This window comes from Streptomyces sp. NP-1717 (assembly GCF_022695985.1).
In the GTDB taxonomy this organism is placed as follows: Bacteria; Actinomycetota; Actinomycetes; order Streptomycetales; family Streptomycetaceae; genus Streptomyces.
The window spans coordinates 1-56,425 of sequence record NZ_JAAPBF010000016.1; the positions used below are offsets into that span (position 1 = coordinate 1).

Here is a 56,425-nt window from a genome sequence, read left to right on the forward strand (position 1 = left end):
CCTCGGAGGGGACGCCGGTGATCCCGCCGTCCGGGCCGAGGAAGGCGGGGCTGCCGCCGGGCACCATGCCGAGTTCGCGGGCGCGGCGCTGCAGCGCGTCGGGCGCGGAGAGGCCGTCCACGTCCCGCTGGAGCGCCTGCTGCTCGTCGGTCAGGTCGGTGGTCCGCTTCTTGAGCTCGCTCAGCTTGAACGACCCGACGTTGAGTGAGGAGTTCAGCAGGAGCAGGGTGATCAGCCCCCCGCCGAGGAGGAGAACGACCAGCAGGACGAAGGGGGTACGCGCCGCGGTGCTCGGCCCGGTCGTCGGCATCAGCCGGGCGAGCCGCGCGGCGCGCCCCCTCAGCTTCCTGGCCGGTCCCCTCACCGCACGTCCTCCCGGATCCGCTCGGCGCCGCGCAGCCGGGCGGGAGCGGCCCGTCGGTTGTCGGCGACCTCTTCCTCGGTGGGCAGTTCGGCACCGCGCGTGAGCAGTCTGAGCCTCGGCTGGTAGCGCTCGGGCACGACGGGCAGGCCGGGCGGCGCCGTGTTGGCGGCGCCGGCCGCGAAGACCTGCTTGACGAGGCGGTCTTCCAGGGAGTGGTAGGCGAGTACGGCGATACGGCCGCCGACCGCGAGGGACGCCACCGCGGCCGGGACGGCGGCTTCCACGGAGGACAGTTCGCCGTTGACCTCGATGCGCAGGGCCTGGAAGGTGCGCTTGGCGGGGTTGCCGCCGGTGCGTTTGGCGGCCTGCGGCAGGGCGTCGCGGATGAGTTCGACCAGGCGGGCGCTGTCGGTGAAGGGCTCGACGGCGCGTTCCCTGACGATCGCGGACACGATGCGCTTGGCCTGCTTCTCCTCGCCGTACGCCCGCAGGATCCGCACCAGTTCGCCCGGCGGGTAGGTGTTCAGGACCTCGGCGGCGCTCATGCCGGCCGACTGGTCCATGCGCATGTCGAGCGGGGCGTCCTGGGCGTACGCGAACCCCCGTTCCGCCTCGTCGAGTTGCATGGACGAGACGCCCAGGTCGAAGAGCACGCCCTGGACGCGTGGGATGCCCAGCCGGTCGAGCACGTCGGGCAGTTCGTCGTAGACGGCGTGCACGAGGGTGGCGCGGTCGCCGAACGGGGCGAGGCGCTCGCCGGAGAGCCGCAGCGCCTCCTTGTCCCGGTCGAGCGCGACCAGCCGCGCGGCGGGGAAGGTGGTGAGCAGGGCCTCGCTGTGGCCGCCGAGGCCGAGGGTGCAGTCGACGACGACGGCGCCGGGTTCGGCGAGGGCGGGGGCGAGCAGGCCGAGGCACCGGTCGAGCATCACCGGAACGTGCCGGGTGCCGGTCATTCGCGGGCCTCGCGGGGCCTGGTTCGCTGGCTGCGCTCGCTCATGCGCCCTCTCAGGTCCGGCGTGGATGTACGTACCGCCGAGCGTGAGGAGGCCGAGCCGCACGTACGCCGCACACGCGGGGGAATTCGGGGAGTGTTCCGGTAAGTGTTCAAGATGTCCGTGAACTTCGCGTCACTTTAGTCCACAGGCCCCCTCGGTCAATCAACCGGCCAGCGCGTCGCCCGGCCCGCCGCGGAGGGGCCGGCGGCGCCGATCGGGCGAAGATCGGGTGAAGATCGCATGGAGTCCGGACGGGGTGGCGACACGATCGCGCGCAAGCGAAAACGGTGCGCGCCACCCGTTCGCCCCGTCGAGCCGCACCCGTGTGGCTTACCTCACACCCGGCCTCGTTGACGATGTTTGTCCGGTCGCACAGCGGGCTTCCGGCGCGGGTGAGCATTAACGTCTATAGGTATGTCGACATCCGCGCACCTCCCCGCCGAGTCCGCCCAGGCATCCGCCGGTACGGCCCGAACCGACGGTACGGTCACCGATCGACTCGTGGACGCCAACCGGCACTACGCGAAAGACTTCGACGACCCGGGCATGGACGCCCGCCCCGTGCTGCGCGTCGCCGTGGTCGCCTGCATGGACGCCCGCCTCGACCTGCACGACGCGCTGGGCCTGGAGCTCGGCGACTGTCATACGATCCGCAACGCGGGCGGCGTCGTCACCGACGACGTCATCCGCTCACTCACCATCAGCCAGCGGGCGCTCCAGACCCGCAGCGTCGTCCTCATCCACCACACCGGCTGCGGTCTGGAGGCCATCACCGAGGACTTCAGGCACGAACTGGAAATGGAGGTCGGACAGCGTCCGGCCTGGGCCGTGGAGTCCTTCAGGGACGTGGACCAGGACGTACGGCAGTCGATGCAGCGGGTGCGGACCTCACCGTTCCTCCTGCACACCGACGACGTACGCGGCTTCGTCTTCGACGTGTCGACCGGCCTTCTGCGGGAGATCGAACCGGCGAACTGACCGCGTCGCCCGCACCAGAAACGCGGCAACTCCGGCAATTCACACCCACTTATCCACAGGCGAGTGACACGAAGCGGTAACGGCAACAAGAATGCGTGAGTGACGGCGGCGCCCCGGAACCTTCCGGGCGCGGCGTCCGTATTTCGGGGTGGGCCGGGCCGTGAGAAGAGCCCCGGCCCGTATGAACGGGCCGAGGAGGGCCGGGTGACGACCTATGACGATCGAGCGAGCCTCACAGATCTGACCACCACAGCGGAGCGTGTCCGCGCATCGGTGGAGGGTGTGATCGAGGGCAAGCCTGAGGTCGTACGGCTTTCGCTGACAGTGCTGCTCGCCGAGGGACATCTCCTCATCGAGGATGTCCCCGGCGTCGGCAAGACCATGCTGGCCAAGGCGCTGGCACGTTCCATCGACTGCTCGGTCCGGCGTATCCAGTTCACGCCCGACCTGCTGCCCTCGGACATCACCGGGGTCTCCATCTACGACCAGCAGCGCCGGGACTTCGAGTTCAAGCCCGGGGCGATCTTCGCGCAGATCGTGATCGGCGACGAGATCAACCGCGCTTCGCCGAAGACGCAGTCGGCGCTGCTGGAGTCGATGGAGGAGCGCCAGGTCACCATCGACGGGCAGACGTACGAACTGCCCAGCCCCTTCATGGTGGTGGCGACGCAGAACCCGGTCGAGATGGAGGGCACCTATCCGCTGCCCGAGGCGCAGCGCGACCGTTTCATGGCCAGGGTCTCCATCGGTTATCCCAGCGCGGAGGCCGAGTTGGAGATGCTGGACGTGCACGGCGGTCTCTCGCCGCTGGACGACCTCCAGCCGGTGGCCCACGCGCACGACATCGTGAAGCTGATCGACGCGGTGCGCAAGGTCCATGTGGCCGACTCCGTACGGCGGTACGCGGTGGAGCTGGTCGCGGCGACCCGTAACCACCCGGATCTCAGACTGGGCGCCTCACCGCGCGCGACGCTGCATCTGGTGCGCGCGGCGAAGGCGTCCGCCGCGCTGAGCGGCCGGGAGTACGCGCTGCCGGACGACGTGCAGGCGCTGGCCGCCGCGGTGCTGGCCCACCGGCTGCTGCCGACCGCGCAGGCACAGCTCAACCGCCGGACCGCGGAGCAGGTGGTGCTGGAGATCCTCCAGCGCGTCCCGGTGCCGACGGCCGACGGCGGCCGGAAGGCGCCCATGGCCGCCGCGCCGCTCTACGACCGGCAGCAGCCGGGCGTCCGGCGGCTGTGATGGAGCCCGGCGCCACCACCTCGGAGAGGGAGGACCGAGGCGGTCTGCGGGCGGCGCTGGGCGGTCTCACCACCCGCGGCCGGTCGTTCTTCGCCGCGGGCATCGCGGCGGCGGTCTGCGCGTACGTCCTCGGTCAGGCGGATCTGCTCCGGGTGGGGATGCTCCTGGCCGTCCTGCCGCTGGTCTGTGTGGGCGTGCTGTACCGCACGCGCTACCGGGTCGCGGGCAGCAGGCGGCTCTCGCCGTCGCGCGTGCCGGCGGGGTCCGAGGCGCGTGTCCATCTGCGGATGGACAACGTGTCGCGGCTGCCCACCGGTCTGCTGATGCTCCAGGACCATGTGCCGTACGTGCTGGGCCCGCGCCCCCGGTTCGTCCTGGACCGGGTGGAGGCGGGCGGGCGCCGCGAGGTCTCCTACCGGGTGCGCTCCGACCTGCGCGGGCGTTATCCGCTCGGGCCGCTGCAGTTGCGGCTGAGCGACCCGTTCGGGATGTGCGAGCTGACGCGGTCCTTCAGCGCCCACGACACCCTGACCGTCATACCGCGCACCGAGCCGCTGCCACCGGTGCGGCTGGCGGGCGCGACGTCGGGGTACGGAGACGGGCGGCAGCGCTCGCTGTCGCTGGCCGGCGAGGACGACGTCATCCCGCGCGGCTACCGGCACGGCGACGACCTGCGCCGGGTGCACTGGCGCTCCACCGCGCGCTACGGCGAGCTGATGGTGCGTCGCGAGGAGCAGCCGCAGCGGGCCAGGTGCACGGTGCTGCTCGACACCCGGCGGCTCGCCTATCAGGGCGCGGGTCCCGACTCGGCCTTCGAATGGGCGGTGTCGGGCGCGGCGTCCACACTGGTGCACATGCGGGAACGGGGCTTCGCCGTCCGGCTGTTGACGGACACGGGGAGTTCGGTGCCCGCCCAGGGCGCCGACGGATTCGCCGGTTCGGCACAGGAGTCCGCCGACGCGGCCGGACTGATGATGGACACACTCGCCGTCGTCGACCACTCCGACGGGGCCGGTCTCTCGCGCGCGTACGACGTGCTGCGCGGCGGGACCGAGGGGCTGCTGGTCGCCTTCCTCGGCGATCTCGACGAGGAGCAGACCGCGGTGGCCTGCCGTATGCGCCGTCGCAGCGGCGCCGCGGTGGCCTTCGTCCTGGACAGCTCCGGCTGGGTGCACGACGAGGGTGAACCGCCCGCGGGGGTCCAGGACCGGCTGCGGCGGTTGCGCGAGTCCGGCTGGAACGCCCTCGCGGTGCCCGCCGGCGTCGCACTGCCCGACCTGTGGCAGCGGGCGGCACAACAGCGCACCGATTCGGGTGTGACAGAGGGCTCGGCAGGCTTCTCCGGAGGATGGTCATGAGCGGTCGCGCGAGGCTGGCGCTGTGCGCGTTCGCCGCCACGATGATGGCGGCGAGCGCTCTGCTGCCGCTGGTCGATCCGGCCACCTGGATCATCCAGGCGGCCTTCATGGTGGCGGTCCTGACAGGTGTGGGCGCACTCGGCCGGCGGGTGCCGCTGGCCAGGACGCTGACCGTGGCGCTCCAGGCGGCCGCCGGGCTGCTGATGCTCACGGTGGTCTTCGCCTCGGAGCAGGCCCTGTTCGGTCTGCTGCCCGGCCCGGACGTCTTCCTGCGCTTCGGTGAGCTGCTGAACCAGGGCGGCGAGGAGGTCGCGCGGTACTCGGTTCCGGCACCGTCGACCAACGGCATCCGGCTGATGCTGGTCGGTGGCGTGCTGGTCATCGGTCTCGCCGTGGACGCGCTCGCCGTGACGTTCCGCAGCGCGGCGCCGGCCGGACTGCCGCTGCTCGCGCTGTACTCGGTCGCCGCGGGTCTCTCCGGCGGCGACGCCTCCTGGCTGTGGTTCCTGCTGGCGGCCACCGGCTATCTGCTGTTGCTGCTGGCCGAGGGCCGGGACCGGCTCTCCCAGTGGGGCCGGGTCTTCGGCGGCGCCGCGCGTGCTCCGGGCCGTACGGCCTCCGGGATGGACACCGGGGGCAGCACCGCGGCCCCGATCCGTTCCGGCCACCGGATCGGTGTGATGGCGCTGGGCATCGCGCTGGTGGTGCCCGCCGCGCTGCCGTCGCTGAACGGCGGACTGCTCAACGGCACGGGAGCCGGGTCGGGTTCGGGTCTGGGCGGCGGCACGATCTCCGCCGTCAACCCGCTGGTGTCGCTCCAGGACAACCTCAACCAGCCCGAGGACCGGGAGGCGTTGCGGTACCGGACGAACGCCGAGAGCACCCAGAACCTGTATCTGCGGATCATGGCGCTGGACGACTTCGACGGCACGTCCTGGCGGTTCTCCCAGCGCAGCGTCGAGGACGTTCCGAACAGGCTCCCGGGTCCGCCCGGTCTGAGCGGCGACGTGAGCGTCACCGAGATCAAGACGAGTATCTCCGCCGCCGGTTGGTACCGGCAGAACTATCTCCCGATGCCCTATCCGGCTTCGGAGGTGGACATCGAGGGGCGCTGGCGCTTCGAGCCGAGCGGCCGGACCCTGGTCGGCGACCGCGGGGAGACCACGCGGGGTGCCCAGTACCAGGTGACCAGCCTGCTGGTGGAGCCGACCCGCGAGCAGCTCGCGACGGCGCCGAAGCCCCCGGCCTCCCTCGTGCGGGAGTACACCAAGGTGCCGGAGGTCCTGCCGGAGGAGGTCGAGGCCACCGCGCGCGAGGTGACCGAGGGCGCGGCGAACGACTACGAGAGGGCGGTCAGGCTCCAGGACTGGTTCGCCGTGGACGGCGGCTTCACCTACGACACCCAGGTCGCCTCCGGCACGGGTGTCTCGGCCATCAGCCGCTTCCTCCGGGAGAAGGAGGGCTTCTGCGTCCACTTCTCCTTCTCGATGGCGGCGATGGCCCGCACGCTGGGCATCCCCGCGCGGGTGGCGGTGGGCTTCACACCGGGCACACCGCAGTCGGACGGCACGATGTCCGTCGGGCTCCGTGACGCGCACGCCTGGCCCGAGCTGTACTTCGAGGGTGTCGGCTGGACCCGCTTCGAGCCGACGCCGAGCCGGGGCAGCGCACCGGACTACACCATCCCCGAGGCGCCCTCGGGCGACGCGAGCGACCCGGCCGAGCCCGAGGCCAGCACGTCGTCCGCGCCGACCTCGCAGCCGTCCACCTCGGACAGCTGCCCGCCGGAGGCCGCCAGGAGCGGCGAGTGCGGGCCGACCGCTTCGGCCGGAGCGCTGCCCCCGACCGACTCGGGAACATCCGCGGGGACGGTGACCGCCATCACGCTGGGCGTCCTCGCCGTCCTGCTGCTGCCCCTGCTGCCATTGCTGTGGCGCACCCGGGTCCGGGCCCGGCGTCTCGGTTCCGGGGGCCGTTCGCCCGCCGATGCCACGGCCCGTGTGCTGGGGGCGTGGCGGGAGATCGTCGACACCGCCTGGGACTACGGCATCCGTCCCGACGAATCGCGGACACCACGCGGGACGGCGGCCCGGATCGTGCGGCTGGGGCGGCTGGAGGGTGACGCGGCCGATTCCGTGCACCGGGTCGCGCGCGCCGTGGAACAGGTGCTGTACGCGCCGGAGCCGCGGCCCGTCACGGGTCTCGCCGACGACGCCCAGCGGGTCCGTGCGGGCCTGGGTGGGTCGGCGGGCCGCTGGACCGGACAGCGGGCGCTTTTCCTGCCGCGCTCGTCCGTTCGGGTGATGTGGGGGCTCGCCGAGCGCTGGGCCGCCGTCTCCGATCGCTGGGGAGCGCGCCGTCTGGAGCTGGGCCGCCGGTGGGCGGCGCTGTTCCGCAGGCCGTCCCGGCAGCGGGGCTGAGCAGGGCGGGGCCGGGAACCAGGGCCGCGAAGGTCGGGGCGGGGGTCATGGGGCGCTTACGGGCCCTGTGACCCCCGCCCCTCGCGTATGTCCGGGTGCCGCGTCGTGCCCGGGCTCCGGGGCCGTACACGGATACGGCTGAGGGGCGAGCGCGTGTCGCGCTCGCCCCTCAGCCGTATCCGCCGTATCTCACGGCCGTCGCACCACTACTGCATGTTCGGAAACCTCGGGTTCGTACTACTGACCCTGCTCGTCACGGCGACGCTGCCACCGCTGCTCGATCCGGTTCATGAACGAACGGCGCTGTCGAGGCTGCTGCTGCCGGCGGTCGGCCGTGGCCTCGCCGGATGCCTGCTGCTCACCCGGTTTCGGGGCCTTGCGCCAGCCGGTGACCGCGAGAACCGCGCAGCCCAGCATGACGAGGAAACCCACCACGCCGATCCAGATCTGCTTGGCGACCATACCGGTCATGAGGAGCGCGATACCCACGAGAAAGCCAGCGATCGCCTGGTAGACCCGTCGCCGGGTGTACGTACGCAGCCCGCTTCCCTCAAGCGCTGTCGCGAACTTGGGATCTTCGGCGTACAGCGCTCGCTCCATTTGCTCGAGCATTCGCTGCTCGTGCTCCGAGAGCGGCACGGAGTCCTCCTAGTCGTCGGTCGCGGGGGGCGACCGGTATGCGGCCCCTTCAGGATAGGCAGGGATTCGCCCCCGTGAAACCCGCCCTCTACGCCATTTCGCCAATCCGGGCCGCCATGCCGACTCGGCCGCTGAGGCGTTGATTCCCCAACCGTCGACCCGTCATGCCGGAAGGCGTACCCCGATCATACGGCGCCGAACGCTCTGCCGGGGGGCCTGTGGCGCACTCCATCCGCAGCTGCGTCGCTGATCAGCCCCTCGATCAGTGCTCGCGGGCGTTCTCTGTCAGGCTCGCTTCTCGCCCAGGACGTGCAGCTGGCTCGCGACGGAGTGGAACGAGGGCTGTTCGGCGGCGGCCGCCTCCAGCTTCAGAAGGGCGTCCAGAGCGCCCGGCTGAGTGTCCACCAGAACACCCGGGACCAGGTCGGAGAAGACCCGGACACCGTGCACGGCGCCCACGTCGGCGCCGGCCTTGTCGACCAGTTCGGTCAGCAGCTCGACGGTGAAGCGCCGGGGCACCGGATCGCCCTCGCCCCAGCGGCCGGCCGCGTCCGTGAGCGCCTGCCGGGCCTCGGTGAAGTGCCCCGCGAGCGCCCTGGCGAGTACGGCGCCGCCGAGGCCCGCGGCGAGCAGGCTCAGCGCACCGGCGGGACGCAGCGCCCCGACCGCGTTCCGCAGGCCCTCGGCGGGGTCGTCGGCGTACTCCAGGACACCGTGGCAGAGCACGGCGTCGTACCCGCCCCGCTCCACCACGTCGAACAGGCCGAGGATGTCGCCCTGGACACCGTTGACGCGGTCGGCGACGCCCGCCTCGGCGGCCCGGCGCTCCAGCGCGAACAGCGCGTTGGGGCTCGGGTCGACGACGGTCACCCGGTGCCCGAGGCGGGCGACGGGCACGGCGAAGCTGCCCGTGCCGCCTCCGGTGTCGAGGACGTCCAGGACCGCCGCGTCGCCCACGGCGGCGGCGCGGCTGTGGAGGGCGCGTTCGAGTACCTCCCACACCACGGCGGTACGCAGGGAGCTACGGGGGCGCGACGGCGTCTCTCCACCGAAGGCAGGGGAAGGGTCCGACACGGCAGTTGACTCCTCGGCGCGGTGCCGCCCCTGGTCGCGGGGCGTGAAGGTGCAGGTTCCGCACAGCCTATTGCCTTGGTCGCCTCTGCCCGTCACCCAGCGGCGCCGCCCTTCTCCGGCTGTTCGGCCCTGGGCTGGGGCAGTACCGGTTCGAGCACGAGAAGCCTCTCCACGAGGCGCAGGAACATGGCCACGTCGCGCAGCAGATCGTCGGCGTCGCGGTTGCTCGCCGCGCCCTGTATGCCGGCCTCCGCCCGCGCCCTGCGGGTGGCTCCGGAGGCGAACAGGGCGCTCCATTCGGACAGCTCGGGCACGATCTCGGGCAGCACTTCCCAGGCGCTCCGTATGCGCCGGCGGCGCGGGCCCGTCGCGGGCTCGGGCCGGCCACGGGCGGCGAGGACCGCCGCGGCGGTGCGCAGGGCGGCCAGATGAGCCGTGGCATAGCGCTCGTTGGGGGTTTCGAGGGTGGCGGCCTCGTCCAGGCCCGTGCGGGCCTTCGCGAGCAGGTCGAGGGCGGCGGGCGGCGCGGTCGCGCGCCTCAGAACGGGGTGGACGTCGGTCGCGGGGCCGGTCAGTGAGGGGGCAGGGCCGCCTGTGCTTCGCCGGCGTGCGGCTGCGGCGTAGGAACTGGCCATGACGAACCTCCTGGTCGTCTCTGTGACGGCTCTGTGGCCGTATGTGTCCATCGTGGGGCACACCACTGACAATCCGCCCTGACCTGCACTTTTGCGTCGTCCGCTCGTACGGAGCAGCTTTTTGCACTGACTGGTCGGCACAACCTGGCGGACCGGGGCTGTGGCGCTCATCGGCCGCCACAGCTGCTCGCCGTGGACGACCTCGGCCTCAAGCTCTCCGACGCCGAACGGGCAGCGGCCCGGGGCCTGTTGAGATCCGTCGTCCGACCGCGTCGGCACCTGTGAGAATCGGGCGCATGGACAGCAGCAGCACCCGCCGGCGGGCCACCCGACAGAAGCTCTACGAGGCCGCGGTGACGCTCATCGCCGAACAGGGCTTCTCGGCGACGACCGTCGACGAGATCGCCGAGCGCGCCGGAGTCGCCAAGGGCACGGTCTACTACAACTTCAAGAGCAAGACCGAGCTGTTCGAGGAGCTTCTGCGGCACGGCGTCGGCATGCTGACCGCGTCCCTGCGGACCGCGGCCGACGAGACGGCGGAGCGCGACGGAACCAGCGTGGAGGCGCTGGACGCCATGGTCCGTGCGGGCCTCGCCTTCATCGACCGCCATCCGGCGTTCACCCGGCTGTACGTGGCCGAGCTCTGGCGCACCAACCGCGCGTGGCAGTCCACGCTGCTGGTGGTGCGTCAGCAGGCCGTCTCCGTCGTGGAGAAGGTGCTTCAGGAGGGGATCGACCGCGGTGAACTGAGCCGTGGGATCGATGTCCCGCTCACAGCCGCCGCCCTGGTGGGAATGGTGCTGGTGGCGGCCCTGGACTGGCAGGCGTTCCAGCCCGAGCGGTCGATCGACGACGTGCACTCGGCGCTCTCGTTACTCCTGCGCGGACAGGTCGGCGGAAGCGGACCCGTTCCTCGCTGAGAGCACGGCCGGGGGCGGACGCGGAAATGCGCCGCTCCGGTCGGGTTTCCTCACTCCCGACCGGAGCGGCGCATCGCCTCACCCCGTAACGGTCGGGGTGCCACACCGCTCCGCCGCCCCGTGCCGGCGGTTTCGGCGCCGCGCCTCTCCCGTGCCCCACACTCTTCCGTCTTCGCAGGTGGGGGCCTATCCGCGTCTCTACTCATCTCATGTACTAGGTACGGATACTCACCACCCCGTTCGAATCCTCACCCGTCCGGCCCACACGCTGGCTACGATCTCGTCCGTGTCCGTACTTCCCCTTGTCTTCACCAGCGGCTGGGCCAGCGGGATCAACGCGTACGCGGTGGTTCTACTGCTCGGGATCTTCGGCGCGACCGGGCTGACCGACGAGGTCCCCGAGTCGCTCCAGCGCACCGACGTGCTGGTCGTCGTGGGTGTGCTCTTCGTCTGCGAGGCGGTGGCGGACAAGATCCCGTACGTCGACTCGGTCTGGGACTCCGTGCACACGGTGATCAGACCGCTGTCGGGCGCGGTGGTGGCGGCGCTGCTCGCCGGGCAGAGCGGTTCGCTCCCGGAGATCACGGCGGGCGCCGTCGGCGGATCGACCGCCCTGGTGAGCCATCTGGTGAAGGCCGGCACGAGGATGGCGGTCAACACCTCCCCGGAGCCGTTCAGCAACATCGCCGTGAGCACCGTGGAGGACCTCGGCGTCGCCGGGATCATCACGTTCGCGATCTTCCACCCGCTCGCCGCCGCGATCGTCGCGGGCGGCCTGCTGCTGCTCGGCATCGTGATCGTCGTCTTCCTGGCCTCGAAGATCCGCGGGTTCCGGCAGCGCAGGGCGCGCAGACGCGAGGAGCGGCGCCTCGCCACGTCGTGGCCGCCCTGACCGCTCCCGCCGCTCCCGCGCTCCCCGGCCCGGCATCCCGGCCGACGCGCCGGTGAAACAGGCCGCTAAGGTCCACTTCCATGGCACGAATTGCGGTGATCGGCGCCGGGATGGGCGCGATGGCGGCGGCTGCCCGGCTGGCGGTGGCGGGGCACCGGGTGACGGTGTACGAGCGCTCGGCGACGTACGGCGGCGCCCTGGGCCGGTTCGAGCGCGACGGGTTCGCGTACGACACGGGCCCCACGCTGCTGCATCTGCCCGCCGTCTACCGGGACCTGTTCCTCAAGACGGGCAAGAAGCCGCTCGAAGAGTGTGTGCGGATGACCCAGGTCGACCCGGCGAGCAGGCATCTCTTCCCGGACGGCACCGACGTGTGCCTGCCGAACACCTCGCGCGCCGGTGTCGTCTCGGCCCTGGACGCCGCGCTCGGCGCGGGGGCCGGGGCACGGTGGGGAGACTTCCTCGGCCGGGCCCGGGACGCCTGGGACCGTTCGCGGCGGCCTCTGTTGGAGGAGCCGCTGCGCGGCGACTGGCAGGTGCTGGGGCGCGATCCGTATCCGGCCGTCCGGCGGCGCAGGCTGCTGCGCGCGCCACGGGTCGCGGGCACCGTCGCCGAGGTGGGGACGGGCGAGTTGGCGGACCGCCGGCTCGCCGCGCTGTTCGAGGGGTACGTGCTGTCGTACGGACTCGATCCGCGGCGCACCCCCGCGAGCGCCGCCCTTCTGCCGTACATGGAGCAGACGTTCGGCAGCTGGTACGTGCGGGGCGGGATGCGGGCGCTGGCGCACGCGGTGTACGAGCGGTGCCTGGCGCGCCGGGTGGAGTTCGTGTTCCGGGCCGATGTGGTCCGGATCGTCGAGAAGGACGGCCGCGCCGCCGGTGTGGAGCTGGCGCCGGGGCCGGCCGCGTCCGCCCCCACGGTCGTGGAGGCGGACCACGTGGTGGCGGGCACGGCCCCCGCGGCCCTCGTGGACCGGGAGTTGTGGGGGGACGACGACGTACGGCCCCAGGGCGGCGGTGCGGGCGGGAGCGGGGCTCCGTCGGTCCCCGGCAGGTTCACGGTGCTGCTGGCCCTGCGTGGCGGCAGGCCGGACGGCACAGCGCACCGGACGGTGGTCCACTCCCCCGACGGCGTCGGCGAGGCCGGCGCGGTGTTCTCCGGGCGGACGGCGGAGCGGCCCACGGTCACGGTGCTGCGGCCCGACGACCCGACGACGCGTCCGGACGACGGGCACGAGGCGCTCACCCTCACGGCGACCGTCGCACCGCACGGTCCGGTGGACTGGAACGGCGCCGGACTGCGTGAGCGGTACGCCGACGTGCTGATGGAGACGGCCGGCGCCGCCGTGCCCGAGCTGCGGGAGCGGCTGTGCTGGCGGGAGATCCGTACGCCGGCCGACACGGCGGCCGGGACCGGGGCACGGGGCGGTTCGGTGCCCGCGCCCTCACTGGCGGGCGCGGAGGGCCGGCTGCTGCACCCGGCGAACAGCACGCGGCTGCCCGGTCTCTATGTCGTGGGCGGTGAGGCGCACCCGGGCGGCGGGCTGGCGCACGCGGGCATGTCCGGGACGCTGGTCGCCGGGCTGATCGTCGAGGGCGCGGAGTTCCGCGGGTCGCGCTGAAGTCCCGCCGCGCCCCGGCCGGGACGCCCGGCGCCGGGTGAACCCGCCGGGACGTGGCGGGAGTTGAGCGCCCGTCAGTAGCGGTAGCGCTGCTCGTCGTAGTTGGGGTCGTAGCCGTACTGCTCGGGCGCCTGCTGCGGCATCGGGGGGACGTTGTCGCCCTCGCGCTGCTGCGGGACCCAGACCCCGCCGGGCGGCGTGTCCGCGCCGTACTCGGGCGATCCGGTCTGGCCGCCCTGCCCGCTCTGGTCACCGTAAGGGGCCGCGTACTGCTGCTGGCCGCCGTAACTGTCGTACGCGCCGTAGGAGTCGCCGCCGCTGTTCTCGGCGCCGTACGGGTCGGTGTAGGCGGCGTACTGCTGCTGACCCGTGTCGTAGTCGTACCGGCCGCCCTGGCCGTTCTGGCCCGCGTACGGGTCCTGCTGCCCGCCGTACACGTCCTGGCCCTGGCTCGCGTAGGCGTCAGCGGCCCCGTAGGCGTCCGCCGCGCCGTACGCGTCGTGGCCCTGGCCGGAGTAGGCGTCCTGGCCCGCGTAGGTGTCGTGGCCGGCGTAGGTGTCCTGTCCGGTGGGCGCGTCGTAGCCGTTGTACGGGTCGTAGTTGCCGTACTGGGTGGCCTGGTAGGCGGCGTCGCTGTACACGCCGTACTGCCCGGTCTCGTCGGGCATCGGCTCCGGCTCGTAGACGGACGCGGCGATCGGCGGCTCGCTGGGTGCGGGGCCGGGGCCCATGGGGTCCGCGGCGACGGGCTGGTACTCCAAGTCGGAGACTTCCAGGCTCGGTTCGCGGGTCTCGGCCTCACCACCGCCGGCCCTGCGCCGGCGGCTGGCGCCGGGGCTGCCGCCGATCGCCCAGCCGGTGGAGAAGCCGCGGCGGAACGAGAGCGTCACATAGGTCTGGCCGATCGCGAACGCGATCGCGCCCACGGCGATGACGGGGACGGAGGCGAGCAGGACACCCAGCACCACGCCGACGAAACCCGTGAAGGCGAGAAGTCGCCAACGCAGCCGCGCCTTGTACTGGAGGAGTACTTCGCCCAGCAGCCACAGCGCGACGATGCCGAACGCGATGTAGAGGACCGTCCAGCCCATGCCCGCCCCTCTCCTGCGGTCACCGCCCCGGGTCGGGGCGGGTACGACCGGTCACGACTGCTCGTGCAGTCCGAGATTCTCGTAAATTTCGAGCGTCGCCGTGGAGTTGTTGAGTGTAATGAAGTGGAGTCCGGGGACACCCTCCGCGCGCAGCGTCGCGCAGAACTCAGTCGCGTACTCGATACCGATGGAGCGTACAGCGGCGGGATCCTCCGCGGCGGAGAGGATCCGCTCTTTCAGTGCCGGGGGCAGCGCCGCGTTGCTGAGCTGCGAGAAGCGCTCGATCTGCCGGACGTTGGTGACCGGCATGATCTCCGGGATGATCGGGGTGTCGCAGCCGGCCGCCGCGACCTTGTCCCGCAGCCGCAGATAGTCCTCGGGGTCGAAGAACATCTGGGTGATGGCGTAGTCGGCGCCCGCGCGGCACTTGGCCACGAAGTGCCGGATGTCGCTCTCCCAGTCGGGCGAGCGCGGATGCATCTCGGGGAAGGCGGCGACGCCCACGCAGAAGTCGCCGGACTCCTTGATCAGACGGACCAGGTCGGCCGCGTACGTCACGCCCTCGGGGTGCTTGACCCACTCGCCCATGGGGTCGCCGGGCGGGTCCCCGCGCACGGCGAGGATGTTCCGGATCCCGGCGTCCGCGTACTGCCCGATCATGTTCCGCAGCTCGGCGACCGAGTGGTTCACGGCCGTGAGGTGGGCGACCGGGGTCAGTGTGGTGTCGGAGGCGATCTGCTGGGTGGCCTTGACCGTGCCCGCGCGGGTGGAGCCGCCGGCGCCGTAGGTCACCGAGACGAAGTTCGGGGCGACGGCCTCGACCCGGCGCAGCGCGTTCCAGAGATTGCGCTCGCCCTTCTCCGTCTTGGGCGCCCAGAACTCGAACGAGTACGACAATTTGCCGGTCGCGAGTAGGTCACGCACCGTGCGAGCGTGATCCGTCCTGGTCGAAGCAGTACCAAGGGCCATACCGGAAGGTTATCGAGGGCACGGCGATCACCCAACCAGAGCAGGCCCTTTTGTCCATTTCACACCAAGCCTGTCCACCCCTCGGACAGTGGGCCTCCACCGGAGGGCGAGGATCCGGGGCTCCGGGGCGGGTGCCGGAGCGGCGACGGCGGCCCGGTCAGGCGACTCTGTCCCGTACGCGCTTGGCGATACCGGCGGCCGCCATGGCCGGATCGTCCGCCTCCGTGAGGGCCCGTACGACCACGACCCGGCGGGCCCCGGCGTCCAGCACCTCTTCGAGGTTGCCCGCGTCGATCCCGCCGATCGCGAACCACGGGCGCCGGGTGGCCAGCGACGCCGCGTACCGCACGAGGCCGAGCCCGGGGGCGGGCCGGCCGGGCTTGGTCGGGGTGGGCCAGCAGGGCCCCGCGCAGAAGTAGTCCACACCGGGCTCGCCCGCCGCCGCCATCACCTCGGTCTCGGAGTGGGTGGAGCGGCCGATCAGCAGCTCCGTACCGAGGATGGCCCGGGCGGCGGAGACGGGCAGGTCCCCCTGGCCGAGGTGCAGCACGTCGGAACCGACGGCGTGCGCCACGTCCGCCCGGTCGTTCACGGCCAGGAGCTTGCCGTGGCGCCGGCAGGCCTCGGCGAAGACCTGGAGGTGGTCCAGCTCCTCGGCCGCCTCCATGCCCTTGTCACGCAGCTGCACGATGTCCACACCGGAGGTGAGGACGGCGTCCAGGAACTCGGGGAGGTCCCCCTGCCGCTTCCGTGCGTCCGTGCAGAGATAGAGCCGGGCGTCGGACAGCAGATCGAGTGCGCTGGGCGCACCGGGCACTGCGGGCATGCGGGTCTCCCCCATCGGATCGTTGCCATGACGGCCGTGCGCGGGCCGGGCGGCCCGGCCCGCGCACGGCCGGTGGTGGTGCCGTCAGACGGCGAGCGCCTGCGCGCGGCGCTTCACCTCCGTACCGCGATTCTCGCTGAGGGCCTGCGCGGGCGTGCCCGGCAGGGACGGGTCGGGAGTGAAGAGCCAGTCGAGCATCTCTTCGTCGGTGAAGCCGTCGTCCCTGAGGAGCGTCAGGGTGCCGGCGAGGCCCTTGACGACCTTCTTGCCGTCGATGAAGGCGGCCGGCACCTGGAGCGCCCGATTCTCACCGCGGCGCACTGCGATCAGCTGGCCTTCCTTCACCAGCTGTCGCACACGCGTCACCTCGATATCGAGCATTTCAGCGATATCGGGCAGGTGAAGCCAGGCAGGGACGAGAGCATCGATCTTTGCGTCAATCTCAGTCACAGGACAAGCCTGCCATCCCGGACTGACAGTCGGAAGCGGAGCCGGGCACGGACTGGGCCGTCGAGCGGTACGTCCTGCCTGGGAGAGCGGCGGGGGACCGTCACAGAGCCGTCAGTTTGAGCGGTACGGCGGGGTCGGCGGCCCGCCGCGTGTCGATCCGCGCACCCGCCGCGACGAGTTTGCGGCCCTGCGTCAGGTCACGCGGTCTGCCGACGGCGAGCAGCGCCACCAGCGCCCCCTCCCGCAGCCAGAGGACGGACCAGGCGGCGCTCGCCGGGTCGCCGCGCCACAGGAGGGTGTCGGCCCGGGCGTGGTGGCCCGCGTACTGCACGAAACGGCCGAACTGCTCGGACCAGAAGTACGGCACGGGGTCGTACGGCGCGTGGGACTCCCCCGCGATGCCGGCGGCGACCGTGCGCGGCCCCTGGAGCGCGTTGTCCCAGTGGTGCACCATCAGCCGCTCGCCGTAGCGGGCCGACGGGAAGGAGGCGCAGTCCCCGACGGCGTACACACCGGGCGCCGAGGCGCGCAGCCGGTCGTCGGCGGTGACGGCCCCCTCGGCGCCGGTCGCGATGCCGGAGCCCGCCAGCCAGGCCGTCGCGGGTCTGGCGCCGATGCCCACGACCACCGCGTCCGCCGCCTGCTCGCGGCCGTCGGCGAGGACCACCCGGCCCGGCTCGACGCTCGCCACGCGCGCGTGGGTGAGGAGTTCGGCGCCGCTCTCCGCGTACCAGTCGGCCATCGGAGTGGCGACCTCGGCGGGCAGGGCGCCGGCGAGCGGATGGGCCGCGGCCTCGACGACGGTCACCTCACAGCCGGCCTCCCTGGCCGCGGTGGTGAACTCGGCGCCGATCCAGCCCGCTCCCACCACGACGACATGGTGCTTGTGGTCGAGGACGGGGCGCAGCCGCGCGGCGTCGTCCAGGGTGCGCAGAAGGTGAACACCGGGGACCCCGTCCGTGCCCGGCAGGGTGATCGGTTCGGCGCCGGTGGCGATGACCAGCGCGTCGTACGGAACCGGTCCCGCCGCCGTGTCCACCTCGTGGTCCGCCGGGCGGACACCGGTCACTTCGAGACCCAGCCGCAGCTCCACCCGGAGCGCGTCGAAGTCCACGTCGAAGGCCGAACTCTCCGCCGCGCCGAGGAGGACGGCCTTGGAGAGAGGGGGCCGGTCGTAGGGCTGGTGGCGCTCGGCGCCGATGAGGGTGACGGGGCCTTCGTGCCCCAGTTCGCGCAGTGCCACGGCGGTCTGCACACCCGCCATTCCCGCGCCCACGACGACGGTGCGCCGCTCGTCCGTCTGCTTCCGCTGCTCGCTCACGCGATCACCTTATGAAACCGGCGGGCCGACGACTCCCTTACAGGGGGCGGGGACAGGGGGTTACCCTGACCCGTGAAGCACTTATCGGCAGTAGCGAACAAGAGACTTCACACCTCGCGGGAGCCCGTACGCACCGGGCTGAGAGGGAGGCTGACGCGGCCTCCGACCGTACGAACCTGATCCGGGTCATGCCGGCGAAGGGAGGAGCTGGACACCCATGCGGTCATCTCACGCTCACCACCGGGAATCCGGCCGGAGCGACGTCCTGGTCGTCGGGGGCGGGATCATCGGCCTCGTCACCGCCTGGCGGGCGGCGCAGCGCGGACTCGCCGTCACCGTCGTCGATCCCGAACCGGGCGGCGGCGCCGCGCGGGTCGCCGCCGGGATGCTCGCCGCCGTCAGCGAACTCGACCACGGCGAACAGACCTTGCTGGGGCTGAACATCGCCTCGGCGCGGCTGTATCCCGATTTCGTCGCCGAACTGGAGTCGGTCACCGGCCGGGACACCGGCTACCGCCCCTGCGGCACGCTCGCCGTCGCTCTCGACAGCGACGACCGGGCGCAGCTGCGTGAACTCCACGCCCTCCAAAGGAGGTCGGGTCTGGAGTCGGAGTGGCTCACCGGCCGCGAGTGCCGGCGGCTGGAGCCGATGCTCGCTCCCGGCGTGCGCGGCGGGCTGCGGATCGACGGGGACCACCAGATCGACCCGCGCAGGCTCGCGACCGCCCTCGTGACGGCCTGCGAGCGGGCGGGGGTGGTCTTCCACCGGGCGTGGGCGGAGCGCCTGCGGGTGGTCCGGGACCGAGCGGCCGGGATCACGGTGAGCGGCGGCTCCGAACTCGGCGCCGGCCAGGTCGTCGTCGCCGGGGGCAGCCTCAGCGGGCGGCTCGCGGGGGTGCCGGACGACGTCGTGCCTCCGGTACGTCCCGTCAAGGGCCAGGTCCTGCGGCTGACGGTGCCGCGCGCGTACGCCCCGTTCCTGTCCCGGACGCTGCGGGCCGAGGTCCGCGGCAGCCACATCTACCTCGTGCCGCGCGAGAACGGCGAACTGGTCGTCGGGGCGACGAGCGAGGAGCTGGGCTGGGACACGACGGTGACGGCGGGCGGCGTGTACGAGCTGCTGCGCGACGCCCACGAACTGCTCCCCGGCATCACCGAACTGCCGCTCACCGAGACCCGCGCCGGGCTGCGTCCGACGTCGCCGGACAACGCGCCGCTGCTCGGACCGACCGCCCTGCCGGGGCTCCACCTGGCCACCGGGCACCACCGAAACGGGGTGCTCCTGACGCCCGTCACCGGCCGGGTGATGGCCACCGTACTCACGACGGGTGAACTCCCGCACGACGCACGGCCCTTCACACCCGGGCGCTTCTCGCCCGGCCGCCCGCCGGCCCCCTCCCCCGCCGTCTCCGCAGGTCAGGAGCAGCACGCATGACCGACACCGTGAACCCGCACAGGTCCGGCGCCGCGCCGGAGTCCCTGACCGTCTCGGTGAACGGAGCGGCCCGTGTCCTCGCCGGCCCCGTCACCCTCGACGTCCTCGTCGCGACCCTCACCGCCGCCCCCTCGGGCGTCGCCGCCGCGCTCAACGAGACCGTCGTCCCGCGCGGGCGCTGGTCCGACACCACCCTGTCCGACGGTGACCGCGTCGAAGTCCTCACCGCCGTCCAAGGAGGCTGACCCGATGTCCGACGACCGGCTCACCATAGGCGGCACCGTCCTCAACTCCCGGCTCATCATGGGGACGGGCGGCGCGCCCAGCCTCGACGTGCTGGAACGGTCCCTGGCCGCCTCCGGCACCGAACTCACGACCGTCGCGATGCGCAGGCTGGACCCGAACGTGCGGGGCTCCGTCCTGTCCGTGCTCGGCCGGCTGGGCATCCGGGTCCTGCCGAACACGGCGGGCTGCTTCACCGCGGGCGAGGCCGTCCTCACCGCGCGGCTCGCCCGCGAGGCGCTGGGCACCGACTGGATCAAGCTGGAGGTGGTGGCCGACGAGCGGACGCTGCTGCCCGATCCGATCGAACTCCTGGACGCCGCCGAGACATTGGTGGACGACGGCTTCACGGTCCTGCCGTACACGAACGACGATCCCGTGCTCGCCAGGAAGCTGGAGGACGTGGGGTGCGCGGCGGTCATGCCGCTCGGCTCCCCGATCGGATCGGGTCTGGGCATCCGCAACCCGCACAACTTCCGGCTGATCACCGATCACGCGCGCGTGCCGGTGATCCTGGACGCGGGGGCGGGTACGGCCTCGGACGCCGCCCTCGCCATGGAGCTGGGCTGCGCGGCCGTCATGCTGGCGTCGGCGGTCACCCGCGCCCAGGAGCCCGTCCTGATGGCCGAGGCGATGCGGCACGCCGTCGAGGCGGGCCGGCTGGCGCACCGCGCGGGGCGCATCGCGCGCCGCCACTTCGCGGACGCCTCGTCTCCCACGGAGGGGCTGGCCGCACTGGACCCGGAGCGCCCGGCCTTCTGAGGCCCCGCGCTCCGGGGGAAGCGGGCGGCGGCCGATTGCCGCGGCGCGGTGCGGGTGCTGTCACAAGACGGCTCCAGTGGCGCGTCGGGCCCGACCCGGGGCTGCGGGAGTGTCGGCGGCGGCTCGTAGACTCGGGCGGGTGGACACGACCCTTAGGGACCCTCTCGTCGGGCAGGTGCTCGACGGCCGTTACCGCGTCGACGCGCGCATCGCCGTCGGCGGCATGGCCACGGTCTACCGGGCCGTCGACACCCGGCTCGACCGGGTCCTCGCCCTGAAGGTCATGCACCCGGCCCTGGCGACCGACGCCACGTTCGTGGAGCGCTTCATCCGCGAGGCCAAGTCCGTCGCGCGGCTCGCGCACCCGAACGTCGTCGGGGTCTTCGACCAGGGCGCCGAGGGCGCGTACGTGTACCTGGCGATGGAGTACGTGGAGGGCTGCACGCTGCGGGACGTCCTGCGCGAGCGCGGCGCCCTCCAGCCGCGTGCGGCCCTCGACATCCTGGAGCCGATGCTGGCCGCGCTGGGCGCCGCCCACCGGGCCGGTTTCATCCACCGGGACATCAAGCCGGAGAACGTCCTGATAGGGGACGACGGCCGGGTCAAGGTCGCCGACTTCGGGCTCGTACGGGCCGTCGGATCGGTCACCAACACCACCGGCACCATCCTCGGCACGGTCTCCTACCTCGCCCCGGAGCAGATCGAGTACGGCACCTCCGACACCCGGGTCGACGTGTACGCGTGCGGTGTCGTCCTGCACGAAATGCTGACCGGCGCCAAACCGCACGGCGGGGACACCCCCGCGCAGGTGCTCTACCTCCATCTGAACGAGGACGTGCCCGCGCCGTCCGCCGCGGTGCCCGGAATGGCGGCCGGGCTGGACGAACTGGTCGCCGCGGCCACCGCCCGCGATCCGGAGCTCCGCCCCGAGGACGCGGTGGCGATGCTGGCGCTGACCCGGCGCACCCGCGCCGCGCTCGACGACGCCCAGCTGGACGCGGTGCCGCCGCGGGCCACCGCGAAGACCTCGCCGGCCGCCCCCGTGACGAAGCGCGGGGCGCGCCGCGCCGGCGGGGCGGTCTCCGGTGCCTCGGAGCCGTCGCAGGACGGCCACGACCGCGACAGCGGGAGCGGGCGCTCCCACGACGCCTCGCCCGCCGCCCCCGGCGCCTCCCGCGGCGCGGCCGCGGGCGGTCACGCGGGCGGCGCCGACGACCGTACGGACGTGATTCCGCGCCTCGTCCGGCTTCCCGTCTCACCGGACGATTCCGGTACCGCCGATCTGTCGGCGGCCTCCCGGGGAGACGACCAGGTCCGCCGCACCAGCCGGCTCACCATGCCGCCGCCGGAGCCCGAGGCGCCGGTGCGGCAGCCGCCCGCGCGCCGCCGCACCGGCAGGATCGCCTCCGCGCCTCGCGGGAGCGTCCTGGCGATCGTGGTCGCCGCGCTGCTGGTGCTCGGTGTGGGCGTCGTTGTCTGGTACATCAACTCGGGCCAGTTCACCCGCGTCCCCTCGCTCCTCGGGCAGACCGAGCAGACGGCGAAGAAGCGCCTGGGTGACGCGGGGCTCGACGCGAGCGTCGAGAAGGACTTCAGCGACACGTTCGAGCGCGGCACGGTCATGCGCACCGACCCGGAGCCCCGGGCGCGGATACGGGGCAACGGGTCGGTGACCCTCGTCATCTCCCGCGGCCCGGAGATCGTGCGGGTCCCGGACCTGACCGGCAAGTCACTGGCCGACGCCAAGGACACGCTGAGGAAGGTCGGGCTGGCGCCCGGCGTCGTCGCCCGGTCCTTCGACGAGAAGACCGATCAGGGCGACATCATCCGCACCCAGCCGAAGGCGGGTACGGAGCTGCGGCCCGACGCGGGCGTGGCGCTGGTCGTCAGCAAGGGCAGGCCGGTCCATGTGCCCGATGTGACCGGCCAGTCCGAGGAGGAGGCGACCGCCTCGCTCGAAGACGCGGGACTCGACGTGAAGATCGCGGCCGAGCGCGTCAACTCACCCGAGGAATCCGGAGCGGTGGCCAGGCAGTCCGCGAAGGAGGGCAGCAGGCTCGCCCGCGGCGACACCGTCACGCTGACGATCTCCAAGGGTCCCCGGATGCTCACCGTGCCGGACGTCACGGGGAAGTCGATAGACGCGGCAAGGAGCGAACTGAACGCCGCGGGCTTCGAGGTAGAGGTCGACCGGAGCTTCCCGTTCCTGGACGACACCGTGGCCAAGCAGTCCGTCGGGGGCGGCGAGAAGGCCGCCGAGGGCAGCACCGTCACCATCACGACCAAGGGGATCTGAGGCTTGACGCTCCCCGACCGCCCGCGCAATCTTGTCGGCGGCCATGTTCCGGTGGCGGGCGGTCTCGCCCGCGTGGGGCTGGCCTGGGCGCGTGACATCGGCGCCGAGACCGTCCAGGTCTTCGTGGCCAATCCGCGCGGCTGGGCGACGCCCGCCGGGAATCCGGCCCAGGACGAGCTGTTCCGGGACCGATGCGCCGCCGAGGGTCTGTCCGCGTACGTCCACGCGCCGTATCTGATCAACTTCGGCTCCCACACACCGGAGACGGCGGAGAGGTCGGTGCACTCCCTGCGGCACAGCCTGCGCCGGGGCCGGGAGATCGGCGCCCGGGGCGTCGTCGTGCACACGGGCTCGGCGACCGGCGGACGGCCGCGCGAGGTGGCGCTCGCGCAGGTACGGGAGCGGATGCTGCCGCTCCTCGACGAGCTGACGCACGACGACGACCCGTATCTGCTGCTGGAGGCGACCGCGGGGCAGGGCTCCTCGCTCTGCTCGCTCGCCGAGGACTTCGGTCCGTACTTCGACGCGCTCGACGCGCATCCCCGGCTCGGCATCTGCCTCGACACGTGCCACGTCTTCGCGGCGGGCCACGATCTGGCCGCGCCGCACGGGACGCACCGGACGCTGGACAGGCTGGTGGAGACGGTGGGTCCGGGCAGGCTCAGGCTGATCCACGCCAACGACTCCAAGGACGTGTCGGGCGCCCGTAAGGACCGGCACGTGAACATCGGCGCGGGCCATATCGGTGAGGCGCCGTTCCGGGCGCTGTTCTCGCATCCGGCGACCGAGGGCGTGCCGTTGGTGATCGAGACCCCCGGCGGCAAGGAAGGCCACGCGGCGGATGTCGCCCTGCTGAAGAAGCTCCGCGACTCGTAGGCGAGACGCCTCTACAGCTCCGGGCCGTCCCCGGGGCCTTCCTGGTAGGAGTAGCGCTGCTCGCTCCAGGGGTCGCCGATGTTGTGATAGCCGCGCTCCTCCCAGAAGCCGCGGCGGTCGGCGGTCATGTATTCCACACCACGGACCCATTTCGGGCCCTTCCACGCATAAAGGTGCGGCACGACGAGCCGCAGTGGAAATCCGTGTTCGGCGGTGAGGAGTTCGCCCCCGTTGTGCGTGGCGAATACGGTCCGTTCCGAGGTGAAATCGGCAAGACGGACATTCGCGCTGTAGCCGTACTCGGCCCAGACCATGACATGGGTGACGTTCGGCGCCGGCGGAGCGAGTTCCAGGATCGTACGGGCGAGCACGCCGCCCCATTCGGCCCCGAGCATGCTGAATTTTGTCACGCAATGAAGATCGGCAACGACCGTCGAGAACGGCAGGGCCGAGAACTCCTCGTGATTCCAGCAGCGCTTGTCCCCGTCGGCCGTGGCGCCGAAGACGCGGAACTCCCAGCGCTCGGGCCTGAACTTGGGCACGGGACCGTAATGCGTGACAGGCCAGCCGCGCTGGAGCCGCTGCCCCGGCGGAAGCCCGGACTGCGCCGACTCCCGTTCTTCCCGGCTCCGCGGCTGACCCATGCCTTCCATGGTGACAGACCACGAAGGGTGGTCATGACCAGGTACAGCCCGATTCGGGCAACTGCTACTAAGTACGGCCTTACTGGACGCCCTTCGGACGTCGGTGCGAGGATGCGCGCATCCCGGCCAGTCCCCGTTGGAAGGAGCCTCTGCGATGCAGGGCGACCCCGAGGTCATCGAGTTCCTCAATGAGCAGCTGACCGCCGAATTGACAGCGATCAACCAGTACTTCCTGCACGCCAAAATGCAGGAGAACTTCGGCTGGACGAAGCTCGCCAAGTACACACGGTCCGAGTCCTTCGACGAGATGAAGCACGCGGAGATCCTGACCGACCGAATTCTCTTCCTGGAGGGCCTGCCGAATTACCAGCGGCTTTTCCATGTACGGATCGGCCAGACGGTCACCGAGATGTTCAACGCCGACCGGCAGATCGAGGTGGAGGCGATCGACAGGCTCCGGCGCGGGGTCGACGTCATGCGCGCCAAGGGCGACATCACGTCGGCGAAGATCTTCGAGTCGATCCTCGCGGACGAGGAGCACCACATCGACTATCTCGACACCCAGCTCGAACTGGTCGAGAAGCTCGGTGAGGCGCTGTACATCGCACAGCTGATCGAGCAGCCCGACAGCTGACCGGTCTGGGCGGCGCCGGTGCGTCAGGCGGCTTCCAGGCCCGCCGACGTGCCCACCGCCCGTACGGCGGCCGCCTGCGCGACGGCCGTCTCCACGGCGGAGGTGCCCACGGTGGCCGGCGAGGAGAGCTCACGGCGCGGGCAGGCGCCGCGGCCGAGTATCGACTGGATGCTGCGCACGCACGAACCGCAGTCCGTGCCGGCTTTCGAGGCGGAGGCGATCTGGCGGGGGGTGCACGCACCCGCCTCCGCGTGGTCCCGGACCTGCTTCTCGGTGATGCCGAAGCACGAGCAGACGTACACGCGGTTCACCTCCCGGCGGGATCGTTGGCTGGCGCCGTCCCCGTTGGCACGGTGAGGCAAACCTAACCTTACCTGCCGTCCCGGTGCGCGCGAAAGGCCCCCGTACGAGGGTGGGGCGCGGATCACATCGCGATCCGCGCCCCACTCCTTCGTACTGCTCCGCGTGCCCGGCCGCGCCCGGCCCGGTGCGCTACTGCGCCCGGTACATCTCCGCGACGAGGAAGGCCAGGTCGAGCGACTGGCTGCGGTTGAGCCGGGGGTCGCAGGCCGTCTCGTACCGCTGGTGGAGGTCGTCGACGAAGATCTCGTCGCCGCCGCCCACGCACTCGGTGACGTCCTCGCCGGTCAGCTCCACGTGGATGCCGCCGGGGTGCGTGCCCAGGCCCTTGTGGACCTCGAAGAAGCCCTTGACCTCGTCCAGCACGTCGTCGAACCGGCGGGTCTTGTGGCCGGACGCCGCCTCGAAGGTGTTGCCGTGCATCGGGTCGGTCACCCACGCCACGGTCGCGCCGGACGCGGTCACCTTCTCGACCAGCTCGGGAAGCTTGTCCCTGACCTTGTCGGCGCCCATCCGGACGATGAACGTCAGCCGGCCGGGCTCACGCTCGGGGTCGAGCCGGTCGACGTAGCTGAGCGCGTCGTCGACCGACGTCGTCGGGCCGAGCTTGATACCGATCGGGTTGGCGATCTTCGAGGCGAACTCGATGTGCGCGCCGTCCAGTTGACGGGTGCGCTCACCGATCCAGACCATGTGGCCCGAGACGTCGTACAGCTTGCCGGTGCGCGAGTCCACTCGGGTCAGCGCCGACTCGTAGTCGAGCAGCAGGGCCTCGTGCGAGGAGAAGAACTCGACCGTGCGGAACTCCGCCGGGTCGGTGCCCGCCGCCTTCATGAAGTTCAGCGCGTTGTCGATCTCGCGGGCGAGACGCTCGTAACGCTGGCCGGACGGGGACGACTTCACGAAGTCCTGGTTCCAGGCGTGCACCTGGCGCAGGTCCGCGTAACCGCCGGTGGTGAAGGCGCGCACCAGGTTGAGCGTCGCGGCGGACGCGTTGTACATCCGCTTAAGCCGCTCGGGGTCCGGGACCCTGGCCGCCTCGGTGAAGGCGAAGCCGTTGACGGAGTCACCGCGGTAGGTGGGCAGCGTCACACCGTCACGCGTCTCGGTGGGCTTGGAACGCGGCTTCGAGTACTGCCCGGCGATCCTGCCGACCTTCACCACCGGCACGGAGGCCGCGTAGGTGAGGACGGCGCCCATCTGGAGCAGCGTCTTGAGCTTGCTGCGGATCTGTTCGGCGGACACGCCGTCGAAGGCCTCGGCGCAGTCGCCTCCCTGGAGCAGGAACGCCTCACCCTTGGCGACGGCGCCCATCCTGGCGCGCAGTTGGTCGCACTCGCCCGCGAAGACGAGCGGAGGATAGCTTTCCAGCTCCGCGACGGCGGCGCGCAGGGCCTCGGCATCGGGATACTCGGGCTGCTGCGCCGCGGGGAGGTCTCGCCAGGTCGCCTGTGCGGCGGGTGCTCGGGTGTCAGCGTTCACGGTCACGTGGACAACATTACGGGTTCCGGGCAGCCGTCCACGCCGACTCTCAGTGGATGAGACGGATGTCCACCCTCGTGTCGCAGGCGGGCGGTGTCGGTTAGGATCCGCTCCATGTTGACGCAGCTGAACCAGGCTTGGTGGTGGACCGCACATCCGGCGGTCCGCTGATTCACGCGCGCAACACCGAATCGCAAGGCCGCCCGAGGGGCGGCCTTCCGTGTTTCCCGGCCCGCCGGCCGACACGGACCGGGATCCGGGGCCGTTCCTCCTCTCCGGAAGGAACCACCCCGTATGCGCACCGACCCCGCCCGCACCGACCCCGCCCGCGCCGGCACCGCGCGCCCCGGCACCGCCGGTCTGATCGCCCGGCTCCTGCGCGACGACTGCCCGCCCTTCGCCCTGCTGCGCCGCCGCACGCCGGGGCGCGACCACGACACCGTGGAACTGTTCGTCGGCGACGTGCGCGAGGTGCGCCGGCTGGCCGACATCCCCGCCGGTGACGAGCGCCCCTCGCTCGCCCTGATCCCGTTCCGGCAGATCCGGGAGCGCGGCTTCGAGGCGCACGACGACGGCACCCCGCTGTCGGTGCTGGTGGCGGACGAGTCGTACGAGCTGCCGCTCGCCGACGTCCTCGCGCACCTCCCCGCCCACCCGGTCCGGGTCGAGGACGGTGCCTTCGACGTCGACGACGAGCGGTACGCGGACATCGTCCGGCGTGTCGTCGAGAACGAGATCGGCCGGGGCGAGGGGGCGAACTTCGTCGTCCGGCGGACCTTCGAGGGCCGGATCCCCGGTTTCGGTCGGAGCGACGCGCTGGCGCTTTTCCGGCGGCTGCTGGCCGGTGAGCGGGGCGCGTACTGGACCTTCGTGGTCCACACCGGAGGAGGGAAGGGGCGGGAGAGCGGCGGGCGGACGCTGGTCGGGGCGAGCCCCGAGGCGCATGTGCGGATGAGCGGCGGCACGGTCGTGATGAATCCGATCAGCGGCACGTTCCGCTATCCGCCCGGGGGGCCGACCACCAAGGCGCTGCTCGACTTCCTCGGCGACCGCAAGGAGACCGACGAACTGTCGATGGTCGTCGACGAGGAACTGAAGATGATGTGCACCGTCGGTGACATGGGCGGGGTGGTCGTCGGGCCGCGGCTCAAGGAGATGGCCCATCTCGCGCACACGGAGTACGAGTTGCGCGGGCGCAGCTCGCTCGACGTCCGCGACGTGCTGCGGGAGACGATGTTCGCCGCGACCGTCACCGGATCCCCGGTGGAGAACGCCTGTCGGGTCATCGCGCGGTACGAGCCGCCGGGGCGGGACGGTGCCGGGCGCGGCTACTACGCGGGCGCGCTGGCCCTCGTGGGACGGGACGCGGGCGGCGCGCAGACGCTCGACTCCCCCATCCTGATCCGGACCGCGGACATCGACGCCGGCGGCCGGCTGCGCGTGCCGGTCGGGGCGACGCTCGTACGGCACTCCGATCCGGCGGGCGAGGTCGCGGAGACCCACGCCAAGGCGGCGGGGGTGCTGGCGGCGCTGGGCGTGCACGCGGGGCGGCCGGGCGGCGCCCCTGTACAGAAGTCGCTCGCCGACGACCTGCGGGTGCGGGCCGCGCTGGACTCGCGGCGGGCGCATCTGGCGCCGTTCTGGCTGAGGATGCAGGAGCGCTCGGCGTCCCTGTCGGGGCACGCGCTGGTCATCGACAGCGAGGACACCTTCACGGCGATGCTCGCGCACCTGCTGCGGTCCGCCGGCCTGGACGTGACCGTACGCCGCTACGACGAACCGGGCCTCGGTGAGAAGGCCGTGCTTTCGCACCGGGGACCGGTGGTGCTGGGCCCCGGCCCGGGGGATCCGGCGGACCCCGTCGACCCCCGGATGCGTACGCTGCGGGCGCTGACCGCCGCGCTGCTGCGCGAGCACCGGGGCGGGCTGCTGGGCGTCTGCCTCGGCAACGAGCTGATCGCGGCGGAGCTGGGCCTGCCAACCGCGCGCAAGCGGGAGCCGTACCAGGGGGCGCAGACCCGGATCGAACTCTTCGGCAGGACGGAGACCGTCGGCTTCTACAACAGCTTCACCGCCCGCTGCGACGACGCGCGGGCGGCGGAGCTGGCGGCGCGCGGCATCGAGGTGAGCCGTGACGGCGCGGGAGAGGTGCACGCGCTGCGGGGGCCGGGCTTCGCCGGGGTGCAGTTCCACCCGGAGTCCGTGCTGACGCTGCGCGGCCCTCAGATCGTGGGCGGGCTCGTCGCCGATGCGATGCGCGGCAGCGGGGCGGGGCGGCGGCGCGAGGTGCGCTGACCCGGAGGGCCGTTCACGGGGCCGGGGGACGGCCGGTCGCCGGCCGGCCCTCGATCGCCGGACGGGCTGTGATGGCAGCCGTCCGGCGATCGAGGGAACGGGCGGCCCGCGAGCCGCCTTCGCGCCGATCGGTCAGCCGAAGAAGACGCCGACTTCTTGGTAGAGCTCCGGCTGGACGGTCTTGAGCTCCGCGATCGCCTCCGAGATCGGGACGCGCACGATGTCCGTGCCGCGCAGGGCGACCATCTTGCCGAAGTCGCCCTCCTTCACCGCGTCGATCGCGTGCAGCCCGAACCGCGTGGCCAGCCAGCGGTCGAAGGCGCTCGGTGTGCCACCGCGCTGCACATGGCCGAGGACCGTGGTCCGCGCCTCCTTGCCGGTGCGCTTCTCGATCTCCTTGGCAAGCCATTCACCGACGCCCGACAGCCGTACATGGCCGAAGGAGTCCAGCGTGCCGTCCTTGAGGATCACCTCGCCGTCCTTGGGCATCGCGCCCTCGGCGATGACGACGATCGGCGCGTACGAGGCCTTGAAACGCGACGTCACCCAGGCACAGACCTGGTCGATGTCGAAGCGCTGCTCCGGGATGAGGATGACGTTCGCGCCGCCCGCCAGGCCCGAGTGCAGGGCGATCCAGCCCGCGTGCCGCCCCATCACCTCGCAGACGAGGACGCGCATGTGGGACTCGGCCGTGGTGTGGAGGCGGTCGATCGCCTCGGTCGCGATGCCGACCGCCGTGTCGAATCCGAAGGTGTAGTCGGTCGCCGAAAGGTCGTTGTCAATGGTCTTGGGCACGCCCACACAGGGAATGCCGTGCACGTCGGAGAGCTGGGCCGCCACGCCCAGGGTGTCCTCGCCGCCGATCACGATGAGCGCGTCGACCTCGCTGCTCGCGAGGTTCTCCTTGATCCGGCGGATCCCGTCCGCCGCCTTGAGCGGATTGGTGCGCGAGGATCCGAGGATGGTGCCGCCGCGGGGCAGGATGCCTCGCACGGTGGGGATGTCGAGCCGTACGGTGTCGCCTTCCAGCGGTCCTCGCCAGCCGTCCCGGAAGCCGGTGAACTCGTACCCGTACTCCGTGACGCCCTTGCGCACGATGCCACGAATGACCGCATTGAGCCCTGGGCAGTCGCCGCCCCCGGTCAATACTCCGACCCGCATGGAAACACTTCCCTTCGCCGTCGGTGACGCACCTGAGCCACGCCTGAGTGACACAGGTCACCCCGGCATGGTGCGCAGGGTCATTTCCGTAGCACCAGAGGGCGGTGGGAGGTGGTTGCGCGAGGGGCGCGGACGGGGCCGTACGGAACGCTCTCGCGTCAGACGTCGTCGAGGCCGCGTTCGATGGCGTACCGCACCAGCTCCACGCGGTTGTGGAGCTGGAGCTTGCCGAGGGTGTTCTGCACGTGGTTCTGCACCGTCCGGTGCGAGATGACCAGGCGCTCGGCGATCTGCTTGTACGAGAGCCCCTTGGCGACCAGGCGCAGCACCTCGGTCTCGCGCTCGGTCAGCTGAGGTGCCTTGGGCTCGTCCGACGCCGCGGGGGCGGGCTCGGAGGCGAGCCTGCGGTACTCGCCGAGGACCAGCCCGGCGAGTCCGGGGGTGAAGACCGGGTCGCCGACGGCGGTGCGCCGCACCGCGTCCGTCAGCTCGGCCGTACTGGCCGACTTCAGCAGATAGCCCGTGGCGCCCGACTTCACCGCTTCGAGTACGTCGGCGTGCTCGCCGCTCGCCGAGAGGACCAGCACGCGCAGGCCGGGCAGGCTGCCGACCAGTTCCTTGCAGACCTGGACGCCGGGCATGCCGGGCAGGTTGAGGTCGAGGACGATCACGTCGGGGGTGGTGGCCGTCGCGCGGCGCACCGCCTGGGGGCCGTCGCCCGCCGTCGCCACGACGTCGAACCCCGCCTCGGTCAGGTCGCGGGCGACGGCGTCGCGCCACATCGGGTGGTCGTCGACGACCATCACGCGCGTCGCGCCGTCAGTGGCCTTCTCCGTGGCCCTCTCCGCGTCCGTGCCCCGCTCGTCGCCGTCCGTGTGCTCGCTCATCGCTCCGCCTTCCCCCGTGGAACCTTCAACTCGACTTCCGTGCCCTGGCCGGGGACCGAGATCAGCTCGGCCGTGCCGCCCAACTCGCGCAACCGCCCCCGGATCGACAGCGCGACACCGAGGCGCCCCTCGCCCTCGGCCTGCGCGAGCCGGCCCTCCGGGATGCCGGGGCCGTCGTCCCTGACGGTCACGATCACCTCGTCCGGCGAGTCCTCGACCAGGATCCAGGACCGCGCGCCGTCTCCGGCGTGCTTGCGGACATTGTCCAGTGCGGCACCGACAGCCGCCGTCAGCTCCCGTGCGGCGGCGGGCGGCAGCAGGACGGGTGCGCCCGGCTCGGCGAGTGTCACCGCGGAGCCGGAGAGCGGCGCCAGCAGCGTACGCAGATCCCACCGCCGGTCCTCGTCGGGGGCGTCGCCGTCCTCGCCTTCCAAGGAGGGCGCGTCGTCGGCGGTGCCCACCACCGCCCCGGGTGAACCGTCCCGCGAGGTGCGGCTGGTCGGCACGAGTCCGCTGGAGACCAGCGTCCGCAGGGCGATCTCCTGCTCCCCGGCCATGCGGCCCAGCTCCGCCGCCTCGCCCCCGAGTGCCGTTCCGCGCCGCTGCACCATCGCCAGTACCTGAAGGACGCTGTCGTGGATGTCGCGTGCCAGGCGCTCCCGCTCGCGGGTCGCGGCCTCGATCTCCAGGGCGCGCGCCAGCGTGCGCTCCGAGGCGCGGGCGACCTCGACGATGTAGCCGATCGCGATGGACGCCACCCACACCAGCAGCACGTTGTGCAGCGTGTCGCGGCTGGGGGTACCGCGCCCGACCAGGTTGGCGACGGCGACGAGCGAGGAGGCGAAGGCCGCCCAGCGCCAGCCGCCCTTGACGGCGAAGGCGAGGACGGAGCCCGCGGTCCATATGGTCGGCAGGGTGGGGCCGTCCATGTACCGCGCCTGCACGTCCACGACCGGGGTGAGCAGGATGCCGACGAGCGCGATGGTGAGGTCGACGCCCAGGAAACGCTTGGTGCAGCTGACGGCGTTGGCCACCTTGGGCAGCGTGACGACCGTCCAGACGACGAGAAGGGCGAGGAATCCGGCGGCGAGCCAGGGGCGCTCGAACTTGTCGCGCCCGAAGGCGAAGATCAGGACGGCGTAGACCATCGTGAGCAGGCGGTACGCGGTGAGCGCGCGCCACAGCGGCTGCTCGACCGACATACGTACGACGTCCCCGCGTCTGGCCACGTGTCCCCCCACCCCCGGTGTCACGATGTGTCCTCCTGGCAGCCGGCCCGCTGCCCCGGCGCGCTGCCGTCCCGTCGGCCCCGGCCGGCCGGACCGGTTCTCAACTCGCCTTGGTCTTCGCCTCTTCGGCGATCCTGCGCTTGGCCGCCGTCGCGTAGATGTCGACGTACTCCTGGCCCGAGAGCTTCATGATCTCGTACATGACCTCGTCGGTCAGCGAACGCAGGATGAAGCGGTCCCCCTCCATGCCCTGGTACCGGCTGAAGTCCAGCGGCTCGCCGATCCTGATCCCCGGCCGCATCAGCTTCGGCACGACCGTGCCCGGCGGCTGGATCTTCTCCGTGTCGATCATGGCGACCGGGATGACGGGCGCGCCGGTGGCGAGCGCCACGCGCGCGAGGCCGCCGGGCTTGCCCCGGTAGAGCCGGCCGTCGGGCGACCGGGTGCCCTCCGGGTAGATGCCGAAGAGTTCGCCGCGCTCCAGTACCGCTATGCCGCTCTTGATGGCCGCCTCGCCCGCGCCGCGCGCTCCGGAGCGGTCGACCGGAAGCTGGCCGACCCCTTTGAAGAACGCGGCCGTGAGCCGCCCCTTCACACCCGGCGAGGTGAAGTACTCCGCCTTGGCGATGAAGGTGACCTTCCGGGTCAGTACCGCGGGGAGGAAGAACGAGTCCGAGAACGAGAGATGGTTGCTCGCGAGGATCGCGGGCCCCTCCTCGGGAATGTTCTCGATGCCCTCCACCCAAGGTCTGAAAGCGAGCTTGAGCGATCCTCCGATGGAGAACTTCATCGCGCCGTAGATCAACTCGGGTGCCTCCTGTGTGCTGTCGACCGACCTTAACCCGAGGGGCGCGCGCGGGTTCCTTCACGGGGCGCCGACGGCTCTGGTCGGTGTCGGCCCGGTCGCGTACGGTGAAGTACCACTTCGAGACTCACGAACAGGAGACCCTGTGCCGGTCCTTCCTGGAGCCGAGCCGTACCGCCACGAGGGCGGAGATGTCGGCGTCCTCCTCTGCCACGGATTCACCGGTTCCCCGCAGTCGCTGCGCCCCTGGGCCGAGCATCTGGCCGCCCGGGGCCTCACGGTGTCGCTGCCGCTGCTCCCCGGGCACGGCACCCGCTGGGAGGACATGCAGATCACCGGCTGGCAGGACTGGTACGCGGAGGTGGACCGGGCGCTGCGGGAGCTCGTCGAGCGGTGCGAACGGGTCTTCGTCTTCGGTCTCTCCATGGGCGGGACACTGGCTCTGCGGCTCGCGGCCAAGCACGGGCACGCGGTCACCGGTGTCGCCGTCGTCAACCCGGCGAACAAGGTGCACGGTCTTTCGGCGTACGCCCTGCCGCTCGCCCGTCACCTGGTCCGTACGACGAAGGGCCTGCGCAGCGACATCGCGCTGCCGGGCAGCGAGGAGGTCGGTTACGACCGGGTCCCGCTGCACGCGGCGCACTCGCTGCGGAATTTCTTCGGGCTGGTGGACGGGGAGCTGCCCCAGGTGACCCAGCCGCTGCTGCTGATGCGCAGCCCGCGGGACCATGTCGTGCCCCCGGCGGACTCGGCCAGGATCCTCGGCCGCGTCTCGTCGACCGACATCCGGGAGGTCATCCTGGAACACAGCTACCACGTGGCGACGTTGGACAACGATGCGGAGCTCATTTTCGAGGAGAGTCACACGTTCGTCGACCGACTCGCTCCGAGCGTCGGGAAGAAGGGGAGCAGAACCGGTGGCTGAGCATGACGCGGACCGCGAGCCGCAGCCGATCGACGAGGACGCCGCGTGGGCGGCGATCGTCGCGGGGTACGGCGAGGAGCCGGCCGATCCGCCGGGTGCCAAGCCCTTCAAGTCGGTCGAGGACCTGGCGCTCCTGGAGAGCGACCGGAACAGGACCGAGCCGTCGCCGCCCAAGGACAAGGAGTCCGGGACCACGAAGGCGGACCTCGGACCGGTGAACGGACCGGAGGCCGGGTCGGCGGCCGGGCCGGACACCGGTCGCGACCCCGCCGCCAAGGACACCGCGGGCACGGACGCGACGCCGGACGCCAAGCCCGACAAGCCGTCGCTCGGCGGCTCGCTGGGCAGCTCCGTCGTCTTCGCGCCCGGCGTCGGCGGCGGGGGCCCGCGTGACTATTCGGTGGCGGAGCCGAAGGACGACGATCTCGACGACGGCGACGAGGGCCATTTCGTACCGCCGGAGCCGCCGCCGCTGCCCGAGGCCGACGTCACGGCCAAGTTCGCCTGGCTCGCCGTGATCGGCGGGCCGGTGCTCATGCTCCTCGCGGTGCTGTTCCAGTGGGAGATGACCTGGTGGCTGACGACGGTCTGTATCGGCGGTTTCCTGGGCGGTTTCGTCACGCTGGTGGCGCGCATGCAGCACGACGACGAGGAGGACGACGATCCGGGGCGCGGCGCGGTGGTCTGACGATCCGTCGGCCCTGACGCCGCCTCAACCCCGTTTCCCCTGAGGCGGGTTCAGGAGGCGGGTACGCGCAGGGCGGCCAGCACCGGAAGGTGATCCGTGGCCGCCAGCAGGTCGCTCTCCTCGATGCCCGGCAGGCCCAACGGCACCCCGCAGCCGAGCACTTCGACCCCCTCGGTCGCGAAAATCGCGTCGATGCGCTGGTGCGGATCGGCGGGCGTGGAGGTGTACTCGCTCCCCCACGGCTTGACCGCCCAGCAGTCCTGGAGCACCTTGGCCAGCCGGCGGAACGAACGGCCCTGGGGCCGGTCGTTGAGATCACCGGCCACGATCGTGTGCGGTACGTCCATCGTCCGGACCCGGTCCAGCAGCATCCCGCTCTGGGCGAGGCGCTCGTCGCTCCGCAGGCTGAGATGACAGCTCAGCAGGCCCATCCTGGCGCCGCCGATCCGTACGACCGCCGTGGCGAAACCCCGCCGGTGCAGACCGGGTGTCAGCGGCAGCAGGACGTCCTCCGTACGCTCCACGGTCGCGCGCAGTGAGCACAGCAGCAGCGGTCCGGCGGCGGAGCCGCCGCCGCTGAGGACGACGAGATCAGTGCGGGCCGCCAGCCACGCGGCGCGCTTGCGCCAGCGGAAGAAGCGCGGCGCCTCCTGGACGAAGACCAGGTCGGGCTCGCACGCCCGGATCACCCGGGCCAGCGCCTCGGTGTCGTCGCGCATGGAGCGGATGTTGTAGCTGAGTACGCGGACCACGGCCGAACCGTCGGGCTCGGTACGGGAGTCGGGCAGCGAAATCATGGGGACGGGTCCACCCCGTCCACTCACCGGAGTTGTCACCGGACCACGATAGGCCAACGCCCGCCGCACCCCCGAGGGGCGCGGCGGGCGTGATCGTCCGGATGGCGGCGCCGCACGGACAGCGCTGTGCGAGCCGTGCGGTTCAGCCCTGCCGGGCCAGGTCCGCGGCGCCCACCAGCCCTGCCTTGCCGCCCAGTTGGGCGGCGAGAACCTGCGCGTGCGGACGCCACGCGCCGCCGATCAGCCAGCGGCGGAAGGACTTGCGGATCGGGTCGAGGACCAGTTCGCCCTCGTCCGACACACCACCGCCGACGATGAACGCCGACGGGTCGAAGAGCGAGGCCAGATCGGCCAGGCCCGCACCGGCCCAACGGGCCAGCTCCCGGAAGGAGTCGACGGCCACCGGGTCGCCCTCGCGGGCGGCGGCGCTGACGTGCTTGCCCTCGATGCCGTCGGGAGTACCGTCGCCGAGGCTCAGCAGGATCTCCGCGTTCTCGGGTGTGGCGTTGGCGCGTTGCTTCGCGTATCTGACGAGGGCGCGCCCCGACGCGTACTGCTCCCAGCACCCCTGGCTGCCGCAGCCGCACAGCAACCCGTCGGGAACGACCCGGATATGGCCGAATTCCGCCGCCACACCGAACCGGCCGCGGCGCAGCTTGTTGCCGATGATGATGCCGCCGCCGAGCCCGGTGCCGAGCGTGATGCAGATGACGTCCTCGTGGCCCTGTCCGGCCCCGAACTTGTACTCGCCCCAGGCGGCGGCGTTCGCGTCGTTCTCCACGACGACCTGCATCCCGACCCGCTGCTCGACCTTGTCCTTGAGCGGTTCGTGACGCCAGTCGATGTTCGGCGCGAAGAGTACGGTGGCGCGCTTGTCGTCGACGTAGCCGGCGGCGCCGATGCCGACGCCCTCGATCTCGTGTCCCTTGCCGGCGCCGGAGACGGCCGCGCAGATCGCGTCGATGATCCCCTCGGCAGTCGGCGGGGTGGGCACCTGGTGCGTATCGAGAATCGTGCCCTCTTCGTCGACCACGCCCGCCGCGATCTTCGTGCCGCCGATGTCGACGCCGATGGTGAGTCCCATGTGTCCCTCAGTTTTCGGTCGAGCCCCGCTGCGGCCAACCGTACCCGAGGGCGGGCCTGCTGCTGGTCAGTCCAGGTCGATGCGGTTGCCGGGGGTGGGGCCCTCGTCGCGGGGATCCGAGGGGTCGTCGGCCTTTTCGTCCGACTTCTTGAGGCTGATGTCGGGCGGTACGTCCGGTCCCCGGGTCCAGCGGCGCTCGTCGCCCTCGACGGCGGAACGGTAGGCGGCAAGAAGCTCGTTCCCGGCCGCCGCGAGGTGGTCGAAGATGTCCGGGTTGCGGTCGATCACCGGCTCGACGGCGGACTTGGCCTGGTTGATGAACTGCTGGACGGCGCCCTGTGCGGCCATCCCGAGCAGCGGACTCTGGAACGAGGACACCTTGTCGGCCACGGCGTCGACGAATCGGCGCAGCTCCTCCGAGGCCGAGCCGGGCGGCGTCCCGTGGACGGCGCGGCGGCGGGCCTTCTCGGCGGCCAGGTCCTCGGCGCAGGCCGTGGCCCACGCGTCCGGGTCGGCGGCGGGACGCTCGGTGGCATCGCTCATGGGTTACTCCCGCGTCGGGCAAGGCGCCTCGTCCGGGGCGGACCGGAGGCTGTGTACCTTCGACGGTACCTGAACCCGGGTGGGACGTTCAGGGTGTGCGCGGCCAGAGGCCCGGCTCCGGCGTGAAACGGACCTTCAGGACACCGTCCGTGAGCGCGGCGCCCGAGACGGTGCAGCGCCGCAGGGCGGCTTCGAGGGGCACGATGCGATGGAACGGGCCCACGGTCAGGAGGAGTTCGTCGCCGCGCCGCACCAGTCCGACGTCCGCCTTGGTGGCGCCGGGCAGTGGCAGGGACCACACCAGCAGGCCGTCCTCCTCCCGCCGGTCCTCGACCCACCACGGATCGCCGTGCGGCCCCGCGTCCGCGAGGTCGCCCGGGTCGCCGGGATCGCCCAGGTGGTCGAGGTCGTCCAGTCCGCGTGGGTCCCGTCCCAGGTGGCGCACCGCGCGCAGCGGCCACGCGGGGCCGTACTCCTCACCCCACTCGTCCAGGCACTTCTGCTGCTGGGCGGCGAGCGTCGCGAGCCAGGCGTCGGACGAATCGGTCGGCAGGACCTTGTTCGGTACGAGGGCGTCGACGCGCAGCCCGTACAGGCTGAGCCCGTCGCGGGCCACGCGCAGGGCGTCCCCGGCGGCCGGGCCCGGTTCGGCGACGAGCCGCACGGTCGTGGTGCCGGCCCCGATCAGCGCCTGGACGGCGGCCAGTTCCTCGTCCCTGCGGGCGGCGGCGCCGTACAGCCAGCCCGCGGGCATCGGTACGCCGGCGAGCTGCGCCATCATGGGCCGCAGCGCACGCGCGGCCTGCCGCTCGGCGGGCAGGAGGCGGCCCAGCAGCCGGCGCAGCCGCTCGGGCAGGGCCAGTACGGACAGCGCGTCGCGCAGCGGCGGCAGGTCGACGACGAGCACGTCCCAGTCGCCGGCCGAGGCCCTGCGCAGCGCCTGGAGCAGGGCGAACTGCTCGCTGCCCGGCAGCTCGGTCAGCTCCTCGCCGTCGAGGCGCCGGGCGCCGAGCATGTCGAGCGCGGTGGCGGCGCGCTCCTGGAGGGCGAGGCACTCGGTGCGGAAGTAGTCGGCGGGGTCGACACGGGCGGCCCAGAGGCCGGGCGTGACCTCGGCCGGTTCCACGGCGGGCGCGGTCCGCGCGCCCAGTACGGCGCCGGGGCCCGCCGGGTCGGCGGAGAGCAGCAGCGTGCGGCTGCCGCGCCGGGCGGCGGCCAGGGCGGTCGCCGCCGCGACGGTGCTGCGGCCCGCGCCGCCGGGACCGGTGACCAGGACCGTACGCGGGGTGCCCGTGACCGGTGCCGGGTCTGGTGCGCGTTCCGTCATCAGACGGTGGGCGTCTCGGCCGCTCCGGCGGATCCGGGGGTGCCGGGGGCGCTCTCGACGCGCTTCTTCAGACCGGCCAGGGCGCGGTCGATGATGACCTTCTCCGCCTTGCGCTTGATCATGCCGAGCATCGGGATCTTGACGTCGACGGTCAGCCGGTAGGTGACCTCGGTGCGGCCGCCGCCCGCCGGTGCCAGGTGGTAGGAGCCGTCGAGCGAGCGCAGCATCTGGGACTTGACCAGCGTCCAGCTGACCTCGTCACCGCCGGTCCAGGTGTACGCGAGGGTGTGGTCGTCCTTGATCGCGCCGGCGTCGAGCACCAGCCTGACCTGCTCCGCGCGGCCCTCGGCGTCGGTGGACAGGACCTCGGCCTCCTTCACCTCGCCGGTCCACTCGGGATAGCGGGCGAAGTCGGCGATCACGCCCATCACGTCGGCGGGTGCCGCCTCGATCGTGATGCTCGACTTGGTGTGTTCCGCCATCGACGTGCTCCTCCAGATGGTGTCCCCCCGGCGAAGCGGGGCGACGGTCCCGCTTACCGGTACCGGCCGTGCGGTGTGCAGGTTATCGCGTGCCCGGCGGTCACCATTCCATGGCCCAGGGCCGTCCGGTGGACGCGAAGTGGCCGACGTTCACGCACTCCGTCGAGCCGACGCGCATCCGGGGCGCGAGCGGCTGGTGGACATGGCCGAAGAGGGCGTACCTCGGTCTCGTCCGGTGGATGGCGTCCAGCAGCGCGCGGCTGCCGCGCTCGAAGCGGCGGGCGACGGTGTCGTACGTCAGCTCCGGCACCTCGGGCGGTATGTGCGAGCACAGCACGTCGACCTCGCCGAGCCGCTCGACCTTCGCCGCGTACTCCTCGTCGGAGATCTCGTACGGGGTGCGCATCGGAGTGCGCAGGCCACCGCCGACGAAGCCGAAGACCCGTCCGCCGATCTCGACCCGCTCACCGTCGAGGACGGTCGTGCCCGGTCCGGCGTACTCGGGCCAGAGGGCGGGGATGTCGACGTTGCCGTAGGTGGCGTACGTCGGATTGGGGAGGACGGCGAACATTTCGGCGTACTGACGCCGCACCGCCGACTCGATGGCGGTGTCCCGGTCGGTGGCCAGCGCGGCCCAGAGGGCGCGGCCCAGCTCACGGGCCTCGTCGAAGCGGCGGGCGGTGCGCAGCTCCACGATCCGGTCGGCGTTCTCCTCGCCGAAGAGGTCGGGGAAGATGCCGCGGGAGTGGTCGGCGTAGTCGAGGAAGAGGACGAGGTCGCCGAGGCAGATCAGGGCGTCGGCGCCGTCACCGGCCGTGGCGAGGTCGCGGCTGTTGCCGTGGACGTCGCTGACGACGTGGACACGGGTGCGTGTGCGGGCGTTCCCGCCGGGTACGCCGGGCCCCGCGCCCGGGTCGCCGCCCGTGTCGCCGTCCCTGCCGCCGCCCGTGCCGCCGGCGCCGCTGTCGCCGCCGTTCCTGCCGCTGTTCCCGCCACCGCGCATGCCGCTCACCCTAGATCGCCGCTCTCCCGCTGTGTAGAGGGGTCCGGACCTGCGGTTACCGGCACGGCCGGACCGCCGTGGACTACTCTGCGCGAAGGACCGTCAAAAAACGTGTGACGCGGGGAACATCTGGCCGGGCCCCCCTATCCGGAACCCAGTACCGATGGGTAACGTCCGGGCAGTCCCAGTCGTGCTCAACCCCCCGAGAGCACCTGCCCGATGTGGACCGCAGCCGGTTCGGCACAGTGTCGTGCCCCCGGCGCCCGACGAGGAGCAGTCTTGCGCGAGTTCAGCCTTCCGGCCCTGTACGAGGTCCCCTCGGACGGCAACCTGACGGATCTCATCCGCCGCAACGCCGCTCAGCATCCCGATGTCGCGGTCCTCGGCCGCAAGGTCGCCGGTGCGTGGACGGATGTCACGGCCACCCGGTTCCTCGCCGAGGTGCGGGCGGTGGCGAAGGGGCTGATCGCGTCGGGCATCCGGCCGGGTGAGCGGGTCGCCCTGATGTCACGCACCCGGTACGAGTGGGTGCTGTTCGACTTCGCGATCTGGAGCGCGGGCGCCGTCACCGTGCCGGTGTTCGAGACGAGCTCGGCCGAGCAGGTCCAGTGGATACTCGGCGATTCGGGCGCGGCCGCCGTGGTCGTGGAGTCCGGCGTGCACGTCGCCGCGGTCGGGTCCGTCTCGGACGGCCTGCCGGAACTGCGGCACGTCTGGCAGATCGACAAGGGCTGTGTCGCGGAACTGACCGCCGCCGGGGCGGAGGTCCCCGAGTCGGTGGTCGACGAACGCAGCGCGACCGCGAAGGCCGACGACCCGGCGACGATCGTCTACACGTCGGGGACGACCGGCCGCCCCAAGGGCTGCGTGCTGACGCACCGCGCCTTCTTCGCGGAGTGCGGCAACGTGGTGGAGCGGCTGAAGCCGCTGTTCCGTACGGGCGAGTGTTCCGTCCTGCTCTTCCTGCCCGCCGCGCACGTCTTCGGACGGCTGGTGGCGGTGGCGTCGGTGATGGCGCCGATCAAGCTCGGCTGCGTACCGGACATCAAGGATCTGACCAAGGAGCTGGCCTCGTTCCGGCCGACGCTGATCCTCGGGGTGCCGCGCGTCTTCGAGAAGGTCTACAACTCGGCGCGGGCGAAGGCCCAGGCGGACGGCAAGGGCAAGATCTTCGACCGCGCGGCGCGCACGGCGATCGAGTACAGCCGCGCGCTGAGCGGCGCGCAGGGTCCGTCCGCCGGACTCAGGATCAGGCACAAGGTCTTCGACGTGCTCGTGTACCGCAAACTGCGGGCGGTCCTCGGCGGCCGGGGCGAGTACGCGATCTCCGGCGGCGCCCCTCTCGGCGAACGGCTCGGGCACTTCTTCCGGGGCATCGGCTTCACCGTGCTGGAGGGGTACGGCCTCACGGAGACGTGCGCGGCCACGGCCTTCAACCCGTGGGACCGGCAGAAGATCGGCACGGTCGGGCAGCCCCTGCCCGGTTCGGTGATCCGTATCGCCGACGACGGCGAGGTGCTGCTGCACGGCGAGCACCTGTTCAAGGGGTACTGGAACAACGAGGCGGCGACGGCGGAGGCGCTGGCCGACGGCTGGTTCCACTCCGGCGACATCGGCACCCTCGACGAGGACGGGTATCTCGCGATCACCGGCCGCAAGAAGGAGATCCTGGTGACGGCGGGCGGCAAGAACGTCGCACCCGCCGTGATCGAGGACCGTATCCGCGCGCACGCGCTGGTCGCGGAGTGCATGGTGGTCGGCGACGGCCGTCCGTTCGTGGGCGCGCTGGTCACGATCGACGAGGAGTTCCTGGCCCACTGGGCCAGGGACCACGGCAAGCCGGCGGGCTCGACGACGGCGTCGCTGCACGACGACCCGGATCTGCTGGCGGCGGTCCAGCAGGCGGTGGACGACGGCAACGCGGCGGTCTCGAAGGCGGAGTCGGTGCGGAAGTTCCGTGTCCTGGACGCGCAGTTCACGGAGGACGCGGGGCACATCACGCCGTCGCTGAAGCTGAAGCGGGGCGTGGTGGCGAAGGACTTCGCGGACGAGATCGAGTCGGTCTACCGCGCGTAGGTGCGGCCGTAGGGGTGCGGGGTTCGCCGGGCGGCGGGTTCGTCCTCAAACGCCGGACGGGCTGGATGTGCGGCCACCTGCCGCCGCCGCCCGCGGAGAGGCTCCGGCCCGTCCGGCCCCGGGGTCCGTCCTCAAACGCCGGACGGGCTGGGATTGCGGCCGGACGGGCTGGAGATGCGGCTTCTACAGGAGTGTGCGGAGCTTTGTCGCCAGGAGGTCCCAGCGCCAGCGTTCCTGGACCCATTCGCGGCCCCGGCGGCCCATCCGTTGCCGCAGTTCGGGGTCCTGGAGCAGCGTCACGACGCGGTCCGCCGACTCCTCGGCCGCGACCGTGGCGGGGCCGCCGCGCACCACCCAGCCCGTCTCGCCGTCCAGCACCGCGTCCGGCGCGCCGCCGGAGTCGCCCGCGACCACCGGGAGCCCCGTCGCGGACGCCTCCAGGTAGACGATGCCCAGGCCCTCCACGTCGAGGCCGCCCCGGCGGGTGCGGCAGGGCATCGCGAAGACGTCGCCCGCGCCGTAGTGGGCGGGCAGTTCGGACCAGGGCACGGGGCCGGTGAAGCGCACGGAGTCGCCGACGCCGGTGTCGGCCGCCAGCTTGCGCAGTTCCTTGGCGTACGGCCCGCCGCCGACGATCAGCAGTACGGCGTCCGGGACCCTCGCCAGGATCGCCGGCATGGCGAGGATCAGCGTGTCCTGTCCCTTGCGCGGCACCAGCCGGGAGACGCAGACGACGACGGGCCGCTCGGCGAGCCCCAGCCGTTCGCGTACCGCGTCGCCCCCCGAAGCCGGGTGGAACGTCTTCTCGTCGACGCCGGGCGGCAGTTGGACCATGCGCCCGGCCGCCTCCGGCGTGAGCGCGCCGGCGATGCGTGAGCGGGTGTACTCGCCGAGGTAGGTGATCGTGTCCGTGCCCTCGCCGATACGGCGCAACAGCTGCCGCGCCACGGGCAGTTGCGCCCACCCCGCCTCGTGGCCGTGCGAGGTGGCCACGATCCGCCGGGCGCCGGCCCGGCGCAGCGCGGGCCCCATCAGCCCGAGCGGCGCCGCGGCGCCGAACCACACGGACTCGCAGCCGTGTTCGCGCAGCAGCCCCACCGCGCGCTCGGTCGCCCCCGGGGTCGGCAGCAGCATCGTCGTGCGGTCGCGTACGACCGTGAAGGGCTGCTCGGCGTCGAAGGCCGCCGTCGCCTCCACGCCCTCGGCGCCACGCTTCCAGGTGGAGGCGTAGACGACGATCCGCCCGGGGTCCAGCCGGAGCGCCATGTTGTGCAGGAACGCCTGGATACCACCGGGCCGGGGCGGGAAGTCGTTGGTCACGATCAAGGTCTTGTGCATCGTCGCCGACAGTACCGAACGGCCCCGCCTCATCGCTCTCGCGCCCGTCCGCCCGCATGATGGCTCCCGCCACGCATATCCATATATCTGACAAAACGGGCAGGTGCTCATGGCGGTCGGGGACAGGACGCACACCCACGTCGAAGCGGCCGGGGCGGCCGGTGGATCCGGAAGGGGCGGCGCGCTCGCCGCGCTCGGGCCGATCGCGGTATGGCTGCTCACCAGGACCGTACTGATGCTCTGGGTGCTGGGAATCCTCGTCGCGCCGGGCGTCGATGTCACGCCGGACGTCTCGGTGACCTACCGGGGCTGGTACGACATCCTGCTCACCGGCACCTTCCCCCGCTCCGACGTCACCTGGCAGTACCCGCCCGCCGCCGCGTTCGCGATCCTCTCCCCCGCCCTGCTGCCCTTCCTCGGCTACGCCACCGCGTTCTTCACCCTGTGCCTGCTCTGCGACGCGCTGGTCCTCGGCCTGCTGCTGCGCGCCGCCCGGCGCCCGGGAGGCTCGTCGCGCGGCGTGTGGGTGTGGGTGGCCGGTCTGGCACTGCTCGGGCCCACCGTGTACGCGCGCTACGACCTGATGGTGACCGCCGTCGCCGTCGGCGCGCTTCTCGCGGGCCTCCGCAGACCCCAACTGCTGGGCGCGCTCGCGGGGTTCGGGGCGCTGCTGAAGGTGTGGCCGGTACTGCTGCTGATCGGTACGCCGCGGGGCCGGGCCACCCGGCTCTCCTGGTCCGCCGCCGTCGCGAGCGGCCTCGCGCTGCTGGCCGTGGTGTCCGCCGCGCTCCCGGGCGCGCTGGACTTCCTCACCGCGCAGCGCGACCGGGGCACCGAGGTCGAGTCGCTGGGCGCGCTGGTCTTCCATGTGGCCCGCCATCTCGGCTGGGACGGCGCCGTGATGTTCAGTTACGGCTCGGTGGAGTTCCGGGGGCCGTACGTCCCGCTCGTCAGCGCCCTCGCTCTCGTCCTCTCCGCGGCCGCCTTCGGCTGGCTGCTCGTCTGGCGGCTGCGGGCGCGGACGCTCACGCCGGGCACCCTGTGCGACGCGGCGTTCGCCGCCGTCCTGCTCTTCACCGTCACGAGCCGGGTGATCAGCCCCCAGTACATGATCTGGCTGGTGGGCCTGGCCGCCGTGTGCCTGCTCGCGCGGTCGAGCCCGATGACGTCGCCCGCGGTGCTCGTGGTGGTGGCCTCCGGGGTCACGGCGCTCGAATTCCCGCTGTTCTTCTCGCACGTGACGGCCAGCGATCCGCTGGGTGTGACCCTCCTCGTCGTACGCAACGGGCTGCTGGCCGCCGCGGCGCTGACCGCGTGCGGCCGGCTGTGGCGCGGGACGGTGCCCGCGCCGCGACCGCGCGCACGCCGGGAGACGGCGGACGCGGCCCCCGGCGGGGACGTGGGCGCGCGGGACGGCGAGGAGGGCACCTACCGGCTTCTCGGCCCCTGACGGCCCGGCAGAGCCCCGTACGGGCGCCGTGCGGGGCTCACCGGGGCTGCCGCTCCCCCGCCCCCGCTCAGCGCAGCCGCTCGCGCACGTACTCCCGCCACAGCGCGCCGAACTCGTCGGGCGTCACCGACAGGACATCGTTCATCGCGTTCTCGACGGCGCCCTCGCGGTGCTCCCGCTCCCCGACGGCCCGGTAGAAGTCCGTCAGCTTCCGCTCGCCCCAGCGGTCCGCGATCAGATCGCACGCGAGGCGCCCGCCCTCGTACGCGCGCGCCAGTTCGTCCGCCTCCGCGTCGAAGGCGAAGTCCGAGTCCTGCGGGAGCGCGGCGGGCAGCCGGCCCCGGTGCAGCGACCGTTCGAGCTCCGGTGCGGCCTGTCCGTCCGTACGGCCGCCGCCCCGGTAGGCGACCCAGTCGGAGAAGCCCTCCGACAGCCACATGGGGGTGGCCTCGGAGGTGGCCGCGCGCGTCGCCACGTGGGTGGTCTCGTGGGTGAGGACGATCCGGCGCCCGAAGTCGCCGAGCACGCTGTACGCGTCGGGGTTGACGATCACCCGGTCCGCCGGTGAGGAGCCCTTGGGCCCCGTCTCACCGGTCGTGACGGCGGCGATGCCCCGGTAGCTCCCCGCCGAGGCGCCCAGCAGAGCGGCCATCGACGAGACCGACGCGGGCACCAGCACGACGACGCGACCCGACCACTCGCCCGGCCACGCCTCGTCCACGGCGGGCACCGCGTCGTCGGCCGCGGCGGCGATCTCGCGGAGCCGGGCGTTGTCCTGGCCGACGCCGAGGATCAGGCTGCGCCTGCCGTGGACGACCTCGACGGCGCCCTGCTGCCAGAGCTGCTGCACGCCCTTGTCGCCGGGCCGGTCGGCCGTCACGTACCAGCGCCCGTCCCGCTCCGTCAGCTCCAGGGTGCGGGAGGCGGTGACGGGCGCGGTGTCGTAGCCGTCCAGCCGGTAGCGCAGCTCGGCCCGCGCGGTCGCGCGGGTGCCGGTGCGCTCGACGTCCCGCAGCCGGTACTCCCAGGACCGCACCGGCACGTCGATGAGGTTCTGGTACGTCCGCCGCTCGGCGGCGAGCAGGTCGCCGGCCGCGGGGTCCACGGCGGCCAGATAGCCGCTCTCGTCGCGGTCGAGCAGGGCGCCGGCCCGGCGGTCGAGGGCCCGCTGGATGTCGCCGGTGGCGACGTCGGCCGCCGGTGGCGACGAGCAGCCCGAGGCGACCAGCAGACACCCGAGCAGCGAGGCCACCGCACGGCGGCGCACGGCGCCCCGGCGGGTCGTACGTCCACGGCCCGCCGCACGTCTCCGGGTCGTACGTCCCTGACCTGCCACCCCGCCGATCGTACGGGGCGCCGCGAGGACGAATCCCGACAGGGCGTCGGCACCGGGCCCGGGGCCGCGTGCGGCGATCGGACCGGATCCCGGCCGGGCCGCGTCTCGGGCCCACCCGACGGGATCAGACGCGGGTGACCGACGAGACCGGCATCATGCCGACAGGGTCGTAGCGGACCGAGGCGCCGGGGTAGGGCGCGTGCACCACCTGTCCGTTGCCCATGTACATCCCGATGTGGCTGGCGTCGTCCCGGTAGGCGACCAGGTCTCCTGGTCTCGCCTCGGAGAGCGGCACCTGCCGCCCCGCGTACCGCTGCGCCTGCGAGGTGCGCGGCAGCGAGACCCCGGCCTGCGCGTACGCCCACTGGGTCAGGCCCGAACAGTCGAACCCCGAGGGGCCGTTGGCGCCCCACACATAGGGCAGGCCGACGGCTCCGCGGGCGGCGCGCGCGGCCGCCGCCGCGCGGGCGGACGCGGGCGCCTGGCCGCCGAGCGACATCGGGTCGCCGCCGCGCCCCGAGCGCGAGGCCCGGTCGGCGTCCCTCCCGGCGTCGGGCAGCGAGTTCAGCAGCCGCCGCGCCTCGGCCAGCTTGGCCTCGACGGTGCGCTTGTGGCGGGCGACGGCGGCCCGGCTGCGCTCCAGCTCGGCGAGGTCCTCGGTGGCCTCCTCGCGCTGCTGGCCGAGCTTGCGCTGGACCTGCCCGATGTCCCGCAGCGCCAGGGCCTGGCGGTCGCTCACCCGGTCGAGCACCTCGGCACGGCCGAGATAGCTGTCGGGGTCGGAGGAGAGCAGCAGCGCGAGCGCCGGGTCGATGCCGCCGGAGCGGTACTGGGCGCCCGCGATCGAACCGAGCGCGCCGCGCATCCGGTTCACCCGTTCCTGGCCCCGGGCGGTGCTGTCCCGCAGCCGGTCCACCCGTGCGCGGAGCGCGTCGGCGTGCTCGTCCGCCGCGTTGTACCGCTCGGTGGCCTTCTCGGCCTCCTCGAACAGCCGGTCGACGGTCGACCGGGTCGCCTCGGCCGTGTCGCGCGGGTCCGCGCCCGCCGGAGCCGTCCCGAGGGCAGCCGCCGCCGTGACGGCGGCGGCGGAGATGACTGTGACCCGGGTGCCGCGGCTGTGGCCGGGGTGTGGGGAACGACGGTGGGACACCACAGGAAGCCGCACTTCCTTCCGCTGGACGCAACCACGCAGCCCCTGCCGCCCGACGGGCGGAACCATGGCCGGGAGCTGCGGCGCAGCAGAGAGTAACCGCGCGGACACGGAGTGACCAACGGCCGCGCCGGGCACACACAGTGATGCCCCGCCGGAGATCACAGGTCACCGGCGGGGCGTGCGTCAGCGGGAGTAACCGGAGTTCGCCCGAACGGGCGGTCGCGGTCGCGTCCGTGACATGTTGCTGTGTGCGGGTGCGGCGGACGCGTCAGACGCGGACGCCGAACTGGAAGCTGCCGGCCCACTCCATGGATTCGTACCGCACCACGGTGCCCGGCTTGGGGGCGTGGATGACCTGGCCGTTGCCGACGTACAGCCCGACATGGCTCAGTCCGCTGAAGAAGACCAGGTCGCCGGGGGCGAGTTCGCTGCGGCCGATCTTCGTGCCGTCGTTGACCTGGGTGTACGTGGTCCTGGTGATGCTCACGCCCGCCTGGGCGTAGGCCCACTGAGTCAGCCCGGAGCAGTCGTAGGAGTTGGGGCCCTCGGCACCGGATATGTACGGCTTGCCGAGCTGGGTCTTGGCGGCGGCCAGCGCGGCGGCGGCCATACCCGAAGACGCCTTCTCGTTGCCGAGGTTGGCGCGCTCGTTGCCACGGGCGGCGCGCTCCGCGTCCTCGGCCTGGATCTGCGCGCGCTCCTCGGCGGTGAGGGTGTTGAGGAGCTTGTTCGCCGCGTTGAGCTTGGTCTGGACGTCCTTCTTCTTCTTCGCCAGCTCCGTGCGCGTGTCGGCGAGGTCCTTCAGCTTGAGGGACGCCTCCTTGCGCTGCTGCGCGAGGGTCCGCTGCTTGGCCTGGATCTTCTCCAGGGCGCTGACCTGCTTGGTGCCCATCTGGTCGAGCACGGAGGCCTTGTCCAGATAGTCGTCCGGGTCGGAGGAGAGGAAGAGCTGGAGAGCCGGGTCGATACCGCCGGAGCGGTACTGGGCGCTGGCCATCGAACCGAGGCCGGCACGCAGCTCGTTGAGCTCGTCCTGGCCGCGGGCGACCTTGTCCTGGATCGCCTCGACCTGCTTCTCGATCTTCTTTTCCTTCTCCTCGGCGCCGCTGTGCTTCTCGGTCGCCGCCTCCGCCTCGTGGTAGAGCTTGTCGACCTTCTCCTTGACGTCTTCCTTCGACGGCTTGGGATCGGCCTGCGCGGCCTGGGACGTCAGGGCGACAGCTGCGGCTGCGGTCGCGGAGAGCACGGTCACGCGGGCGCGGCTCGGCTGCTTGGGACGACGGTGGGACGCCACGAAGGCGATCTCCTTCTTCCTCAGAGCCGCCTACCGGGTGTTGGGGAGCGAATTCCCCGGCTCCGTGAGTCAGCTTCCCGGCGGGCCGGGAATCCGGTACTACCGGACTGAACTACACGAATTCGGCGGTTCCTTCGCCGCCACCCCGGATGGGTGATCAACCGCGCGAAGGTTCGAGGCCCGACCTTAGTGACCTACTTGTGATCAGTTCAAATCCTGAAGGGAAAAAATTTCACCGCGGAGTGGTTTCTTCACATACATCGCACCGACAGTGACGAACAATTGACGCTGTGATGTGACATTGGGTGAGCAAATGCCGCATAGACCACAGGAGTTACTAGACGCGCGAAAGCCGCTTCAGCAGCAAGGCGGACGCCACGGGTCTCGCGCCCGCCCGCGCCACTCCGTCGGCGACCTCCCGGTCGGTGGAGACGACCACCACGGGACGCCCCGGCGGCTCCGCCCGTACGAGCTGCCGGATCAACTCGTCCGCCGTCACGCCCGGTTTGGAGAACAGCACCCGCACTCCGCGCGGCGGCGCGAGCAGTACGGGAGCGGCCAGTTCGGCCCCGTCGAAGACACACGTCATCTCCGCGCCCGTCTGCGCCGCGAGCATCGCGAGCCCGCCGAGCAGCCGCAGCCGCTGCTTCTCCAGCGGCATCGTCGGATAGCCGGTCTTGGTCACGTTGTAGCCGTCCACGACCAGATGCGCCTGCGGCAGCGCCAGCAACTGGTCCAGCAGCGCGGGATCCATGTCGGACAGCGCGCGGGCCGCGACGTCCTTGGGAGACATCCGGCCGGGCTCCACGGCGTCCACCAGATCGGCCGGGTGCGCGGCGGCCGGCGGCAGCGCCAGCTCGCGCCGCAGCCCCTGCGCCGACTCCAGGACGGTGTCCAGCAGCAGCCGCAGCCGCATGTCCTCCACCGAGCGCCCCTCACGGGCGGCCCGCCGACTCGACTCCACCGCCGACTCCGCCTCCGCGAGCCGGGCCTTGAGACGCCGTGTCTCGCTCTCCGCCGCGGACACCTGGGCCGCGGCCTCCGCGCGGACGGACTCGATGTCGGCCGCCGTACGGCGCAGGGCGGCCTCGCCGCGCTTCACGTCGCTCAGGGCACCGCGCAGCTTGCGCTGCGCGGACTCGGCCTCCCTGCGGGCGGTGTCCAGCTCCGTACGGAGCCGCTCCGTCTCGGCCTTCGTCGTGGCGCGGGCCTGGGCCAGCTCCTCGCGCAGCCGTTCCAGCTCGCGGCGGTTCTCCTCGTCGGCGCGCTCGGCGTCGGCGCGCTGGACCTCCTCGCCCGCGGCGGCGACCAGCTTCACCCAGCCGACGGGGCGCAGGACGTACGCGGCGGCCGCCACGTCCATGGGGTCGGCGGCGGGCGGCGGCGAGCCCGATTCCACGGCCGCGGCCAGTTCGGGATCCGCCTGCGCGAACCGCTCACCGATCCGCTGCCGGAAGATCGCGTCGCTCTCCAGCGCCGCCGCCATCGCGTTGCCCGCGAACCGGGCGCGCCTGTTGGGCGTGAAGCGCGCGTACTGTCGTAGCTGGGCGGGCAGTTCGGTGACGGTCAGCCCGCCGAAGGCGTCCGAGACCAGCGCCACGACCCGGCGCCGGACTCCGTCGGGCAGCGGCCTGTCGAGCGCCTCGGCGTCGCCGCCGGCCGCATCGGCCGGCTCAGCGCCACTTGCGGGCTGCTCCACGATCCGTCACCCCACTACCCTTTCGGGCGGCTCCCTCAGGAACCGGCGCCCGGCCTGTCAACCAGTTCGATCTGATCCACCGCGTTGCACCAGCGGCAGCGGACGGACTCGATGGTCTCACTGACCACGTCGCGCTCCTCGACCTTCGACTCCCCGGCCAGGTCCAGATGGACGTACTCCACCACCTTGGAGGACCGGGTGACGTCGAACCGGGTGAGATTGCCGCACAGCGTGCAGCGCCACCGGGTGGCATCGGTCGGCAAGGGAACCGTCGTCATCGTGCCGTCCTCTTTCGTCGAGGGCTGATGTCGTGCTGTCGAGCCTGCCGCGCCGTTCCCGGTACGGCGCCGGAGCGGGGAAGACGCGCCCGTAACCCTACGGCCTCCCGCGTACCCCATGTCGCGGCGAGGCGGTCTGTACTGTCTGTCCGTGTACGAGATGATCCCTGGATGATCAATTGGCGCGCGGCGGCCGGTGCGCCGGTCGTGACCTACGGTCTGATCGGCCTGTGCGCTCTGGCCTTCCTGACCAGCCCGCTCTCGGGGTTCAACGCCGCGTACGGAACGGGCGACGCCCTGCTCGCCGCGCAGAGCGCGTACTTCGAGCGCTGGGGCGTGATCCCCGACGAGCTGATGCGCGGCGACACCCACGCGCTCCTCACCCCCCTCACCGCTCTCTTCGTCCACGGGAGCTGGCTCCATCTGCTGGGAAACCTGCTCTTCCTCTACGTCTTCGGGGCGATGGCCGAGGAGCGGATGGGACGGGTGCGGTTCACCCTCTTCTATCTCGTCTGCGGCTATCTCGCCCTGCTCGCCTACGCGGCGGCGAACGCGGACTCCGACCAGACCCTGGTGGGGGCGTCGGGCGCGATCTCCAGTGTGCTCGGCGCCTTCCTCTGTCTTCTTCCCAGCGCGCGCGTCACCAGCCTCTTCCCGTTCCTCTTCTTCCTGCCGCTGCGCTTCCCCGCCTGGATCGTGCTGATCTTCTGGTTCGCCCTCCAGTGGCTGGCGGCCCACAACGCGAAGCCGGGGCCGGGCGTCGCCTATCTGGCGCATCTGGTGGGCTTCGCGCTCGGCTTCGTCGCCGCGTGGGTGCTTTTCCGCCGTACGGCTAGAGTGAAGTTCCGTTCCGCGGCCACCGAGGGAGAACGTCAACCGTGATCACCGCGATCGTGCTCATCAAGACCAGCGTCGACCGGATCCCCGAGATCGCCGAGTCGATCGCGGCGCTGGAGAGCGTCAGCGAGGTCTTCTCCGTCACCGGCACCTACGACCTGATCGCCATGGTCCGCGTCGCCAGGCACGACGACCTGGCGGACGTCATCCCCGGCAGCATCAGCAAGATCCCGGGCGTCGAGGCCACGGACACGCACGTGGCGTTCCGTACGTACTCCCAGCACGACCTGGAAGCCGCCTTCGCGATCGGCCTCGACGCGTAACCGGCGGGCCTGCCCCCGGGGGCAGGCCCGGTCCGCGCGCCCGGTCCGCGCGTCAGGTCCGCGCGTCAGCCGCGATCGGGGACGCAACGGCCGTCCTCGGTACGGTAGTTCCAGCGAGCCCCGTCCCGGACGAGCTCGCCGACCGCGCCGATGAACCGCTCCACGTGCTCGTCCGGCGTACCGGCCCCGAAGCTGACCCGGATCGCGTTGAGCGACCTCTCACCGGGACCCGCGTCGGGCGCGCCGCACTCCCCCGGGTCCCCCGCGTCGCCGCCCAGCAGGGTCCGGACGAGCGGGTGGGCGCAGAACAGCCCGTCCCGTACACCGATGCCGTACTCCGCCGAGAGCGCGGCGGCGAAGTGCGAGCTGTTCCAGCCGTCGACGACGAAGGAGATGACGCCCACCCGAGGGGCGTCGTCACCGAAGAGCGAGAGCACCCGTACCTCGGGCACCTCGGCGAGACCCGCGCGCACCCGCCCGACCAGCTCCTGCTCACGCTCGACCAGCCGGCCGAAACCCGCCTCGGTGAGGGCCTTGCAGGCCGAGGCGATCGCGTACACACCGATGACGTTCGGCGATCCGGCCTCGTGCCGGGCCGCGGTGGTGTGCCACTCGACGTCCACACCGCCGTCGGCGCGGCGCGCGACCTTGCGGCTGGCGCCCCCTCCGGCGAGGTACGGCCGCGACTCCCGCAGCCAGTCGGCGCGGCCCGCGAGCACACCGGAGCCGAACGGCGCGTAGAGCTTGTGCCCGGAGAAGGCCACCCAGTCCACGTCCAGCTCCGCGATGTCCACGGGGTGGTGCGGGGCGAGCTGCGCGGCGTCGAGGACGATGCGCGCGCCGTGGGCGTGCGCGGCGGCGGCCAGTTCGCGTACCGGCCACAGCTCGCCGGTCACGTTGGACGCGCCGGTGACACACACCAGCGCGGGGCCCTTCGGGTCACGGTCCGCGAGGGCCCGTTCCAGGGTGGCGACGGCCTCGGCGGGGGTGCGCGGCGCGTCGAGGTAGCTGACGCGGGCGTCGCGCCACGGCAGCAGCGACGCGTGGTGCTCGGTCTCGAAGACGAACACCTCGCAGCCGGCGGGCAGCGCGGCGGCGAGCAGGTTGAGCGAGTCGGTGGTGGACCGGGTGAAGACGACCTGGTCGTCCTCGCGGCAGCCGAGGAAACCGGCGACGGTGCGGCGGCTGTTCTCGAAGAGGTCGGTGGAGAGCTGCGAGAGGTACCCGGCGCCGCGGTGGACGCTGCCGTAGTACGGGGCGTAGGCGGCGACGTCGTCCCAGACCCGGCGCAGGGCGGGGGCGCTGGCCGCGTAGTCGAGGGCGGCGTAGGTGACTTCGCCGCCGGTGACCAGGGGGACGGTGACATCCCATCCGAGCACGGGCAGCGGCTGGTCGGTGCGGTTACGGGTGAGGGCGTCGGTGGGTACGGACATGGCGGTATCTCCCGGCAGGACGAGGCGGAAACGGCATCAGGACCCGGCAGGCGGACGCGTCGTCGCGACGGCTGATGCCGTGACGGCGCAGGGGTTCACCCGGGGTGTGGGACTCACTGAAGAGGGCTCGGGCCCGGTGCCCGGCGCGGAGCGCACCGGAAGCGGGCCGAAGGCCCTATCGCATTCGCTTGCTCACGAGACTGCTCCCTTGAGGACCAGGACCCCAGGGATGACGACATCCGAACGATGTCCAGGGGTCCGCGCTTGCCGCAGACCTCGCTGCCTACGGCCTGGTCTTCACCCGGGGCACCCCGCCACGGACGGAGGGTTGCCGGACAGCGGGCCGGGGCCGTAGTCGCTGTCACTCATGACCTGGGCCGAGATTACCCCACGGATACGCCACGGGCCCAGACGGCGTCCGCGATACGGGACGCCCTCCGGGCAGGATTCGCGGCCGGGTCGTTCGCACCGGGCCCGTCCGGCTTGCCGGTTCGTCCTCAATCGCCGGACGGGCTGCGTGTGCAGACCGTCCGGCGGGCCCGGCCGAGGACCGGACCCGAGCCGGCCGCAGGCCGTCACGCGTTGCTCGCCGCCACCCACCGTTCCAGCGTCGCGTTCGCCGCGCCCGAGTCGACCGCCTTCGCCGCCCGTGCGATTCCCGCCGCGAGTTGGTCGTTCAGCGTGCCGTCGCCCGGCTCCAGCGCCACCAGCGCCGCCGCCGCGTTCAGCAGGACCGCGTCCCGTACGGGGCCGGTCTCGCCGGCCAGCAGCCGGCGGGCGACATCCGCGTTGTACGAGGCGTCCGCACCACGCAGCGCCTCGATCGGGACGAGCTCCAGACCGATGTCCCTGGGGTCGAAGGTCTCCTCGGTGACCTTGCCGTCGCGAACCACCCATACGTGTGACGTCGCTGTCGTCGTCAGCTCGTCCAGACCGTCGTCGCCGCGGAAGACGAGCGAGGAGTTGCCCCGCTCGGCGAGCACACCGGCCACGATCGGCGCCATCCGGCTGTCGGCCACGCCCACCGCCTGGGAGCGCACCCGCGCCGGGTTGGTGAGCGGCCCCAGGATGTTGAACGTGGTCTGCGCGCCCAGCTCCTTGCGGGCCTTCGCCGCGTAACGCAGCGCCGGGTGGAACTTCACCGCGAAGCAGAAGGTGATGCCCGCCTCCTCGACGACCTCCACCACCCGCTGCGGCGTCAGCTCCAGATTGACGCCGAGCTTCTCCAGCACGTCGGACGCGCCGCTCGCCGAGGAGGCCGCGCGGCTGCCGTGCTTGACGACCTTGCCGCCCGCCCCGGCAACCACGATCGCCGCCATCGTGGAGATGTTGACGGTCTTGGCCAGGTCGCCGCCGGTGCCGACGACATCGACCGTGGCGCCGGGCACCTCGATGGTGTTGGCGTGTTCGTACATGGCGCGCACGAGTCCCGAGACCTCGTCCACGGTCTCGCCCTTGGCACGCAGTGCGACGGCGAAGCCCGCGATCTGGGCGTCGGTGGCCTCACCGCTCATGATGCGGTCCATGGCCCAGGCCGTGTCGACGGCGTCGAGGTCCTGGCCGCGCAGCAGCGGGTTCAGTACTCCCGGCCAGGAACGCGCCGCCAGGGTGTCGCCTCCGGCCGGTGTAACAGCGCTGCTCATGCTCGCTCCTGGGGTCTGTGGACGGGCGCACCGCCGTGCTGCCCTTGCTGCCAGGCGTCAGCCTATCCGCGCCGCCCGCGATCCAAGACCCGCCGCCCGAAGTACGGACAGCGTGTATCCACGGCGTGTGGGCCGGCCGGCCCACGCGCCGTCCGCGCACCCACGCGGGACGGCCCCGGCCCGGTCCCTTTCGAGGGACCGGGCCGGGGCCGTCGTACGCGTGCGGTGGTACTCGATCAGTGGTGGCCGTGGCCGCTCGTGATCTCCTCGTACTCCTCCACCGTCGGCTTGGGGATCTGGCTTCCCTCGCCGTAGTAGCCCTTGTTCAGCTTGACCCGCAGCTTCTCCACCGGAGAGGTCTTGCGCTCGACACCGTTCTCGTCGACAGTCGGCCCGATCTCGGCCGGCTTGTACTGCTCGTGAGCGGTGAGCGTGTGCAGGTCGCCCTGGTTCAGCGGCTGGTGGACCTCGACGAACTCACCGTGCGGCAGCCGCTTGATGATGCCGGACTCGCGTCCGTGCAGCACCTTCTCGGCGTCGCGGCGCTGAAGTCCCAGACAGATCCGCTTGGTGATCACGAACGCGATGACCGGGCCGACGAAGAACGCGATCCTGATGAACCAGGTGATCGTGTTGATCGACAGGTGGAAGTGGGTGGCCCAGATGTCGTTCCCGCCGCCGATGAGCAGGATGAAGTACAGGGTCAGCCACGCCACACCGAAGGCGGTCCGGGTCGGCGCGTTGCGCGGCCGGTCCAGGATGTGGTGCTCGCGCTTGTCGCCGGTGATCCAGGACTCGATGAACGGGTACACCGCGAGGGCGACCAGCACGAGGGGGAAGATCATCAGCGGGATGAACACGCCCAGGACCAGCGTGTGGCCCCAGAAGTTGAGCTCCCAGCCGGGCATCACACGGATCAGACCCTCGGAGAAGCCCAGGTACCAGTCCGGCTGTGCTCCGGTGGAGACCAGGTCCGGGCGGTACGGGCCGATGGCCCACACCGGGTTGATCGTGGCGATGGCCGAGATGATCGTGATGATGCCGAAGACCAGGAAGAAGAACCCGCCGGCCTTGGCCATGTAGATCGGCAGGAACGGCGCGCCGACCACGTTGTTGTTGGTCTTGCCGGGGCCCGCGAACTGCGTGTGCTTGTGGTAGAAGACCAGGATCAGGTGCGCCACCACGAGCCCGAGCAGGATGCCCGGCAGAATCAGGATGTGGATGGAGTAGAACCTGGCCACGATGTCGTGGCCGGGGAACTCCCCGCCGAAGAGGAACATCGAGATGTAGGTGCCCACGATCGGCGTGGCCAGGATCGCGCCCTGCGCGAAGCGGACACCGGTGCCGGACAGCAGGTCGTCCGGCAGCGAGTAACCGGTGAGTCCCGTGAACAGCGACAGGAAGAACAGCAGGAAGCCGAACACCCAGTTGATCTCACGGGGCTTGCGGAACGCGCCCGTGAAGAAGACACGCATCATGTGGACGAACATCGCGGCCACGAAGATCAGCGCGGCCCAGTGGTGGATCTGCCGGATCAGCAGACCACCGCGGACGTCGAAGCTGATGTCCAGCGTCGAGGCGTACGCCTCGGTCATCCGGACACCCTGCATCGGTACGTAACTGCCCTCGTACACGACCTCGTTCATGCTCGGGTGGAAGAACAGCGTCAGATACACACCCGTGAGGATGATGACGACGAAGCTCCACAGGGCGACCTCGCCCAGCATGAACGACCAGTGGTCCGGAAAGACCTTCCGCAGCATGCCCTTGGC

51 protein-coding genes, 2 pseudogenes and 2 riboswitches (1 of these 55 cut by a window edge) are annotated in these 56,425 nt (G+C 72.0%); of the genes and pseudogenes, 21 read left to right on the plus strand and 32 right to left on the minus strand.

Features of this window, described 5'->3' with window-relative positions:
* Positions 1 to 364 (minus strand): annotated as a pseudogene (locus tag GXP76_RS05480) (septum formation initiator); the annotation flags it as partial.
* Complete coding sequence (gene rsmH / locus GXP76_RS05485) at positions 361 to 1,317, minus strand: 16S rRNA (cytosine(1402)-N(4))-methyltransferase RsmH (RefSeq protein WP_242570269.1); 957 nt, start codon at positions 1,315 to 1,317, stop codon at positions 361 to 363. The gene rsmH and the pseudogene GXP76_RS05480, both read right to left, overlap by 4 nt.
* A 456-nt stretch (positions 1,318 to 1,773) precedes the next feature.
* Here rsmH and GXP76_RS05490 point away from each other — a divergent pair, with 456 nt between their 5' ends.
* From GXP76_RS05490 to GXP76_RS05505, 4 genes are all read left to right on the plus strand, one after another.
* The gene (locus tag GXP76_RS05490; protein ID WP_242570270.1) at positions 1,774 to 2,337 is read left to right on the plus strand and encodes a carbonic anhydrase; all 564 of its coding nucleotides are present in this window, start codon (positions 1,774 to 1,776) and stop codon (positions 2,335 to 2,337) included.
* 204 nt (positions 2,338 to 2,541) lie between these two features.
* A complete protein-coding gene (locus GXP76_RS05495) occupies positions 2,542 to 3,579 on the plus strand; it encodes a MoxR family ATPase (protein ID WP_242570271.1) in 1,038 nt (345 codons plus the stop codon).
* Positions 3,579 to 4,937: a DUF58 domain-containing protein gene (locus GXP76_RS05500; protein ID WP_242570272.1), complete on the plus strand. Its 1,359-nt coding sequence runs from the start codon at positions 3,579 to 3,581 to the stop codon at positions 4,935 to 4,937. Before GXP76_RS05495 ends, GXP76_RS05500 begins: the two co-directional genes overlap by 1 nt.
* A complete protein-coding gene (locus GXP76_RS05505) occupies positions 4,934 to 7,357 on the plus strand; it encodes a transglutaminaseTgpA domain-containing protein (RefSeq protein ID WP_242570273.1) in 2,424 nt (807 codons plus the stop codon). Before GXP76_RS05500 ends, GXP76_RS05505 begins: the two co-directional genes overlap by 4 nt.
* A gap of 237 nt (positions 7,358 to 7,594) precedes the next feature.
* Here the strand turns inward: GXP76_RS05505 and GXP76_RS05510 are convergent, their stop codons facing one another.
* The 3 genes from GXP76_RS05510 to GXP76_RS05520 all read right to left on the minus strand — a co-directional run bounded on the left by GXP76_RS05510 (position 7,595) and on the right by GXP76_RS05520 (position 9,705).
* Positions 7,595 to 7,996: a DUF3040 domain-containing protein gene (locus GXP76_RS05510; RefSeq protein WP_242570274.1), complete on the minus strand. Its 402-nt coding sequence runs from the start codon at positions 7,994 to 7,996 to the stop codon at positions 7,595 to 7,597.
* A gap of 285 nt (positions 7,997 to 8,281) precedes the next feature.
* Complete coding sequence (locus tag GXP76_RS05515; protein ID WP_242570275.1) at positions 8,282 to 9,070, minus strand: methyltransferase; 789 nt, start codon at positions 9,068 to 9,070, stop codon at positions 8,282 to 8,284.
* A gap of 92 nt (positions 9,071 to 9,162) precedes the next feature.
* The gene (locus GXP76_RS05520) at positions 9,163 to 9,705 is read right to left on the minus strand and encodes an SAV_6107 family HEPN domain-containing protein (protein WP_242570276.1); all 543 of its coding nucleotides are present in this window, start codon (positions 9,703 to 9,705) and stop codon (positions 9,163 to 9,165) included.
* Positions 9,706 to 9,882: 177 nt separating this feature from the next.
* On the opposite strand from GXP76_RS05520, the pseudogene GXP76_RS35980 reads away from it, so the two are divergent.
* The 4 genes and pseudogenes from GXP76_RS35980 to GXP76_RS05540 form a co-directional block, all read left to right on the plus strand.
* Positions 9,883 to 9,966 (plus strand): annotated as a pseudogene (locus GXP76_RS35980) (ABC transporter ATP-binding protein); the annotation flags it as partial.
* Between the two features lie 35 nt (positions 9,967 to 10,001).
* On the plus strand, positions 10,002 to 10,625 hold the full coding sequence (locus GXP76_RS05530) for a TetR/AcrR family transcriptional regulator (protein ID WP_242570277.1): 624 nt from the start codon (positions 10,002 to 10,004) through the stop codon (positions 10,623 to 10,625).
* A gap of 286 nt (positions 10,626 to 10,911) precedes the next feature.
* Entirely contained in the window at positions 10,912 to 11,517 is a 606-nt protein-coding gene (locus GXP76_RS05535; RefSeq protein WP_242570278.1) for a DUF4126 domain-containing protein, read from the plus strand.
* A gap of 80 nt (positions 11,518 to 11,597) precedes the next feature.
* A complete protein-coding gene (locus GXP76_RS05540; RefSeq protein ID WP_242570279.1) occupies positions 11,598 to 13,139 on the plus strand; it encodes an NAD(P)/FAD-dependent oxidoreductase in 1,542 nt (513 codons plus the stop codon).
* Positions 13,140 to 13,213: 74 nt separating this feature from the next.
* On the opposite strand, the gene GXP76_RS05545 is transcribed toward GXP76_RS05540, so the two are convergent.
* The 5 genes from GXP76_RS05545 to GXP76_RS05565 form a co-directional block, all read right to left on the minus strand.
* Positions 13,214 to 14,230 (minus strand): hypothetical protein, encoded by a 1,017-nt coding sequence (locus GXP76_RS05545; RefSeq protein ID WP_242570280.1) that lies wholly within the window; start codon positions 14,228 to 14,230, stop codon positions 13,214 to 13,216.
* A 51-nt stretch (positions 14,231 to 14,281) separates the two neighbouring features.
* Entirely contained in the window at positions 14,282 to 15,199 is a 918-nt protein-coding gene (gene metF / locus GXP76_RS05550; RefSeq protein WP_242570281.1) for a methylenetetrahydrofolate reductase [NAD(P)H], read from the minus strand.
* Between the two features lie 157 nt (positions 15,200 to 15,356).
* On the minus strand, positions 15,357 to 16,025 hold the full coding sequence (gene thiE / locus GXP76_RS05555; protein WP_242570282.1) for a thiamine phosphate synthase: 669 nt from the start codon (positions 16,023 to 16,025) through the stop codon (positions 15,357 to 15,359).
* An 84-nt stretch (positions 16,026 to 16,109) separates the two neighbouring features.
* Entirely contained in the window at positions 16,110 to 16,475 is a 366-nt protein-coding gene (locus tag GXP76_RS05560) for an Rv2175c family DNA-binding protein (protein ID WP_242570283.1), read from the minus strand.
* Between the two features lie 100 nt (positions 16,476 to 16,575).
* Positions 16,576 to 17,739, minus strand: coding sequence for an FAD-dependent oxidoreductase (locus GXP76_RS05565; protein WP_277993027.1), 1,164 nt, complete (start codon positions 17,737 to 17,739; stop codon positions 16,576 to 16,578).
* Positions 17,740 to 17,902: 163 nt separating this feature from the next.
* Positions 17,903 to 18,017: riboswitch (TPP riboswitch) on the plus strand.
* Here GXP76_RS05565 and thiO point away from each other — a divergent pair.
* From thiO to GXP76_RS05590, 5 genes are all read left to right on the plus strand, one after another.
* Entirely contained in the window at positions 18,014 to 19,231 is a 1,218-nt protein-coding gene (gene thiO / locus GXP76_RS05570; protein WP_242570285.1) for a glycine oxidase ThiO, read from the plus strand. (Overlaps the previous riboswitch by 4 nt.)
* Positions 19,228 to 19,476: a sulfur carrier protein ThiS gene (gene thiS, locus GXP76_RS05575; protein ID WP_242570286.1), complete on the plus strand. Its 249-nt coding sequence runs from the start codon at positions 19,228 to 19,230 to the stop codon at positions 19,474 to 19,476. The genes thiO and thiS overlap by 4 nt, the downstream gene beginning before the upstream one ends.
* A gap of 4 nt (positions 19,477 to 19,480) precedes the next feature.
* Positions 19,481 to 20,275 carry a thiazole synthase gene (locus tag GXP76_RS05580; RefSeq protein WP_242570287.1) on the plus strand — a complete coding sequence of 265 codons (795 nt, stop codon included), beginning with the start codon at positions 19,481 to 19,483 and terminating at the stop codon, positions 20,273 to 20,275.
* Between the two features lie 139 nt (positions 20,276 to 20,414).
* Positions 20,415 to 22,571: a Stk1 family PASTA domain-containing Ser/Thr kinase gene (locus tag GXP76_RS05585; protein ID WP_242570288.1), complete on the plus strand. Its 2,157-nt coding sequence runs from the start codon at positions 20,415 to 20,417 to the stop codon at positions 22,569 to 22,571.
* A 3-nt stretch (positions 22,572 to 22,574) separates the two neighbouring features.
* Positions 22,575 to 23,447, plus strand: a complete 873-nt coding sequence (locus GXP76_RS05590; RefSeq protein WP_242570289.1) for a deoxyribonuclease IV — start codon at positions 22,575 to 22,577, stop codon at positions 23,445 to 23,447.
* 11 nt (positions 23,448 to 23,458) lie between these two features.
* On the opposite strand, the gene GXP76_RS05595 is transcribed toward GXP76_RS05590, so the two are convergent.
* Complete coding sequence (locus GXP76_RS05595) at positions 23,459 to 24,091, minus strand: sulfite oxidase-like oxidoreductase (protein ID WP_242570290.1); 633 nt, start codon at positions 24,089 to 24,091, stop codon at positions 23,459 to 23,461.
* Positions 24,092 to 24,245: 154 nt separating this feature from the next.
* Here GXP76_RS05595 and bfr point away from each other — a divergent pair, with 154 nt between their 5' ends.
* The gene (gene bfr / locus GXP76_RS05600) at positions 24,246 to 24,725 is read left to right on the plus strand and encodes a bacterioferritin (RefSeq protein ID WP_147872509.1); all 480 of its coding nucleotides are present in this window, start codon (positions 24,246 to 24,248) and stop codon (positions 24,723 to 24,725) included.
* A 23-nt stretch (positions 24,726 to 24,748) separates the two neighbouring features.
* Here bfr and GXP76_RS05605 read toward each other — a convergent pair whose 3' ends face one another.
* A complete protein-coding gene (locus tag GXP76_RS05605) occupies positions 24,749 to 25,036 on the minus strand; it encodes a bacterioferritin-associated ferredoxin (protein ID WP_242570291.1) in 288 nt (95 codons plus the stop codon).
* Between the two features lie 181 nt (positions 25,037 to 25,217).
* Positions 25,218 to 26,573: a class II 3-deoxy-7-phosphoheptulonate synthase gene (locus tag GXP76_RS05610; RefSeq protein WP_147872511.1), complete on the minus strand. Its 1,356-nt coding sequence runs from the start codon at positions 26,571 to 26,573 to the stop codon at positions 25,218 to 25,220.
* Positions 26,574 to 26,861: 288 nt separating this feature from the next.
* On the opposite strand from GXP76_RS05610, the gene GXP76_RS05615 reads away from it, so the two are divergent.
* On the plus strand, positions 26,862 to 28,862 hold the full coding sequence (locus GXP76_RS05615; RefSeq protein WP_242570292.1) for an anthranilate synthase family protein: 2,001 nt from the start codon (positions 26,862 to 26,864) through the stop codon (positions 28,860 to 28,862).
* Positions 28,863 to 28,994: 132 nt separating this feature from the next.
* Here the strand turns inward: GXP76_RS05615 and GXP76_RS05620 are convergent, their stop codons facing one another.
* The 4 genes from GXP76_RS05620 to GXP76_RS05635 form a co-directional block, all read right to left on the minus strand.
* Positions 28,995 to 30,023, minus strand: coding sequence for a 6-phosphofructokinase (locus tag GXP76_RS05620; RefSeq protein ID WP_242570293.1), 1,029 nt, complete (start codon positions 30,021 to 30,023; stop codon positions 28,995 to 28,997).
* A 158-nt stretch (positions 30,024 to 30,181) separates the two neighbouring features.
* Positions 30,182 to 30,826, minus strand: a complete 645-nt coding sequence (locus GXP76_RS05625; protein ID WP_242570323.1) for a response regulator transcription factor — start codon at positions 30,824 to 30,826, stop codon at positions 30,182 to 30,184.
* A gap of 80 nt (positions 30,827 to 30,906) precedes the next feature.
* Complete coding sequence (gene macS, locus GXP76_RS05630; protein ID WP_242570294.1) at positions 30,907 to 32,139, minus strand: MacS family sensor histidine kinase; 1,233 nt, start codon at positions 32,137 to 32,139, stop codon at positions 30,907 to 30,909.
* Positions 32,140 to 32,239: 100 nt separating this feature from the next.
* Positions 32,240 to 32,944 (minus strand): 1-acyl-sn-glycerol-3-phosphate acyltransferase, encoded by a 705-nt coding sequence (locus GXP76_RS05635; RefSeq protein WP_242570295.1) that lies wholly within the window; start codon positions 32,942 to 32,944, stop codon positions 32,240 to 32,242.
* A gap of 145 nt (positions 32,945 to 33,089) precedes the next feature.
* Here GXP76_RS05635 and GXP76_RS05640 point away from each other — a divergent pair, with 145 nt between their 5' ends.
* The gene (locus GXP76_RS05640) at positions 33,090 to 33,869 is read left to right on the plus strand and encodes a carboxylesterase (RefSeq protein ID WP_242570296.1); all 780 of its coding nucleotides are present in this window, start codon (positions 33,090 to 33,092) and stop codon (positions 33,867 to 33,869) included.
* Positions 33,781 to 34,557: a hypothetical protein gene (locus tag GXP76_RS05645; protein ID WP_277993021.1), complete on the plus strand. Its 777-nt coding sequence runs from the start codon at positions 33,781 to 33,783 to the stop codon at positions 34,555 to 34,557. Before GXP76_RS05640 ends, GXP76_RS05645 begins: the two co-directional genes overlap by 89 nt.
* A gap of 50 nt (positions 34,558 to 34,607) precedes the next feature.
* Here the strand turns inward: GXP76_RS05645 and GXP76_RS05650 are convergent, their stop codons facing one another.
* The 6 genes from GXP76_RS05650 to GXP76_RS05675 all read right to left on the minus strand — a co-directional run bounded on the left by GXP76_RS05650 (position 34,608) and on the right by GXP76_RS05675 (position 39,793).
* Entirely contained in the window at positions 34,608 to 35,354 is a 747-nt protein-coding gene (locus GXP76_RS05650) for an endonuclease/exonuclease/phosphatase family protein (RefSeq protein WP_242570298.1), read from the minus strand.
* A gap of 142 nt (positions 35,355 to 35,496) precedes the next feature.
* The gene (locus GXP76_RS05655) at positions 35,497 to 36,438 is read right to left on the minus strand and encodes an ROK family glucokinase (RefSeq protein WP_242570299.1); all 942 of its coding nucleotides are present in this window, start codon (positions 36,436 to 36,438) and stop codon (positions 35,497 to 35,499) included.
* 66 nt (positions 36,439 to 36,504) lie between these two features.
* Positions 36,505 to 36,981, minus strand: a complete 477-nt coding sequence (locus GXP76_RS05660) for a DUF5304 domain-containing protein (RefSeq protein ID WP_242570300.1) — start codon at positions 36,979 to 36,981, stop codon at positions 36,505 to 36,507.
* 88 nt (positions 36,982 to 37,069) lie between these two features.
* Positions 37,070 to 38,308, minus strand: a complete 1,239-nt coding sequence (locus tag GXP76_RS05665; protein WP_242570301.1) for an ArsA family ATPase — start codon at positions 38,306 to 38,308, stop codon at positions 37,070 to 37,072.
* Positions 38,308 to 38,790 carry an SRPBCC family protein gene (locus GXP76_RS05670; RefSeq protein WP_242570302.1) on the minus strand — a complete coding sequence of 161 codons (483 nt, stop codon included), beginning with the start codon at positions 38,788 to 38,790 and terminating at the stop codon, positions 38,308 to 38,310. The genes GXP76_RS05665 and GXP76_RS05670 overlap by 1 nt, the downstream gene beginning before the upstream one ends.
* Before the next feature lie 100 nt (positions 38,791 to 38,890).
* Positions 38,891 to 39,793 (minus strand): metallophosphoesterase, encoded by a 903-nt coding sequence (locus tag GXP76_RS05675; RefSeq protein ID WP_242570303.1) that lies wholly within the window; start codon positions 39,791 to 39,793, stop codon positions 38,891 to 38,893.
* Positions 39,794 to 40,072: 279 nt separating this feature from the next.
* Here GXP76_RS05675 and GXP76_RS05680 point away from each other — a divergent pair, with 279 nt between their 5' ends.
* Positions 40,073 to 41,869, plus strand: coding sequence for a long-chain fatty acid--CoA ligase (locus tag GXP76_RS05680; protein WP_242570304.1), 1,797 nt, complete (start codon positions 40,073 to 40,075; stop codon positions 41,867 to 41,869).
* 183 nt (positions 41,870 to 42,052) lie between these two features.
* On the opposite strand, the gene GXP76_RS05685 is transcribed toward GXP76_RS05680, so the two are convergent.
* On the minus strand, positions 42,053 to 43,207 hold the full coding sequence (locus GXP76_RS05685; RefSeq protein ID WP_242570305.1) for a glycosyltransferase family 4 protein: 1,155 nt from the start codon (positions 43,205 to 43,207) through the stop codon (positions 42,053 to 42,055).
* Positions 43,208 to 43,316: 109 nt separating this feature from the next.
* On the opposite strand from GXP76_RS05685, the gene GXP76_RS05690 reads away from it, so the two are divergent.
* On the plus strand, positions 43,317 to 44,657 hold the full coding sequence (locus GXP76_RS05690; RefSeq protein ID WP_242570306.1) for a glycosyltransferase family 87 protein: 1,341 nt from the start codon (positions 43,317 to 43,319) through the stop codon (positions 44,655 to 44,657).
* Between the two features lie 67 nt (positions 44,658 to 44,724).
* On the opposite strand, the gene GXP76_RS05695 is transcribed toward GXP76_RS05690, so the two are convergent.
* The 5 genes from GXP76_RS05695 to GXP76_RS05715 all read right to left on the minus strand — a co-directional run bounded on the left by GXP76_RS05695 (position 44,725) and on the right by GXP76_RS05715 (position 50,417).
* A complete protein-coding gene (locus tag GXP76_RS05695) occupies positions 44,725 to 45,993 on the minus strand; it encodes a hypothetical protein (RefSeq protein ID WP_374359888.1) in 1,269 nt (422 codons plus the stop codon).
* A gap of 124 nt (positions 45,994 to 46,117) precedes the next feature.
* Positions 46,118 to 47,146: an NlpC/P60 family protein gene (locus GXP76_RS05700; protein WP_242570307.1), complete on the minus strand. Its 1,029-nt coding sequence runs from the start codon at positions 47,144 to 47,146 to the stop codon at positions 46,118 to 46,120.
* Between the two features lie 268 nt (positions 47,147 to 47,414).
* Positions 47,415 to 48,440, minus strand: coding sequence for a C40 family peptidase (locus GXP76_RS05705; protein ID WP_242570308.1), 1,026 nt, complete (start codon positions 48,438 to 48,440; stop codon positions 47,415 to 47,417).
* 337 nt (positions 48,441 to 48,777) lie between these two features.
* Complete coding sequence (locus tag GXP76_RS05710; protein WP_242570309.1) at positions 48,778 to 50,139, minus strand: NYN domain-containing protein; 1,362 nt, start codon at positions 50,137 to 50,139, stop codon at positions 48,778 to 48,780.
* A 35-nt stretch (positions 50,140 to 50,174) separates the two neighbouring features.
* Complete coding sequence (locus GXP76_RS05715) at positions 50,175 to 50,417, minus strand: hypothetical protein (protein ID WP_078077743.1); 243 nt, start codon at positions 50,415 to 50,417, stop codon at positions 50,175 to 50,177.
* A gap of 171 nt (positions 50,418 to 50,588) precedes the next feature.
* Between GXP76_RS05715 and GXP76_RS05720 the strand changes: the two genes are divergently transcribed.
* Together GXP76_RS05720 and GXP76_RS05725 are read left to right on the plus strand one after the other, a co-directional pair.
* Positions 50,589 to 51,299 (plus strand): rhomboid family intramembrane serine protease, encoded by a 711-nt coding sequence (locus tag GXP76_RS05720; protein WP_242570310.1) that lies wholly within the window; start codon positions 50,589 to 50,591, stop codon positions 51,297 to 51,299.
* Positions 51,296 to 51,577 carry an Lrp/AsnC family transcriptional regulator gene (locus GXP76_RS05725; RefSeq protein ID WP_242570311.1) on the plus strand — a complete coding sequence of 94 codons (282 nt, stop codon included), beginning with the start codon at positions 51,296 to 51,298 and terminating at the stop codon, positions 51,575 to 51,577. The genes GXP76_RS05720 and GXP76_RS05725 overlap by 4 nt, the downstream gene beginning before the upstream one ends.
* Before the next feature lie 65 nt (positions 51,578 to 51,642).
* Here GXP76_RS05725 and GXP76_RS05730 read toward each other — a convergent pair whose 3' ends face one another.
* From GXP76_RS05730 to GXP76_RS05740, 3 genes are all read right to left on the minus strand, one after another.
* Positions 51,643 to 53,010, minus strand: a complete 1,368-nt coding sequence (locus GXP76_RS05730) for an aminotransferase class V-fold PLP-dependent enzyme (RefSeq protein ID WP_242570312.1) — start codon at positions 53,008 to 53,010, stop codon at positions 51,643 to 51,645.
* A 255-nt stretch (positions 53,011 to 53,265) separates the two neighbouring features.
* Positions 53,266 to 53,383: riboswitch (SAM riboswitch) on the minus strand.
* A 202-nt stretch (positions 53,384 to 53,585) separates the two neighbouring features.
* Positions 53,586 to 54,653, minus strand: a complete 1,068-nt coding sequence (trpD, locus tag GXP76_RS05735) for an anthranilate phosphoribosyltransferase (protein ID WP_242570313.1) — start codon at positions 54,651 to 54,653, stop codon at positions 53,586 to 53,588.
* A gap of 236 nt (positions 54,654 to 54,889) precedes the next feature.
* Positions 54,890 to 56,425, minus strand: the 3' portion of a protein-coding gene (locus GXP76_RS05740) for a cytochrome b N-terminal domain-containing protein (RefSeq protein ID WP_242570314.1). Its footprint extends 96 nt past the window's final position; only the last 1,536 of its 1,632 coding nucleotides appear in the window; its start codon lies off the right edge, out of view; it ends in the stop codon at positions 54,890 to 54,892.

Excerpts from the sequence above, each read along its gene's own strand:
- rsmH (WP_242570269.1), bottom strand. The coding sequence starts at position 1,317 with ATGACCGGCACCCGGCACGTTCCGGTGATGCTCGACCGGTGCCTCGGC.
- GXP76_RS05490 (WP_242570270.1), top strand. The coding sequence starts at position 1,774 with ATGTCGACATCCGCGCACCTCCCCGCCGAGTCCGCCCAGGCATCCGCC.
- GXP76_RS05500 (WP_242570272.1), top strand. The coding sequence starts at position 3,579 with ATGGAGCCCGGCGCCACCACCTCGGAGAGGGAGGACCGAGGCGGTCTG.
- GXP76_RS05505 (WP_242570273.1), top strand. The coding sequence starts at position 4,934 with ATGAGCGGTCGCGCGAGGCTGGCGCTGTGCGCGTTCGCCGCCACGATG.
- GXP76_RS05520 (WP_242570276.1), bottom strand. The coding sequence starts at position 9,705 with ATGGCCAGTTCCTACGCCGCAGCCGCACGCCGGCGAAGCACAGGCGGC.
- GXP76_RS05530 (WP_242570277.1), top strand. The coding sequence starts at position 10,002 with ATGGACAGCAGCAGCACCCGCCGGCGGGCCACCCGACAGAAGCTCTAC.
- GXP76_RS05540 (WP_242570279.1), top strand. The coding sequence starts at position 11,598 with ATGGCACGAATTGCGGTGATCGGCGCCGGGATGGGCGCGATGGCGGCG.
- GXP76_RS05545 (WP_242570280.1), bottom strand. The coding sequence starts at position 14,230 with ATGGGCTGGACGGTCCTCTACATCGCGTTCGGCATCGTCGCGCTGTGG.
- metF (WP_242570281.1), bottom strand. The coding sequence starts at position 15,199 with ATGGCCCTTGGTACTGCTTCGACCAGGACGGATCACGCTCGCACGGTG.
- thiE (WP_242570282.1), bottom strand. The coding sequence starts at position 16,025 with ATGCCCGCAGTGCCCGGTGCGCCCAGCGCACTCGATCTGCTGTCCGAC.
- GXP76_RS05565 (WP_277993027.1), bottom strand. The coding sequence starts at position 17,739 with ATGGCGGGTGTGCAGACCGCCGTGGCACTGCGCGAACTGGGGCACGAA.
- thiO (WP_242570285.1), top strand. The coding sequence starts at position 18,014 with ATGCGGTCATCTCACGCTCACCACCGGGAATCCGGCCGGAGCGACGTC.
- thiS (WP_242570286.1), top strand. The coding sequence starts at position 19,228 with ATGACCGACACCGTGAACCCGCACAGGTCCGGCGCCGCGCCGGAGTCC.
- GXP76_RS05580 (WP_242570287.1), top strand. The coding sequence starts at position 19,481 with ATGTCCGACGACCGGCTCACCATAGGCGGCACCGTCCTCAACTCCCGG.
- GXP76_RS05595 (WP_242570290.1), bottom strand. The coding sequence starts at position 24,091 with ATGGGTCAGCCGCGGAGCCGGGAAGAACGGGAGTCGGCGCAGTCCGGG.
- bfr (WP_147872509.1), top strand. The coding sequence starts at position 24,246 with ATGCAGGGCGACCCCGAGGTCATCGAGTTCCTCAATGAGCAGCTGACC.
- GXP76_RS05615 (WP_242570292.1), top strand. The coding sequence starts at position 26,862 with ATGCGCACCGACCCCGCCCGCACCGACCCCGCCCGCGCCGGCACCGCG.
- GXP76_RS05620 (WP_242570293.1), bottom strand. The coding sequence starts at position 30,023 with ATGCGGGTCGGAGTATTGACCGGGGGCGGCGACTGCCCAGGGCTCAAT.
- GXP76_RS05625 (WP_242570323.1), bottom strand. The coding sequence starts at position 30,826 with ATGGTCGTCGACGACCACCCGATGTGGCGCGACGCCGTCGCCCGCGAC.
- GXP76_RS05645 (WP_277993021.1), top strand. The coding sequence starts at position 33,781 with ATGCGGAGCTCATTTTCGAGGAGAGTCACACGTTCGTCGACCGACTCG.
- GXP76_RS05650 (WP_242570298.1), bottom strand. The coding sequence starts at position 35,354 with ATGATTTCGCTGCCCGACTCCCGTACCGAGCCCGACGGTTCGGCCGTG.
- GXP76_RS05655 (WP_242570299.1), bottom strand. The coding sequence starts at position 36,438 with ATGGGACTCACCATCGGCGTCGACATCGGCGGCACGAAGATCGCGGCG.
- GXP76_RS05660 (WP_242570300.1), bottom strand. The coding sequence starts at position 36,981 with ATGAGCGATGCCACCGAGCGTCCCGCCGCCGACCCGGACGCGTGGGCC.
- GXP76_RS05665 (WP_242570301.1), bottom strand. The coding sequence starts at position 38,308 with ATGACGGAACGCGCACCAGACCCGGCACCGGTCACGGGCACCCCGCGT.
- GXP76_RS05670 (WP_242570302.1), bottom strand. The coding sequence starts at position 38,790 with ATGGCGGAACACACCAAGTCGAGCATCACGATCGAGGCGGCACCCGCC.
- GXP76_RS05675 (WP_242570303.1), bottom strand. The coding sequence starts at position 39,793 with ATGCGCGGTGGCGGGAACAGCGGCAGGAACGGCGGCGACAGCGGCGCC.
- GXP76_RS05685 (WP_242570305.1), bottom strand. The coding sequence starts at position 43,207 with ATGCACAAGACCTTGATCGTGACCAACGACTTCCCGCCCCGGCCCGGT.
- GXP76_RS05690 (WP_242570306.1), top strand. The coding sequence starts at position 43,317 with ATGGCGGTCGGGGACAGGACGCACACCCACGTCGAAGCGGCCGGGGCG.
- GXP76_RS05715 (WP_078077743.1), bottom strand. The coding sequence starts at position 50,417 with ATGACGACGGTTCCCTTGCCGACCGATGCCACCCGGTGGCGCTGCACG.
- GXP76_RS05720 (WP_242570310.1), top strand. The coding sequence starts at position 50,589 with ATGATCAATTGGCGCGCGGCGGCCGGTGCGCCGGTCGTGACCTACGGT.
- GXP76_RS05730 (WP_242570312.1), bottom strand. The coding sequence starts at position 53,010 with ATGTCCGTACCCACCGACGCCCTCACCCGTAACCGCACCGACCAGCCG.
- trpD (WP_242570313.1), bottom strand. The coding sequence starts at position 54,653 with ATGAGCAGCGCTGTTACACCGGCCGGAGGCGACACCCTGGCGGCGCGT.